Origin of the sequence: Paenibacillus sp. FSL H8-0282, assembly GCF_037963825.1 — a bacterium.
Taxonomy (GTDB): Bacteria; Bacillota; Bacilli; order Paenibacillales; family Paenibacillaceae; genus Paenibacillus_AQ; species Paenibacillus_AQ odorifer.
In genome coordinates this window covers 230686-288356 of sequence record NZ_CP150146.1, presented here as the reverse complement: position 1 = coordinate 288356, position 57671 = coordinate 230686, and the positions used below count along the sequence as shown (strand labels likewise).

Genomic DNA, 57671 nt, shown 5'->3' with positions numbered 1-57671 from the left:
GTAGCCTACAGCAAAAAAATGGTCAATGTAATGGAAGATGTTGGATTCACAGGTCTGTATGCCGATTTCAACACGCTGGAACAGGTCCAGCCTGCACAGATTTTTGAAAGTATGATCACCTGCTCTATGGATGTCACACTGCAAGCAAAACAAGCCGAAAGACATTTCGAGCATCTAGATACGTATTTACCGCTTTACGAAAGGGGGATTCGTTATGAAAGCCAAGCGGAGCATTCTTAACTTATCCTTTGGACTGGGAAGTCAACTCATCACGATCATCCTCGGTTTTTTTATACCCAGACTGATAATGGTCAACTATGGCTCTGAGGCCAATGGTTTGATCGCTTCGATTGTGCAGATTATTAGTTATTTGGCCCTGCTGGAAGCAGGTGTTGGGGCGGCCTCGATCCAAGCACTTTACAAGCCGGTAGCTTCGGATAATAAAAACAATATCAACTCTATTCTGGCTGCCACCTCCAGCTATTATAAAAAAACAGGTATTTACTATTTCTTCGCCGTACTGCTACTCGCCATCGTGTACCCGCTAGTGATCTCGTCTGAGATCGATAAATTATCGATTATGGTCATTATTTTGCTTACGGGGATGGGCGGAGCAATCAATTATTATTTTCAGGGGAAATTCAAGGTCCTGCTCGCTGCGGAGGGAAAAAGCTATGTAGAGACTTCTATTGTCACTGTGGCTAATATTATGAACAGCCTGATCCGGATTCTGTTATTACTGCAAGGTGTGGACATTATTGCGGTTCAAGCTTCCTATTTTATCTTAACTTTACTTCAAATCATCGCTTTCTATATTTATATGAATAAGAATTACAAGTGGATCAACCTGAATCTCAAACCAGACTATGAAGCCATTGGTCAAAAGAATTCCGTATTAGTCCATGAAATCTCCTATTTGGTGTTTAGAAATACGGACGTACTTATATTAACCATCTTTACGAATCTAAAAATCGTCAGTATCTATGTTATGTACAATATGATTTTTACGATCGTGGATAATATCGTCCAGACCATAAACGGAAGTGTGAAGGCTGCCCTCGGGCAAAGCTACCATGAGAGTAAAGAAGCATTTATTAAATTTTATGATGCTTACGAAGTGTATTTTATGGGGCTTATCTTCTCGATTCTAACGGTGGCTTACATTTTGATTTTACCCTTTATGAAATTGTATACCGCTGGGGTAAACGACGTGAATTACATTGATATGTGGCTGCCGGTCTTGTTCGTAGTCATCAAATTATTAACCAATGCCAGAACGTCTTCCAATAATGTGATTACCATCGCTGGACATTTCAAAAAAACACAAAACCGTTCCATTCTGGAATCCGCCATTAATCTGGTGGCTTCTGTTGTCTTCGTAATCTTCATGGGAATTTACGGTGTACTGATGGGAACGATAGTTGCCCTCCTATACCGCTCCATAGATATTGTGATCTATGCCAGCAAACATTTGCTGGACCGCAGTCCATGGGTCACTTTTAGAAGATGGCTTACGAATGCAGTAGTTTTTGTAGGCATTATTCTCATCACAACTGCCATCGACATCCCGATCCATTCCTATCTGGGGCTTATGATCTGGGGTGTACTTCTAGGACTAGTGATCTTGCCTGTATATTTTGTAATCGGCTCTTTAATGGAACGGGAAGTCTTCCTCTATACATGGGAACATCTCAAAAAGTATCGATACAAACTCAAAAATAAAATTAACGCTCAGCCTGAGGTAAGTGGTTTATCCAAATAACACAACAGGAGGACTGGAAATGGATCATAGCGAGGTTTTGCAGCAAGCCTGTTACGTCTTTCTAAACGACCTAAATGACGAAATAAACCATTCACCTACCATCCAAATAGAGGATACAGAACTATTGCAAAGATGCCGCCAGATCATAGATCAAGAACAAAATGTACAAATCAAACCTTATCTGGAAACCTTATCTGAGGTTATTCATGCCTTTCTGACGGGGAGGGCTTCAGAGGATACTTTGAAATTCTATCTGTCTGAACAATTCAACATTGTTGCCAGTGATATCGCAGGTTTAATTCAGGGGTTGGTTAAAATGGAAAGCCGCATTTCGGATACGGAAATTTCCTACCCAACAGTCCAATCCTTATCCGATTCTCCCAAGATCAGTGTCATTATCACCACCTATAATAGAAAAGAATTCCTATATCAAGCGATCCAAAGTATCTTAATGCAGGACTATCCCAATAAAGAGATTACAGTGATTGATGATTGTTCTACAGATGGCACGAAAGAGTTAATGCAGCAACACTTTGGGGCGGAGCCACGGGTCATTTACATGCGCAATGCTACCAATAGCGGACCTGGAAATAATCGCCGAAAAGCTTTTGCTGCACATGGTGATGGGGAATATGTTCTTTTTCTCGATGATGATGATTATCTGATCGACATGAATTATTTCAGTAAAGCTGTCCGCTTCCATCTCCTTCATCCCGAAATATCATTTGTAGCTGCGAATGTGTTTCTGGAGTATTCCAAAGCCAAACAACTAAAAATCTCCAATCTGCAGCTTAGCAGCATTATTAAGAAACGCGATTATTTCATGAATTTCGAGAAAAAAGGATATCCAAAACCCGCCTCTACTTTAACTACTGTCTTTAAACGAGAGGCCTTAATGGCTATGGATATCCTAGATATGAATATGGTCAACGATGCTTCCATCTATTTGCGTTCCCTGCTGGTAGGTGATGCGGGCTTCATTGATGTGATTGCGGGCGTGTACCGAATACACGGGAACAATATCACCTTTAATCTGAGCCAGGGATTCTTAATTGAGAATCTGGAAGAAAAAAAACTCATTAAGAATATGGCCGTGCAGAAATATGGATATAACGCACAGGAAATGACGGAATGGTTCAACCATAATGCTTACGATACGATCTCATACTATTTATTAAATTCTGCAAAAGACGCTACAGACTTTAAATTCATGTACCATTGGGCGCTTAACCATTGCCCGCTGATCTACAATCAATTGAAAAATGAGTTTCGCATGAAGCTTATTAAAAAACAATTATTACGAATCTCCTTACTCCGTACGCTACTCGGCAGATGATTCGCTCATTAGCTTATCGAGCAGCAGAAAAAACTCTCTAAGCTTTTCTTTTGGGATGTCGGCATACTTGTCTCCAATGCTGATCTCACAATAAGAAGTATGTTCCCCGGTAGCTCTTATTCCCGCGCTTAAACCGATTCCTGTCGCCTCATACACCGCTGACAGAATCGGTTCAAGTTGTTCCTTAGACATTTGAAAATGCATGTGAAACATATTGGAGACAGGTTGAGCGGGCAGAGTGGTTACGTCGTGACATTGATTAACCCAAGCAGCAAGCTCCTTCGCGCCTTCATAATACTGCTGCATCTTGCCCTCTCTTTGCCGGAAATAATAATCAGAAGAAATGATGTACGGATATAAGCTGATTAAGTCTCCACCATGCCGCCGTTTCCATATCTTTGATTGCTTCGTAAAATCTTCACTGCCTGCAAGAATTGCCCCGGCGATTCCTCCAATTCCTTTATAAAAGGATATATACACACTATCAAAGAGTGCAGAGATTTCAGCTGCTGACTTCCCGTAATACGGGAGGATCTCAAATAATCTTGCCCCATCCAAATGCAATTTAATGCCGCGTGCACGGCAATGAGCAGAAATAGCTTCAAGCTCCGTGTACTCTGGCAGCTGACCACCAATCTCGCGCTGGGGTAATTCCAGCAACAGACAGGCGATATCCTCCTTTAGGTTCGCCACATCCTCCAAAGTGATTAATCGGTTCTTGTCCGCAAGCAAGATAGGCTCAATATGATGTAATTCCTTCAGGCCATCCTGCTCATGGATCTCCAAGTGACATAAGGGATGATAGGCTACCTTTTTCACCTCTTTTTCATCGCACCAAATTCTTAAAGCGATTTGCTGCGCCATCGTTCCGCTCGGAAAGAAAACCGCGGTTTCTTTGCCCAGGATATTCGCCATTTTCGTCTGGAAATCTTCAATCACTTCGCCCGTTCCATAAATATCAGATGCCGTACTGTTCTCTACGGCTGCCAAGGCTTCCTTCAACACTTGCACATCTCTATTCCCATTCCCTGCGATTCGATAGGCCGTTTCATTAAAAGCCTCTTGTACGGTTTTTTTTCCGTTCATTCGTTGGATAACCCCTTCCGGATTTGCCTTGTCCCTAATATAGACGAATTTCCAAAAATCCCATCTTAATTTTACCCGATCTAAGGTGAAAAAACATGAGCGCTGTGCTACAATATTGGAATTGCAACGGCAATCTTAGGGAGGGTTATTGAATCACATGCTCATTATTGGTATCGCCGGCGGCACCGGCTCGGGAAAAACAACCGTAGCCCGCTCCGTCATTGACCGTCTTGGAACGGGAAAGGTAACTTTCATATCTCAAGATAACTACTATAAGGATCACTCACATCTCAGCTTTGCTGAACGTGAATCCATTAATTACGATCATCCTTTCGCTTTCGATAACGAGCTGCTCATTGAGCATCTTAAATCTCTGCGCGAAGAACAGACCGCATTCGCTCCCGTGTATGACTTTACAGTCCATGCCCGCTCCACTACAGAGACGGTAGAACTGAAGCCAAACAATATTGTAATCATCGAGGGACTCCACGTCCTTTCTGACGAGAATCTCCGTGAAATGCTCGACATCAAGGTATTCGTGGATGCCGATCCTGATGTACGCATTCTCCGCCGGGTCCTTAGAGATATTGAAGAACGTGGACGGAGCATCCAGTCGATCCATCATCAATATTTGAGTACAGTTAAACCCATGCATGAAGCTTTTATCGAACCATCCAAAAAATACGCTGACCTGATCATCCCTGAAGGTGGCCATAATGAGGTTGGTATTCAGTTGTTGTCCATCCTAACGGAGAAGCATCTATATAACGATTGGACGTCTTAAAGTCTTAATTAAGCGCTTCTAGCTAGCTGCAGAGAATCTCTCTGCGGCTTTTTTGATATGCGTTGACCCATCCATGGTTCAGAATAATCCCACCTCATTCTGGTAATAGCTATATTTACAGCACCAGCGGAAGAGGGATAACAACTATGGGATTTCTGAACAGAACAATAACAAAAGTTTTTAAGAACCCTTCATTAGGGCACCCTAACCCCACTAAAGAATTACCCAAGGAACCTATTAAAGAAAAACTTCAAGATAATATTCAATATATAAAAACAACACTCGGCAATAGTACAGATCTCGTGATTAGAGAATTCTTTATTGGTTCCAAACACCAGATCAAAGCAGCTATTTTCTATACAGATGGATTGGCGGATAGTAAAGCTATTCAGGATTTCATTCTGGAATCACTAATCTTAGAACTTCCAGATCCAAGTCTTGATACACAAACAGCCAACTATCAATTATTAAAAGATCACATGCTCACTGTAGGGGATATTAAAGATGCGACGGAGTTCAATTCTTTATTCACCTCTCTATTATCCGGAGATGTGATCCTCTTACTTAATGGATATACCAAAGGGTTCACCATAGGCATGCGTGACTGGAAAGACCGTGGCGTAACGGAAAGTGCCACTGAAACGGTGATTCGTGGACCTAAGGAAGCCTTCACAGAAAGCTTACGCACGAATACCGCATTAATCCGGCGGAAAATAAAAGACCCCAATCTTTGGTTAGAAACACAGCAAATTGGACGTGTAACACAGACAGACGTAGCCCTCATGTATATCAATGGCATTGTTAGTGATGAGATTCTGCAAGAAGTACACTCACGTTTAGATCGGATCGACATTGACGGTATCCTGGAAAGTGGCTATATCGAAGAATTAATCGAGGATGAAACCTATACCCCATTTCCAACCATCCATCATACGGAACGCCCTGACGTTATAGCAGCTGCTCTTATGGAAGGAAAAGTAGCCATATTAGTAGATGGGACTCCTATAGTAATGACGGTGCCTACCTTATTTGTTTCCTTCATGCAGACGGCGGAAGATTATTATCAACGTGCCGATGTTAGCACCTTAGTACGAATGCTTCGATACTTCAGTATTTTCATTTCACTACTTGCCCCATCTTTGTATGTAGCTATTACTACCTTTCATCAGGAGATGCTGCCCACAACCCTGCTGATCAGTCTAGCCGCACAACGGGAGGGCGTGCCGCTTCCAGCATTTATTGAAGCACTCTTAATGGAGCTTGCCTTTGAGATTATACGAGAAGCGAGTGTACGAATGCCTCAAACCATAGCCCAATCTGTATCCATTGTAGGCACCCTAGTGATTGGGACTGCGGCAGTTGATGCCGGCATTGTTTCTGCTGCCATGCTTATTGTCGTCGCTATTACTGCTATCTCCAGCTTTGTGCTGCCATCCTTCGATCTTGCCCTGACCATCAGAATGCTCCGTTTCCCAATGATGTTCCTTGCTGCATCCTTTGGATTGTTTGGGATCATTATCGGCGTTATTGCGATAGTTCTTCACATGTGCAGCTTACGTTCCTTTGGAATTCCTTATTTGAGCCCGTTTGCTCCCTATAATCTCGCCGATCAAAAGGACACCTTTTTCCGAATGCCGCATTGGGCTATGTTTACCCGCCCTAGACTTATCAATAAAAAAAATATCGTTCGGGAAAAGAGTACACCACCGGAGAAACCGGGAGATCTCACGGAGGAATAGCCCCTGAAACCTTGACCTATGAAGTGATAAATTGGAGTGAAGAAAGCCATGCTCGAAAAGGGTAAAATAAGTACTCGTCAGCTTACCATACTGGTTATGTTCCTTACGATCGGGGATTCCATTCTCGTAATCCCTCCCTCCACTTCACACTACGCCAGACAAAATGCCTGGATTTCCGCATTAATTGGTATGATCGTAGGTTTACTAGCCATCTATATGTACAGCAAGTTCGTAAAGTTGTACCCCAAACTAACGCTTATTGAGGCGATTCAAAAGGCTTTTGGAAAATGGATTGGGACTATTCTATCACTCTTGACCTTAATGTATTTTCTTATCGTCACCGTTGGAAGTATGCGAGAACTCAGTGAGTTCGTTACATCCGAAATATTACCGAGAACCCCTATTCCGGCTGTTTTAATCTTATTCATGGTGATCGTGATTATGGCTACACGACTAGGTATTGAAGTCATAGGACGAGCTGGAGAGATCTTTACACCTATGATTATTATCCTATTTCTGATTCTGACGGTCGCAATTATTCCTCAGATGGAGATTGTCAGATTACTGCCCATATTGGAGGATGGCATAAAACCAGTGTTGAGAGGGTCTATTTCCATTACGGCTTACACCTTTATAGAACCGGTTGTTTTTCTAATGTTTCTCCCTTATGTAAACCAACAACAAAAGATAACCAAAGGCTTACTACAAGGCTGTTTCTTAGGCGGTATTATTATCTTCCTGACGGTTACTATTTCCATATTAGTGCTGGGTCCAGATCTGACAACCAGGGATATCTATCCCAGTTATAACATTGCAAGGCGCATATCCGTTGGTGGTTTCTTCGAGCGGGTGGAAGCCATGATAGCACTACTTTGGATGTTAACCTTGTTTATAGAAGTTACCTTATACTTCTATGCTTTCGTTCTGGGGTTGTCTCAATTATTCAAACTAAAAGAGTACCGGGTGCTAACTCTACCCACAGGATTAATTTTGGTTACACTAGCACCTCTTATTGCGCCAAATTACACCTATTACAACAAAGTATTCGATAATTATTGGGTGTACTATGTTATAACCTTCGGGTTATTTCTACCTTTGGTGTTGTTAGGTGTGGGAATGTTTCGAAGGGCATTGAGCAAAGGCTTAAAATCTCGAAGCTAAAGATGGGCTGGGAGACATGAATACCGAAAGATCTAACGGAGGATTAAACCATGAAACGAAGATCGCTTCTGATTTGTGTTCTTATTCTCATGCAAATATTTGTAACAGGTTGCTGGAGCCGCCGAGAATTAAATGATCTTGCGATTGCTGTAGGAATAGGGATCGATAAAATTGGAGATCAATATCAAGTTTCTGCACAAGTGGTCTTACCCAGTCAAATCGCTGGCTCCAAGGGAGGCTCTCCTCAAGCACCCGTCAACCTTTATAAAGCGACAGGAAATACTGTATATGAAGCCCTTAGAAAAATCACAACCGTTAGCCCACGTAAAATTTATATCTCTCATTTACGAATCCTAGTCCTAGGTGAGGATTTGGCTAAAGAGGGAATCAACGATGTTCTTGATTTCATGTCAAGAGACACTGATACGCGAAATGATTATTTTATAGTGGTAGCAAAGGATGCAAAGGCAGAAGATGCGTTGAAAATATTAACCAGTCTTGAAAAGATTCCTGCCGTGCGATTGTTTTCCAGTCTGGAAAGCTCGGAGAAAAATTGGGCACCTACATCTACTGTGACATTAGGAACCCTAATTACAGAACTTGTCAGTAAGGGTAAGAATCCAGTCTTAACAGGTGTTGTCATCGAGGGGAGTGTAGATGTAGGAGAAACTCCGAATAATGTTGAAACGGTAGACTCTCCAACAGAATTGAAATACTCCGGATTGGCCATATTCAAGGAAGAAAAATTGATTGGTTGGCTAAATCCTGAGGAATCAAAAGTGTATAACTATTTAACCAATAAAGTAGAGAGTACTGTTTTCTATATCCAATGTCCCGAAGGTAAAAAGGTTTCGCTTGATGTATTTGAAGCCCGTTCCAAAATGAAAGGCAGCATCCATAATGAAAAACCAGAAATCAGTATTGAGCAACATATAGAATCAGATATAGGGGAGGTTCAGTGTAGAAATCTTGAACTGACAGACACAAAAACTATCACCGAATTAGAACAAATCGCCAATAAAAAAGTCCAGAATTTATTCAAAACTACTATTAAAAAGGTACAGAATGAATACAAAAGCGATATTTTTGGATTCGGTGAAATCATCCATCGTTCTAACCCGCAGGCGTGGAAGAAACTGCGAAACAATTGGGATGAGACCTTTGTTAACCTTCCAATAAGCGTAAAGATGGATATTAAGATTCGCCTGTTAGGGAAAGTGACTAACTCTTTCCTAGAAGAGACGAAGTGATGAATTGGAGTCACAAAACCATGTATAACATCGCAAGGTGCCCAACTATTAAAATTGAAAGAGTATCGAGTGTTAACCAAATTACACTTATTACAGCGAAATTGCAGTAATGTTCAGAAGAGCACTGAGCAAAGACTTAATATCTCGAAACTAGATGGTTTGGGAGGTTGTGAATATTGGGTATAGTAGTGATTCTCATAGTTGTAGCCGTTATAGCAACCATTGAAGTTCCCCTGATGTGGAGGAAAAAATTAATCAAGGAGATGTGGGTTTTCTCATTTCTTCTGTTGCTGGGAACTTTCTTCAGTCTTATTAATGCGTTACATATTTCGGTCTCTAACCCATTGGGATGGATGATATTTATCTATAAACCCGTCTCCGATATGGTAAATGCCTGGTTATCCTAAAATGGGACTGAACCATTCCCTTGAGATGGCTTAGTCCCCATGATTAAACGACGTTGCCAAATCAGCAAGCGCCCTAAAGTTTGTTGCTAGCCGTTCACGCGCCAGCCAGTAATAGACTTCCTGGCCTCTCTTTTTATGGTCAACAATGCGGGCATCCCGTAGGATTTTGAGATGATGTGAAATCGCTGGCCTGCTTATTTCGAATTCACCTGCAATTTCCCCAACATTTAGCCGACCTTTATTCCCTAATAACGTAACAATCCGAATCCGAGTAGGATCACCAAATGCGGTGAGAAACCGTGTGATGCTGTTGATATCGTTAGGTTTAATCTCTTGCGGTTCTATCTCCCCACCCCGATTCGTAAATAAACTTAAACATACTCACTTGTTGAAACTACAATAAAGACCTTGTAGATTCTCTAACTATTAATTCTGCCGGGAAAATCTGATGCGCATGCTTAACCTTCTTATTGATGAGATCAAAAAGAATCTTAATCGTCGCTTCCGCAATCTCCACTACCGGCTGTTTGATGGTAGTAATAGAAGGATTATAATAGAAGGAAATATCCAATCCGTCATAACCAGCCACAGAGTAATCTTCCGGGACTTGCTTGCCCGCTTCAAATATTGCCTTACAGGCGCCGATAGCCATACTATCTGATAAGGTAAAAATAGCGGTGAACTCTTCACCTAACTCTAGCAATTCTTTTGTAACCGCATACCCATTTTCCATACTGTAACTGTCGATATCCTCTTTCATCCGCCGCACTAGCCGTTCATTATAAGTAATTCCATGATCGGCTAAAGCCTTTTTATAACCTTCATATCTTAACTTACCGATACTTACATCTTCTTCTGGTGCAGTAATGACCGCAATTTTCTCATGCCCCTGATTACATAAATAGTCGACAATTTTATAGCTCTCATTAAAGTCATCGACAGATACAGAAGAATAGTCGCTCAAATCAAACTCTTCCGTCATCCCAATCGTACTAAGGACAAATGGAACCGTTAATTGCTGTAATTTCTCTTGAGAGTGTGAGAATAAACCTCCTAAAAAGACAATTCCCTTCAGCCTTTTTTCTTTCTCCAGCTCAATCGCCACTTCGATCTCATCTTGATTCTCATCAACTCGTTGTAGGATGAAGGAGTATTTCTTGCGTTGAATCTCTTTTTCGAACACTTTGATCATCGGGCTAAAAAATGGATTGGATATCCCTTTAATCAATACTGCAATCGTTTTCGAATCAGAACGTTTTAAATTTCTTGCACTGTTGTTCGGGACATAATGATTTTCTTTGATAACCCTCATAACCATAGCTTTTGTTTCTTCATTAATATCCGGATGATTGTTAATAGCCCTTGATACAGTAGTCACGCCAACACCGCATAATTTGGCGATGTCTATAATAGTCAGTCTCTCCATTTCTATCTATCCTTTACTTGTTAGTATCTATCAAACTCCTTAATCCTTATTCAACTTCATAGTCAAAATAAGAAAGCAGGGGATTCCTGATGGTCACCCACCAAGAAAAACACCCTACTCGCTTCTTACATGAATATTAATTTATTTAACGAGGTAGATCAAGCTTAACCCTTAACCGCACCTGCAACGACACCTTCGATGATGTACTTTTGACAAGTCAGGTAGAAAATGATGATTGGCACAATAGCTAAGACCAGCATCGCCATCATAGCTCCCATGTCAATCGATCCGTATCCACCTTTTAGGTACTGGATCGCAATAGGAATCGTTTTATATTCTGTACCAATCAGCAGGTCTGGCAATAGGAAGTCGTTCCATACCCACATTACATTAAGGATAGCTACAGTTACAGCAATAGGTTTCAGGATGGGCAATACCACTTTAAAGAAGGCCTGAGGTGGATTACAGCCATCAATCATTACCGCTTCTTCAACCTCAAGCGGGATAGACTTCACAAATCCGCTAAACATAAACACAGACAGCCCTGATCCAAACCCTAAATAGATTAAGATAATCCCAATCGGATTGTCGAGATGCAGCACGTTTGCAGTCTTAGTCATTGTGAACATAACCATTTGGAAAGGCACGATCATCGAGAATACAAACGCATAATACATCATGCCTGTGAATTTGGACTTCACCCGGGTAATGTACCATGCAGTCATGGAAGTAAATAACACGATCACAGCCACCGAGCATACCGTAATAAACAAGGACATTCCGAAGGCACTGAAGAAATCAATCTTTGCTGCACCACTAGTATAGTTCTTTAAACCAACAAACGTAGTCTCATTAGGGAATAAGAACGGCGTATCACTAATGTAGAACTTACCCTTGAAGGAGTTCATCAGAACAATAAAAATAGGAGATAAGAACGCAATGGCCAAGACCAACAAAATGGTGAATATGGAGTAATCTTTTGCTCTAGTCTTTTGCATTAGTTCTCAACCTCCTTTCTTCTAGTAATGACAAGTTGTATTAAGGCGATTAAGGCTACTAAAGCAAAGAATACGACGGCTTTCGCTTGACCGACACCTTCCCATCCTGATTTTCCGTAGAATGTATTGTAGATGTCCAGTGCTAACATGGAGGTCTGCTTAGAAGGAGCACCAGCGGTCAACGCTAAGTTCTGGTCAAACAATTTAAATGAATTGGATAAGGTTAAGAATAAACAAATAGTAATGGACGGCATTACGAGTGGAATAGTCACATTACGCAAAATCTTAGAACGTGAAGCTCCGTCAATTCTTGCGGCTTCTACTATATCTTTAGGAACATTCTGAATACCTGCAACATAGATAATCATCATGTACCCTATCAATTGCCAATTCATAAGAACGATTAGTCCCCAAAATCCATACGTTGCATCAGAGGTCAAAGTGACACCAAATTTGTACAAAATCCCATTAAAAATCAGCTGCCAGATGTATCCTAATACGATACCGCCTATCAAGTTAGGCATAAAGAAGATCGTTCTAAATACGTTGGTACCTTTTAGCTTTCTAGTTAATAACATCGCCAAGATGAAGGCGAACACATTAATAGTAAGAACAGATAAAACTGTGAATTTAACGGTGAAACCTAATGCATTTAGAAACTCTTGATTCGAAAAAGCTTTAGCGTAATTGCCAAACCCTATCCATGTTGCATCATTGACTGTAGTAAACTCTGTAAAAGACAAATATATACCCAAAAGAAAAGGGATCACAAAGGCAATTCCAAAGGCTATTATGGTCGGTAATGCAAAAAGAGCAAAATATTTTTTTATCGATTTTTCCATGGAGTCTTCTCCTATCTCAGTATGGAAAATGATGAAACAGATGTAGCAAGATCCACTCCAATTGTTGCTTAGTGCCACTGAATCCCGAGGGAGCCCAGTGGCACTAAGCTTTTATCTGTATGACAACTGAGAGTTATTCAAGCATCTTTCCATGCATTTATTATTTTGCTTTTTCAGCCTTCCAAGTGTCCTTGAAGATGGTTACAACTTCATCCCAAGTTTTGTTTCCTTGAGCGTATTGCAAGAGGGCATCACCAAAGACGTTTTTGAATTCTTCACTTGGGAATGCTGCGAATGTCCAAGCTACAGAAGTAAGATCTTTTTCCATCCAAGCAGATACTTCTTTAGCAAGTGGATCTGCTGGTTTTTCGCTGTCTTCAAAGGTATTGAATGGTGCGATGAAACCTAGATCGTTAGTTACATAAGCTTTACCTTTTTCACTGGAGAACAACCATTCCAGGAAAGCGATAGAAGCTTGTTGGTTCTCAGCAGATACTTTGCTGTTGATTGCGAAATAGTTTTCTGTACCTACAGCCAAACCTTGTTTTTCTTCGCCTTCCATACCTGTGTAGATAGGCAAGAATTTGATTTCTTCAGCTTTAACTACGTTACCGTCAACATCGTTGATTTGTGACCAAGCCCAGTTACCATTTTGAACCATAGCTGCGTTACCAAGTGCAAATTCAGCCATGGAGTCAGCTACGGATTTACTACCCAGCAAGGATTCTTTAGTTACAGAGTTCTTGATGTACAGATCGAAGATGTTTTTAAATTTATCGTTGTATTTGAATTCAACTTCTTTAGAAGCTAGACCCGCAAGAACGGTGTTGTCAAACTCAGTATTGTCTTTGAATTCATAATACAGCGGCAAGTTTGCAAGGTGAGTCTGCCATCTCCATTGCTCACCAGCAGCGAGGGAAGTGGAGGCGAATACACCTTTAATGCCCAGTTGGTCTTTTTTAGCCGTCATATCTTCTACTACTGCTTTCAAAGTGTCGAAGTTATTGATCTCAGTTGTGGAGGAGATCGATACCGCTTTATCAGCCAAAGCGAAGTATTTTTTCATAATTGCGTCGTTGTAGATGATGCCGTATCCTTCAACTACGTAAGGGATACCATACACGCCTTCACCTTCAGTTACAGCCAAGCTTTTGTCAGACAGATAGCTGTAAAGCTTAGTATCTTTCAAATCCAAGGTGTAATCTTTCCAGGATTGAAAACCAACAGGTCCGTTAATTTGGAAAATAGTTGGCGCTTCAGACTTGGAGATTTCGGATTTCAATTTAGTTTCGTAAGTACCCGCAGCAGCCGTTACGACTTTTACCTTAACTCCTGTTTCTGCTTCGTAATCCTTAGCGATCTTTTCATATATTTCTGCAATCTCAGGTTTGAAGTTCAAGAAATAAACTGACCCTTTTTTACCAGATGTAGCGTTTCCATCATTGGTTGCAGAATTATTTTCTTTATTCCCACATCCTGCCGCTAAGACAACAACCATAGACATTACTAACATGAGCCCTAAATATTTTTTGATATTCTTCATTCTTCTTCCCCCTCGTACTTTTTATTAGATTACTTCGCATGAAGACGTTCCGATGCTGTTAGCGAAAATTATGTCAGCGTTTTCAATTGCTTAAGTAATCCCCAGCCTACTTTTTTGGTATCCTTCTCGGTATCCTTATCGGTAACGTTTTCAATTGAAATATTAGCACACCATTTTGAACTTTTCAATAGCCAATCTTTTAGAATCATTTTATGGAAAAACTGCCCACGGCAAACCTTGCAAGCGTTATAATAGATTCATCCTTATTCATGAATGGTGAATGCTTAGGACATACTAATGGTTAACGACCCATTAAATAACTATGAATAGGTGATTGCATATTTTATCTCTGATCGAACAGTATGAGCTACAATTCTCCAATAATAATTATTTTGGCGATATCGGGGTAGATCCCTCTTACTCCATTGTAGAAGGCTCCCTTCCTGTACTAGTCTCAGCTCCACATGCCATTAATCATTTTCGAGAACATGCTGTAAAACCAGCTGACATGTATACAGGCTCCCTTGCCCTCTTGTTACAAAAGCTCACCAATTGCTACTGTATTTATTCGAATAGCTTTTCCAAAGAAGACCCAAATTACATCTTAGGTGGAGAATATAAGGCTGCGCTACGAGCGCTTGTCAAAGAACATCGCATTCAGTTTGTGATCGATCTGCACGGAGCTTCTAAACTTCGAGAGTTTGATATTGACCTAGGGACACTGTACGGAACCTCTATACGAGAGAATAATTTAAATGACGTCATAGGCATCTTTAACAATAATGGTATTACCAATGTTCGACAAAATCATACATTTTCTGCATCCCATCCTGGAACAATTACTTCATATTGCGCTAAGGAATTGTTAGTTCAAAGTATTCAAATTGAAATTAATCGAAATTATCGTAACCCGAATGCGTTTGATTTATTCCAAAAAACCATTCATTCCCTTGAACAAATCATTAAACTATTGGGCGGTGTCTGACATTATTATCGAGCAAACCTTTACTATTCTAGACAAACAAAGCCTTCAACCTCGTGAAGAAATCACAATGAACTCCGAAGAGTTAAAGGAATTAGGTTTAGTCCAGCATATCTTCGTTGATCTTACAGCAGAGAATGGTGTCAAAGCCAGCTGTTTAATTTTATCGGCAGATGAGGTGCCAAGAGGTACAATCCAATTATCCAAGCGGGCAAAGGACAAGCTCGGGGACTGCCTGACTACAGGATTAACAATAACGAAGCCAGAATACGACACAGTTCTTCGGGGAATTCCTAAAGTGGACGAGATTGCCAAACCCTATGTAAAAGCCTGTCCAGCACTCGTCCGTAAATATACGAATCAAGTAGAACTTATCAATCCCAAAAATGGCTTCCGGGTAAACCTAACTTTACGAGAAGATAGCACAGCCAAACCGAATACCCTTTACTTCAACAGATACATTATGTTATTGCTTGAAACCCATTCCGAGGGGCATGACCCATTAATCATTACTCGCGCTAGGACGCGTTCTCAACCCAAGCCAGGCATACATAAACTTATAAATCAACTGATCCAACGGCCCTTAAGTGCATTAGGGAACTTTTTTATTGGCAAAAGAGAGCTCACCCTCAGAGTGGGTCATCCTTACCCTTTTGATGAGCACCAGAATTTATGCAGAATTCATCCGAATGTTAGAAAACTGCTAGGCATGGAAGAAACAGATCAGATCGTGATCTCCTATAATTCCAAACAAATCACCATCCCCATCTTAGACATCGATACGGAGCATATTGCCCAGTCAGTCAAGCTTCATGCGGATAATGAGCAGCTTAAATTTATCGACGGCCACTTATTTATCGGGATCACCGCCTTATCGCGTAACGAGTTAGAAATCCCAAGCATCGGCACATCAGTTACCGTAAAAAGAAGTATGTACTCCTTATTCCTAAAGCACTTAAACAAACTGGTCTTACCTGTTATCGCTTTGTTGTTCACCATAGTACAGCTATATAAGGATTTGAACTGGAGCATCGCTCTGACCATCATCATTTCTCTTGTGTTACTTCCGATTATCATCTACACAACACTATCTGAGGAACGCGCCAAAATTAATTAAATGGAGGGATTTCCGTGGAATTCACTTCACAATCCCAAGTAGAAGATATGATCTACAGCTCTTACCTAAGGGCCATTAACAACATTACAGAGACTTTGGATGAAGAAGTTAGAAAACCGGAGTTAACCAGAGCATTACTGGATGCAGTCGGAAGTCCGGATCGCAATCAAAAATACATACTGGTCACAGGCAGTAAAGGTAAGGGCTCCACCTCTAGATTTATTTCCTCTCTGTTAAGTCACTTGGGATATAAAGTGGGGTTATTCACCTCCCCTCACCTGGTAGATTTCAACGAAAGAATCCGGATCAATGGGCAGGCAATAGCCACAGAAGATTTTGTACGATTAGGTAATGTAATTCGCGGGGGCTTCCACCAGATCGAAGAGCAGCTTGCTGCTGATGAATATCAAGGTCCGGTTGGGGTTGCTTTGGCTATTGCGGCTTTGTACTTTAAGGAGAAGGGTACAGATATCAATGTGATTGAATGCGGTAGAGGAGGAAGGTTTGATGACACCAATGTCCTGAGCAATGACTGGGCTGTCATTACCCCGATTATGGAAGAGCATGTAGCCCATTTGGGACCTGATCTGAACAGCATTACACTGCACAAGCTGGGGATTGTCAAAAACAACACAACAAACGTCTATGTTAGCAAACAGAAATCCGACGTTCTTGCGATCATGAAGGACAACCTCTCCTCCAACCCTGTGCAATATTATGAAGAACAGTTTTTAGCTGAATCTATCACAACCACTTCTGTCGGAACTACTTTTGATGTCCGGACGAAGCCAGCCGTTTATCCAGCCTTGACCCTTCCGCTATTGGGACAGTTTCAAGCGGTCAATGCTGCCAGCGCAGTCGCACTTTGTGAAGAGATTACAGGGGGACCCCTTGATCAGGAGATCGTACATCACTGTTTTGAACAATTACAATGGCCGGGACGTTGTGAAGTTATCTGTCATGACCCACTGACGATTATTGACGGAGCTATTCATAGAGATTCTGCAAGCTATCTGGCTGAACTTATTCAATTAGTGAATCCTGAGCGCAGCCGTACCGTCACATCCATCATCGGTGTCCCTAAGGATAAAGATTACACAGGGGTCATCGAAGTCATGAGTACAGTCTCGGATCAACTAATCGTAACCAAACCCGATATAAGCCATCTAATTTTCCCTACGGATGCTCCGCTTATCGCTAAAAGTTTTCTCGAAAAAAGTTCCGAATTCCCTTATTTAGAGGACGCTCTCACGTATGTTAAAGAACAATCACCTTCCGAGATTATTATAATCGTGGGTACGCAAACTCTAATCGGAAATGCCAAAAGATTATTCGGGCAATCGCTGCTGAATATCGGCTTATAACTGATTCATACGCTGAAGAATAACTTCCCTGTAAAGGTCTGAGAGGCCAGGTACTTCACTTGGATTTTGCTTGCAATATTCATCTAACATTACCTTATGATTGACTTCGATCACCAACAAGCCTTGATTTGTCTCTAAGATATCTACTGAGCAGAAATCAAGGCCCAGCGCTTTAGAGGTCCGGGAGGCAAGCTCCGCCAGCGCCTCTTGTTTGACCTGATCTTTCACCTCAATCGTAACAGCTCCGTTAATCAAATTGTGCTTCCACGAACGAACTCTTTTTTTGCCAAGGAATACACGCGCCTGATGATTAAAAGTTACAATTCTATACTCAATCTCCGCTTCATAATAAGGACCTATTGCCCCATTAAGCTGTAAAGAAAATAATAAATCCAGCTTTTCATGCAGATCGGCTATCTCATTGATTTTGTACACATGATTGCCCTGCGCCCCGTTATCCTGCTTCATAACTACCTCCCCATTGCACGCTTGGAAATAACGCTCAGCCAATGGATAAGGATTCAAATTGCTAAATTTGGAGTCTGGATGCGGCAAATAAATATGTTCTACGGCTGGGATATTCGCCTTATGCAAAACATCATAAGTTAGAGATTTACTCATGGCAATGATCGTAGAAGCACTGTTGTTTAGTCCGATCTCAGCGTCTACCATCACAAATGATTTCACTCCATCTGTCGCTCTATATACGAAATTCGGTGTAATTTCCTCAAAGCTAATCCCTGAGGCTGTAACAGAATGCTGGATCATTTTTAAGTAAGGTCTAGTCGTCATTCAGTTTCCTCATTTCTAACAAAATATGACCAAACCTAATCATAGCATGAGGAATATTAATAAAAAATAATAAAATTGCGTTATAATAGTTAACACAATAATCTCCCGAATCTTATTTCAGGTCCCTTTTTCACAAAAATGACAGACTGTATGTTACGTTTAATGACTGACAGCGCTTTTATAGTTAAAATAAGTGTTGATTATTTAGTGATCATCCTCTATGATAAGCTTATTAAAGCGAATCAAAAAGTTAAAGCGGTTAAACTTTAATCTCTAGGTACCTAGTATTATTGCTAATTAATAGTGTTAGTATGATCAAAAGTTAAAGCGCTTATACTTTTAAAACGAGAGGTTGGTGTGTCATGATCAATCGCGAGAACAGGCGGCAGACGTTCTACATGTATCTGTTCATTTCTCCTTGGATTATCGGCTTCCTAGTATTCGCCCTTTATCCTATCTTATCATCGCTTTACTTCAGCTTTACTGATTATGACATCATACACCCACCTAAATTTATCGGGCTCGCTAACTACACAGAGATGTTTCACAATGACCTGTTCTGGAAATCGGTGGTTGTCACGCTGAGATATACCTTCATCGGTGTACCTATCCAGCTTGCGCTCGGTCTTGGCTTTGCACTATTGCTTCACCAGACCATTCCTCTGCGCGGCTTTTTCAGAACAGCAATGTATTTTCCAAGCATGGTATCCGGCGTGGCCATGTCCCTGCTGTGGTACTGGATCTTCAACCCGCAGATCGGGCTCTTCAATTACATCCTTTCCTGGTTCGGCATTCATGGACCGGCTTGGCTGATGAACCCAGACACTGCACTATATGCCTTGATCATCATGACTTTCTGGACAGCAGGCTCAGGAATGATTTTATTCCTCGCAGGTCTGCAAGGCGTACCGGCTAGCTTGATCGAAGCCGCTAACCTTGACGGTGCCGGGCGCTTCAGAATCTTCCTGAACATTACCTTACCGATGATCTCTCCCGTGCTGCTCTTCCAACTGATTATGGGACTGATTGATTCCTTCCAAGTCTTTACCCAAGCTTTTGTCATGACTCAAGGGGGGCCGAATTACTCTACCTGGTTCTATGTCTATAATCTCTACACCAGCGCTTTCAAAGAATATCGTGCCGGTTATTCCTCAGCCTTGGCATGGGTGCTCCTTATCGTAGTTATGCTCTGCACCGCACTAATTATGAAATTGTCTAACCGTTATGTTCACTATGAAGGAGGCGGACGCAAATGAGTACAGTCAGAGCGCTAAGCCCCCGGACTAAAGGAACCAAACGCCGCCGGAAAGCGGAGCCTGTTAAGATTTTCAGCTTTATTACTCTAGTAGTTACAACATTTCTGATGCTGCTTCCTTTGTTCTTCATGGTCTCCACTTCACTTAAGTCCAAACGCGAGATGCTGAAGTTCCCACCCACCTTTCTTCCGGAGAGCTGGCAGTGGAGCAATTACACAGAAATATTTGATACCCTGCAGTTCGGTACACTTTATAAAAACAGTCTGATTATCGCCGGCTTTAGTGTTGTGGGAACCTTGATTTCTTCGGCGCTGGTTGCCTATGGATTCGCCAGATTCAGAGGTACAGGTAATCAGGTGTGGTTCATCCTGCTGCTGAGCACCATGATGTTACCCTATCCGGCCATTATGATTCCGCAATTTGTACTCTTTTCGCAAATGAACTGGATAGATACCTTTTTACCCCTGATCGTGCCTGCTTTCTTCGGCTCAGCCTATAATATTTTTCTGCTGCGCCAATTCTTCTCCACATTGCCTGAAGAGCTGTTTGATGCCGGACGCATTGATGGCTGTGGTGAAATACGGATGTGGGCTACCATAGCAATCCCACTCTCCAAACCTGCACTTGCAACCGTAGCTATCTTTGCTTTTATCTACAACTGGAATGATCTGCTTACGCCAGTGCTTTACTTAAGCTCATCAGATAAGTTCACGCTACCCGTCGGGATGGCTTCTCTTACCTCATCGAGGTTCCGCATTCCACCTTGGCATCTGCTAATGGTTGCTTCGGTTCTAGCTATGGTCCCAATCGTTACGCTGTTTGCTGTAGCCCAGAAACAGTTCGTCGAAGGGATTGTACTTACAGGGATTAAGTAATAATCCGCCATCCGGCGGCCAAATATACTTGAAATCATGGAGGGTTTAGCTAATGAACAAGAACAGGAAAAGTATTGCGCTTTTACTTGCAGCTACCATGCTCGTTGTTCTAGCCTTATCAGGCTGTAGCGGCGGCAAATCGGCGGGTAACGCCCTATCTGAAGGAAACGGTGGCTCTACTAATTCTGGAGGCAAAGCAGAAACGGTAACGATTACCCATTACACAATAGATTCAGAAGACCGCACATTTGTCGAAAAATTAATCCCTGATTTCGAGAAGCAGCATCCGAATATTAAAGTGAAAGTGGAAAAAGCGCCCTATGAGCAGTTCGACAGCAAGCTGCAAACGCTAATTGCCGGCGGCAAATCGCCCGACGTGACAAGTCACTGGGGGTATGGAGGTTTCGCAGAATACTACAATAAGGGTATGTTGTTCGATATGACCGACCTTATGAAAGAGGATGGTTTCAAGGCAGAGGATTATAGTATCCCAGAGAATCTAATGGGTATCTACAAGGTTAAAGATCACACTTACGGCATCCCGGTCAATATGTATGTCACCTTAATGCTCTATAACAAAGACATGTTTGATGCTGCCAAACTGACTTATCCAACAAGCGATTATGAAGATAAGAGCTGGACGTTTGAAAAAATGGTCGACGAAGCTAAACAAATGACGCTTGTATCCGATGATATCGCCAAAACTCAATATGGCGTAGACTTCACTTGGTCCGAACGCGATATGCGGCCGTTATATTTTGGAGCGGAGCCTTACTCAGAAGACACATGGACTAATGGCGGCGTGCCTTCCGAGACTTATTTTGACTCCCCTGAAGTGATCGCTGCCTACAACAAGCTTTTTGATCTTGTCTTTAAGGATAAAGTCTCTCCTTCTTCCGAATGGAGCAAAAGTGTAGCTGGACAGAACGGCGATCCCTTTGTTGCTGGTAAAATCGGCATGTCTATCGGAGGCTCATGGAACCTTGCAGGTGCAAATGACTTCCCCTTCAAAATTGGCGTAGCCGCTGTACCATGGGGAGGAAACGAAAAGGTACGCAGCACCCTTTATGTCGATCCGCTGCTGATCTTGAAGGACTCCAAACATCCGAAGGAAGCTTTTGAATGGATCAAATACCTGATCACAAGCGAAGTGCAAGAGAAATCCATTGAGCTTAGTGGCGGTAACCCACCAGTCAACACCGAAGCTGCAGAAGCTTACTATAAACATTTTGAAGGTATCGATCCACAGGATATCAAAAATGTCTACGAGGGTGCTGTTAACTACGGCTTCGAATCCTATAACCACTTAATCACCAACTACTCGCAAATTAATGACATGTTCATTAATGAATTGCAGCCAGTAGAAACTGGACATAAGACGGTTGAAGAGGTGATGGCGACGATTCAGAAGAAGGTTACAGAGATCATTCAGCGATAACTGTTTGGCAGGTATACCGCCCCCTTTAGGGACGGTATACCTGCGTGAAATCATACGTTTAGCGGACAGTCTGCCAACCCTGTATACTGAAAGTAGAAAACAGGATCGGAAAATCTGCCGTGAGGAGAATTAAAGATGAAAGTTAGTATTTTTGATGTAGCCAAAAAATCCGGATTATCCGTTGTAACCGTATCCCGGGTGTTAAATGGGGCCGAATCGGTACGCGAGAATAATCGCCAAAAGGTGCTGGAGGCAATTAAAGAGCTGGATTACCGCCCTAATGCTGCGGCACGCAGTCTGGCAAGCGGTAAGACGGGAATTATCGGCATTATTGTCACTACCCTGCAAGATTCCTTTTTTGACGCAGTGGTCAAAGAGCTGAATGAAATATTAGCGATGCATGGTTATTTTTTAGCCATATCCATCTCAACAGGCATCGAATCGGATGATAGCCATTATTTAATTCAGGAGGATCGTGTAGACGGTTTAATTCTGCTCTCTCCGATGGAAGAGGACAATTATATTGTGGAGTTAAAACGGCGGGGTATTCCTTATGTGCTGATAGATAATCAGAAGCCCGAAAATGATACCTACTCCATCACGATCGACAACTTCAAGGGGGGATACGCAGCTACGCGTCATCTGCTGGAGCTGGGACACACTTCAATCGCTCATCTCTGCGGTCAGGAAATGTTCCGGAGTACGCGGGAGCGGCGCAGTGGATTTCTACAGGCGCTTCAGGAACAAGGACTGGCCCCCTTTGAGATCGTGCCTGGTGATTTCGATATTGGGATGGGATACGATACCTGCAAACGTTGGCTGAAGGAAGGAAAGCTGCCCACCGCCGTATTTGCCGGGGATGACAATATCGCGCTTGGAGTCATCAATGCCCTGATGGAAGCGGGCATTCAGGTACCCGAAGAGGTGGCAGTGGTCGGCTATGACGATCATTATATTGCTTCACAGCTTCATCCACATCTGACAACAATACGTCAGCCTGCAGACAAAATCGGGCTGGCAGCCGCGGATATGCTGCTCAAACGCATCTCCGGAAAGATGAAACGTGGAGCCGGGATGCGGATTGATCCTGAACTTATCGTACGTGAATCTACCGAAGCTGAGTAGATTAAATTTATACACTAGGAGTGACGACCATTGACTTACTACTTGGGGATCGATGGGGGAGGCACGAAAACCTATGCTCTGCTAAGCGATGAACATGGCAATGTTCTTGGCAAAGGCAAGAGTGGTAACGGCAACCACCAGACAGGCGCCCTTGAGGCCGCCAACAGTATTCAAGAGGCCACATTCGGGGCGCTGGCTGAAGCCGGACTCCGGTTGGAAGACATCCAGCATACCTATCTCGGACTTGCCGGTGCTGATCGCGAGGCCGACTATGCTATTCTCCATCCGATGATACGCCAGATAGGATTCACCAAATACACCATTAACTGTGACACTATGATCGGTCTACGCGCCGGAACGAATCGCCCATATGGTGTCGCGCTCATCTGCGGCACCGGCACCAATTCAGCAGGCAGAAACCTGCAGGGAGAGCATTATCAATGCGGCGGCTTTGACTATATGTACGGTGATTTTGGCGGGGGTGGCGCACTCAATATTGAGGTGTTTCGTTCCGTTATCCGAGCTTGGGACGGCCGGGAACAGCCCACCCTATTAACAGGCTTACTGCTAAAAATGTTAGGTTATGAGGAAGTTGGGCATATGTTTCACGATTTCCTTGATCATTGGAAAAAAGTCCCCGTAAATGTTGCCCGCCTGCTCTTTGAAGCAGCAGCTGAAGGAGATGCCGTAGCGCTGGAGATTTTACATCGGCAAGGGGTTGAACTAGGTAAGTCTGCGGCAGCTATCATTCACAAGCTAGGCATGGAGCAGGAGGCCTTCGATGTGGTGCTGGCAGGAAGTCTGCTAACCCGAGGGGATCGCGGTTGGATTCGCCAGCCTATCGAGAAAGCTGTACACGCTGCAGCCCCTCAGGCAACCGTGGTTACCCTTGCCACAGAGCCTGTAGTCGGTGCAGTATGGTCAGCTATGGATCAAGATGGGTTGACCATTAGTAGTGAAGTATATGAGAAAATGCGGAAATTTCAGGATTATGAATCGATCAAACAAACTACAAGACAGGAGTGATTAATCTTGGCAGCTAACCAAGGATTAAAGATTGCAGTTATCGGTGGAGGTTCTTCGTATACCCCAGAATTAGTAGAGGGATTCATTCTTCACTATAAAGAACTTCCCGTGCGCGAATTATGGCTTGTAGATATTGAGCCTGGTCTTCGCAAGCTGAATATTGTAGGTAACTTGGCAAAACGTATGGTGGAGAAATCAGGCCTTCCGATTGAGGTTCATCTGACAACAGACCGCCGTAAAGCGATCGAAGGCGCCGATTTCGTCAGCACCCAGATGCGTGTCGGCATGCTTGATGCCCGTGCTCGTGATGAGTCGATTCCGCTCAAATATGGCGTTATTGGCCAAGAAACAACAGGTCCTGGGGGAATGATGAAAGCACTGCGCACCATCCCTGTTATTCTGGATGTATGCCGTGATATCGAGGAACTGGCTCCCAACGCATGGCTGCTCAATTTCACTAACCCTGCTGGGATGGTCACCGAAGCCGTTCTGAAATATTCTAAGGTAAAAAGTATTGGCCTGTGCAACGCACCTATCGGCCTGATCAAGCAAGTCTCTGCCAAATATAATGTAGCAGCAGACCGTGTATATGCCGAATTTGTGGGCCTCAACCACTTGCACTGGATTACTCGTATCGATGTTGAAGGTGAAGACAAGCTGGACGATATGCTTGCAGATACAACCAGCTACAGCGCTAAGAACGTACCAGCAAGAGAATGGAACCCGGAATTCCTGCAATCCCTTCATGCACTGCCCTCATACTATTTAAAATATTTCTATATGACCGATGCCATGCTCGAAGAGCAGATAGAATCCCATAAACAAGGCATTAACCGTGCTGAAGTCGTTAAACGTGTAGAAGAAGAGCTCTTCGAGCTTTATGGCAATCTAGAGCTAAGCGAGAAGCCGAAGCAGCTGGAACAGCGCGGCGGTGCTTTTTACTCAGAAGCAGCTGTTAATCTCATGAGATCGCTCCATAACGGATCAAACGACATTCAGACCCTAAATGTCGCAAACCATGGCATATTGGACTTCCTGCCAGATGACGCCAGCATTGAAGTGAACTGCGTGGTCACTAAAAACGGCCCGCTACCACTGCCACTGACCAAAATTCCAACCATGGCTAAAGGACTCATTCATGCTGTCAAAACCTATGAACAGCTGGCGATTGACGCCGCTGTAACCGGAGACCGCGCCCTTGCCCTTCAGGCGCTCGCACATCACCCGCTTGTTCCGTCCGTGGACGTAGCGATTCGGATGCTGGACGAAATGCTGGAAGCTAATAAAGAATTCCTGCCGAACTTTTTTGCGAATTAATTCATACCTCCTATCGAGAAATAACTAAAAGAGACCGAACCCGGTCTCTTTTTTTGCGCTTGTTGCTGATACTCGCTACCGAAGCAAAAATGAATAAAGCATCTTGGTAATTTGCACTTAGCGAATTCGCTATCGGACACAGCTGACCTTAAAAGCGGCTTTTTCACATTTTTAGAGTGCTAGCGGACCCCATAGCCGTTATTAGCATGAAAACCACCCAATATAACCCCTTTCTAATTGAATAGCGGCGCTGGTGTCCGAAAACCTGCTTCAAAGGCTAAAAACTAGCAAATAACGTTATCTGGGTCCGCATGACTCGGCCGAAGATTGCACAGAAAATGTGTTCGGATATTTATAGAAGAACCAGAGATTACTGCGAGTTGTACCGATAATGAGATCTGCTGTCCATCAGTTCACTGCTGCCAGATTTGCCAACGACCCACAACGCAAAAAAACGATCCCTGTTACTGGAGGAACGCTTTTTTGTTTCTACTCCAATGGGCTCCCAGCATTTCCACCATTATCATCCACTCATTTATTGCTGCGCTCTCAGCGTATTTCTTGCATTACCTGTTCAATGCCAAAGCGAATATCCGGCTCTTTTACACTGGATACATTGAGCTTTAGAATCTTCTCTTTATTAAAAGAGGGCAGATACCCGCTGTCCGCCATTTCGATGCGAATGAACTTTTTTTGCAGACGTTTGATCATCTGTTCTGTCTTTATGCTGTCACTAAGCTTCAGATACGTATGCACACCAAGCTGGCCGGTTGGATGGTAGGAATAATGTTGTGCTGTCGCTGTATCTAACTCTCTCATAATCGATTCATGGAGCAGCGTGGATCTTTTTTCGTAGCAGGAACGCATCTTTTTTCGGTGGCGCTCGAACATTCCGCTTTTCAGATACAACTCCAGGGCAGCCTGAGACAGCATAGAGCTATCTATATCCATCAGTCTTTTGAATCGGTTAAAAGAGTCACACAGGACCGCTGGCAGTACAGCGACACCGACACGCAGACCCGGAAATATAATTTTGGAAAAGCTTTTCAAATAGATCACATGGGAAGCATCGTCATAAGCGTAGATCGGATCCTCTTTTGCATCCTGCTCCAAGTCCGCCATGTAGTCATCCTCAACGATGTATACATCGTATTTAGCTGCTAGCTGAGCAATCGCCTTCTTCTGGGGACGGGTATAGGAGACGCCAAGCGGATTATGAAATCGCGGGACGGTATAAAAGAACTTGAACTGGCCTGTCTTAAATAACCGTTCTAATTCTTTCAAGTCCACCCCAGCATCCGAACGCTTTATTCCCTCTGTCTCAATGCCATACGTCTTCAGATATTCCATAAACAACGGGTAACTCGGCTGCTCAATCAGCACTCGCTGCCTGCCATTCGGAAAAGGAATTCGGGTCAATACGCCAAGCGCCTGCTGCACACCTGAGGTAATAAAAATCTGATCCGGATTGGCAAATACCTGATAAGAAGCCAGATGCCGCTGCATTTCACGAATAAGAGAAGGAAGCCCCTGCGGCGTTCCATAGATGAACAAGTCATTGCGGTACATATCAATCGCTTTATTAATACAATGTTGGAAATCCAGATACGGAAAAATATCCGGGTCGGGTGCAGACACCGTAAAATCGATCCAATGTGCACCTTCGTCTTTTCGCTGTCCGCTTCGTTTCATGACATAATAACCACTTTTTGAGGCGGCATAGATTAAATGTTTGTCCTGAAGATCCTGTAACGCGCGAATAACCGTACTTTTACTACATCCATAACGTAAGGACAACTCCCGGATAGACGGTAATTTATCTCCCTCACGATACGCATCCTCGGCAATTTGCGCTTCCAGCTCGTTGATTAACTCCGAATACTTATACATCCCTTTCACCTTCCTCCAAGCTTATTCTGTACCGGTACAGATGAATAATAATTACATTGTAACACAGCTACTCTAGCCTTAGAATAAAGAGCAGAACAGGACCGGTACCTAAATGCGCGCAACACTTTGGAGGTCTTTACTAATGAATACATCTTCTACTCAAAAAGCGATAGCAGCAGCTGTCATGAATGCTATTATCGTCGGGTTTTCCTTTATATTTGTAAAAATGGCTCTAACCGTCTCGGATCCTTTTGATACGCTAGCTCATCGCTTCACGTTATCTTTCCTTGCCGCTTCTTTATTTACTTTTCCAGGGTGGGGGCGGGTGAAGTTTGGAATATCCAAGGCAGCAGTGATAATCCCACTGGCTTTAATGTATCCAGCGTTGTATTTCACCCTCCAAGCGTATGGACTTCTGTATACAACCTCCGCTGTAGCGGGTATTATTCAGGCGACAATGCCCATTTTCACCATCCTTTTGGCGGCGATGTTCTTGAAGGAAACCACGAGCAGCTTCCAAAAGATCTCTACATTAATCTCAGTTGCAGGCATTATTCTTATCTTTGCCATTCCAGGTTTGAGTATCTCTTCTTCTAGTCTTTGGGGCGTCTTACTCATCCTAATCTCAGCTTTATCCCTTGCCGGTTATAATGTTGCAGCTCGAAAGCTGACACGTACCTGGAGTCCCAAAGAACTTACCTATATGATTACTTTGTTCGGATTTATATTTTTTAATGGACTGTCGATCATTAAGCATGGTTCGGCAGGAACCTTGAGTCAGTATTTCACACCTTTTCAAGAGCCAAAATTTATATTCTCCATGCTCTATCTCGGCGTACTCTCCTCCCTCGTAACCTCCTTCCTCTCCAACTATGCTTTATCACGGATGGAAGCTTCACGCGTGAGCATTTTCGGCAGTCTTTCAACAGTTGTCTCTATTCTCGGTGGTGTACTTCTGCTGAATGAGCAACTGGAATGGTACCATTGGACCGGTACAGTGATGATCATCGCCGGGGTGATCGGTGTGAACTGGCGGAAGCAAGTAAGGGCCACAGGCAAAGCGTGAAGATTGATATGCATACAAAAAAGACACCCCGCGAGGTGTCTTTTATCTTTACCCTTTTCAGTATCTCTATTCTGTAGCAAGCCTCGCTAATCGCTGTTATTTGGCTGTTTCAAGCTCCTTGATTTTCTCTTTATATTGATCCAACAGATTAGCTAAAGCTTCCTTGATCACAGTCGCATCTTTGGATTTAGCGGCACTATTCAGATCATCTTGGGCTTTGAAAAAAGCTTTATCCGCGTCGCTAAGATCTGGAATGGAAATAGCAATTGAAGTCGCGTCTACAGCTTTAATTGAGATAGTGATATTGCTATCTACCTGCATATCATCGACTACAGGTATTACTTCAAGGTTACGACCAGCTTCAATATATCCTGCAGGTAGAGCTTCGGTGGATAGTATTTCTTTAGATAATTGAACTCCCTCCACCAGTTCCGCAGGCACAAGCTCGGCAAGTGCGGTTACACTAAATCCAGCAACCTTATAATACTGATCCAAGGTGTTCTTCCAATCTTCTTGGGTATTAGGTGCGTAGGTCTTAGCCAACTCTAGGGGATCTACCCAATCAATAGTGGTTACTTTAGTGGCAATTGTTCCTTTAGAGGCAGCAGTAACCACGGCTGCGGCCGTTGTTTTCGTGTTTCCGTCTTGAGCTCCACTTGCTGCGTTCGTTGCAGACGGTGCAGCAACGGCGGACACTAGCAGGGCGGACAGCGCTAACTTTTTAAATAACATCTGTTGATTCATAAATACAACACTCCTCGTCGATTCGAATGATCTTACAAGACCAAGCTTACATAATGGGTGTGGCAGAACATTGGTTAATTTGTGGAAAAACGATGGCAGCCGCCCCTACCCACCTCTGGATTGATATACTTGTAGGAGAATAATCTGGAGGTAACCCTAAATGAATAATCCATACCTCATTGCCGTAGTCGACGATGATGAACATATACGCAATCTTGTTGAAGCTTATTTACAAAAAGAAAATTACCACACCATCGGCCTTGGCAGCGCTGAGGAAGCATGGACCTTGTGGCAGACAAGCCCCCCGGATATGTGGGTACTTGATGTTATGCTCCCCGGCATGGATGGTTATGAGTTCTGTAAAAGGATTCGTAACGAAGCCGAAGTACCGATCATTATGATCTCCGCAAGAGATAATGAAGTGGATAAAATATTAGGATTGGAGCTTGGCAGTGACGATTATCTAGTCAAGCCGTTCAGTCCTCGTGAGTTAGTCGCCCGGATCAAACGGCAGCTTCAACGCTGGTACAAACTGAGTAATCAGGCCGAAAAGTTGCACAGTCAGACCACTTCCACCCGTCTTGAAATCGACCAGCTTCTACTATTGCCGGAAGAAAGACGTGTATTCTGGTGTGGTGAAGAGGTAGACTTGACCAGCAAGGAATTCACCATGCTAAAAGTATTCGCCGATGCCCCTAACCGGGCATTTACAAGAGATGAGCTGCTGAGCTATGTGTGGGGGGACGACTATTTTGGAAGTGATCGCGCCGTGGATCATCTCATTAAACGGATGCGCAAAAAACTGGAGCATTTGCCCATTGAGGCAGTATGGGGACACGGATACCGCATGAGAACAGATGGGGGTGAGCATACGAATGAAACTAGCACATCAGATTAATTTAGCCTTTAGTATTGCATTGGTATTGCTACTATCTATTACTGCTGTCGTGATCCATTTTGTACTACTCAACCATTTTGTCGGAACACAAAAAGAGGATTTAAGAACCATTGGTGCGGCGATGTCAGCTACATTGACTGAAGAAAGTAAATACATCGGGGAGATTGGCACTCAGCTGGAAGCTCTGCCCGTGACCATACCTTCTCTAAGCACTGCAGGCGTCGAAGCCATTCTTAGCGATGAGTCAGGAAAAGTCTTGTCCACATCATCAGAGATGAGTTCAATTGCAATAAACTACGATGCCAAGAGTGTCACAGGCCAAGCCACTGAGCTCCAGAACATTTGGAATGGAACAGATACACGGTATATTACTGAAGTGAAGGCTACACCTATAGGCACGCTAACTTTACTAACCCCTATGAGCGCAGTCACTGCTATTGAACAAGCTTTGCTCAAAAGACTGCTGATCGTTTTCAGTGCAGCGGGAGCATTTATGTTCCTATTTGGCCTATTTATCACCAAGAAGCTGATTCAACCTCTAATGAGGCTGCAACAAGAACTCCGCAAAGTCAAAGAACGCCGCTTCTCAGATGTTAAATTAATTAAAGCTGGTGGAGAGCTTGGATCCGTCGCTCAATCGGTATATGACATGGCAGATGAATTAAATCGTTTCAACCATGTGCAGAAACAATTTTTCCAGAATGCGTCTCATGAATTAAAAACCCCCTTAATGTCCATTTCCGGCTACGCTGAAGGGATTAAGGATGGTGTTTTTGAAGGTGAGAATGTAGTAAAAGGGCTAGACATTATCATGAGCGAAAGCAGCCGCTTGAAGAAGCTCGTGTCCGAAATGACTTTACTTGCGAAGCTGGACAGCGAGGAAGATATATTCAAGCCTACGGAAATTTGTTTAAAAGATCTACTGACAGAAACCATCGAAAGAATGAACCCTCTATTAATGAAAAAAGAATTAACCCTCCATATCTCCCACGATCATCAAGATTCTCTTACGATCCGTGCGGATAGGGATAAGCTGCTACAGGCGCTTCTTAATGTAGTATCCAATGCAGCACGTTATGCTAATCAACATATCTATATCCATGTTTCGGTCAAGGAGGGCCGGGCTCTGTTATCCGTAAGTGACGATGGCCCTGGAATTTCGGACGATCTGCTTCCCTATCTCTTCCATCGTTTTGTAAAAGGAAAAGACGGAGAATCCGGACTTGGACTGGCTATTTCCCGCGCAATCATCGAGCGTTGCGGAGGTCAGATCAGCGCAGGCAACCGAACAAATGGTGGTGCGGTAATCTCGATGGGGTTTCCTTTATAAATATCCATAAGAGGCTGTCTCAAAAGTAGTGAACTCTACTTGGGGCAGCTTCTTTTTTATGGAATAGAAAAGTAATGGATTTTACTGTGCCATATGACTATATACCACGCGTAGTGTTCTCTGATATTGCGTTGGGTGGTTGGACGGTGGGCGGTTGGGCGGTGAGCGGTGGGTGTAGGCAGTGGGCGGTGGGCGACTTGCTAGGTGAGTTTTTCATACGGCTTGCGGTAGGGTTTAAACTAATTAGGGAAAAACTCCCTGAAAATAGCCGATATTCACTCTAAATGCACGAAATCAGGGAATTCCTCCCTAATAATTAGGGGGATTTCTTAATTAGTTACTAAATCGGCCGAAAATCAGGTAAGTTCTCCCTAATTACTCTATAAATACTTCACCTATTGCATCACTTGCAGCATCACTTGGAGCGACACATGAATCATCAATTGCTCATCACTTGGTGCGCCGCTTAATTCAATCGCTCAACATGTACATAAGAGCTGGAATAGGCCTCATCAGCTACTAAAACGTTCATCATCACCCTCTATATTCATATTGGTAAATGATGCCGTTTCTACTTCATGGTAAATATAGCTACTATTTTGGGTAATATATAGTCGAAGTAACAATTACACCTTACCTCTGATAAGAGTTAGATACTACATTTTTTTCACAAAAAGGAGATACCAACATGAGCAGACTTGCAGGAAAAGTAGCTATTATTACTGGTGGAGCAGGCGGTATTGGTAAAGGGATGGCCCTGGCTTTTGTTAAAGAAGGCGCTAAGGTAGCTATTATTGACCTCAATGAAGAAACCGGCAAAGAAACAATTAAAGAATTACAAGAATATCAACCTGAATCTATCTTTATTCAAGCGAACCTCAAGGAACACGATAAAATAGCTCACCTTGCTAAACAAGTAGCTGATAAATTTGGAAAAATAAATATTTTAGTAAACAATGCCCACGCATCCAGAATGAAATCTATTGAAGAAACTACACAGGCTGATTTCGATTTATCTTTTGATACAGGCTTCTATCCAACCTTCTATTTTATGCAAGCAGCACTACCGTATTTAAAAGAAGCACAAGGTAAAATTATTAATTTTGCATCGGGCGCTGGCCTCAACGGGGATACCAATCAAGGAACATATGCTGCTGCAAAAGAAGCCATCCGTGGAATTACCCGGGTAGCCGCTAATGAATTTGGTCCATTTGGTATCAACGTAAACATCATTGCTCCAATTGCTAATTCCCCTGGCATGATTGAATGGGCAGAAGCAAACCCTGAGTATTACCAAAACATGATTTCAAAAATCCCTTTGAGAAGATTGGGTGAACTGGAAAGTGATATCGGGCGTGTTGCGGTATTCCTAGCGAGTGAAGATTCCGATTATATTACGGGCCAGACTATCATGGTAGATGGCGGGTCTATTAAGCTTCGTTAATTTCAAGCAGATACTCGACTTAAAATGAATAAATTTGATGCTAAATAAATAAGCCGGAAGTGAACATCGTAAAATGTTCGCTTCCAGCTTTACTACTTTCTATTTAATCGTGATTTCGTCCACATATACGGTAGCACTACCTACTGGATCAGTTGCTGTGGTCATGACTTGAACGCCAATCGCTTGGGTCAAATTACGATCCGCTACCTTGCTGATATCCAGTGTTATTGTAGTAAATCCATTGGCATCTACTGGTGTAGCCGTAGAAGCAGTCCATGTTCCCCAGCTTGAGCCACTTTGGGTGAACAGCTGAGCCATTACACCGCTAACATCGCTTGCATCAATAGGTACAACCTTGATTTTAAGCGTAATTGTTGATACATTCGCTAAGTTGGTAACCACCATACGACGCAGCTGGAATTGCCCTCCATTCAATGTTAAGTCCGCTTGCATCGAATGAGTTCCCTCAGCATACACAGCATTGCTCACCGATAGATTCTGAGCCAGCGCTGTATTATATTTATTATTTTCATCCACATTGATGCTGAAGCCTTGCAGTGTATTGTCCTCGAAGCCATAGACGACAGCTTCAGGTGCGGTACCATTCTTCAGGGTCCGAACATCATCCAGATACAGCGTAGAAGTTCCCGTACCACTGAATCCCTCGAGCTTGATACCTATGGCCTTTACAGTATTAAGATCTGCAATACCTGCCAAGTTGAGCGAAATCGTAGTAAATCCGCTCGAATCTACTTTCACAGCTCCACTGTCAGCCCAAGACCAGGTTGATCCCGTCTTAATATACAAACGTGCATCCGCTGTTCCGTTCGACAGTTTAATTTGTGCGCTTAATTTATCAACCGCGCTCAGATCCAGACTGCCATTTTTGCTGAGCTCAAAAGCTCCATCTGAATCAAGTGAGAACAAGGTGCTTAACGAATGAGTTCCCTCAGCAGCCTCATCAGTCGAGATTACCGCCGCGCTTGCACTCGCATTATTTTGCTCTACTGTCCAGTCCTGAGTATCTTTTTCGAAACCATACAACAGCTTCGCCTGTTCTGGCGTGCTGCCAGGGCCTTCGCCCCCATTAGGAACGCCACCCGTTCCATCATTAAACGCTGCAATATCGTCGAAGTACAGCGTACCAGACGTACTTGCTACTATGTCCTTTTTATTTACGTAGATAGACACTGCCCGAATGTCCTTAAGGTTCTCTTTAGTGATTACTTTACCGGCATTTCCTGTATCCCATGGCGCTGGAGCGAACTGGCTGAATGGAATTTCCACCAAGCCAGGTGTCGTACCTGCCAGTGAAGGATAAGCTTCAAAAGAAATGCCGCTTGCATTGACCTGAATAACAAGCTTGTGGTCGCTGCCATCAGGTGCAATCCAGAGCTTCAATTTGTTGGCGTCCGACCAGTCGGCATTATTCATGTTTTTGGTACGACCTGTATAACCTTGGCCATCCACATTATAATCGAATCTCAGGCCATACTTGCCATCATTTTTATGGTCCGCATCAAGTGAGATCGTATTTAGATCACCCGCAGGACTTAATGCCGCACGAAGTAATTCATCATTCCCTTTGTAATTCTCAAAAGTATCTACAATCAATGGGTCCCCATTACCCTCTACGTCACTTACAAAGATTTGGATCGTTTGTGAAAGTACAGAACCATCCTTTGCATAGGACTTAACAGTAAGCATCACGCCAGTTTCGTCGAAGGCTACACCTGGTGTCCAATCTGCCAAGTAATAGAAACCTTCTGCGTCAGCTGCCATGCTGTACTCTGTTGTGTCATCCCCAATCAGGTAGGTTACTTTATCCACGTCCTGATTCAACACACGAACACGAAGGGTCGATGCTTTTGTCGTGGGCACTGTTTGGTTTGCCGTTGGTGAGGCAATGTGTAAAAAAGGTTGCTCGGTTTCTGTAGTTACCTGTTTCGAATACGCATCCGCAATAGCCACTTCATGGCTGAAGCTTGTATACGGATCATTATAATAGTCTACAAAATCAGGGAGCAGTTCATGATCCCCTAGCCCGTTTGGAGCATTTCTATAAGGGACAAAGATAGAATCTGTATTGAAATTCGCCCAAGTCTGCATGTACGCCATCCGTTTAGCATCCGGATCAGACTGCAGTGCAGCGATTAGCTTGGTAAAGAATTTCAGGTCCTTCGTTCCAGTTGGCTTCACACCCGAATAACCGAACTCAGTAAATGCTGCGATTTTGCCCTTATCATCCGCCAGCTTCGAGATCAGCTTAGCATCCTTCACGACTGAATCAAACCAACCCTCAGTGGTTCCGTCATAATAATTATCAAAGCCAAGGATATCGACATAGTCATCTCCCGGATACGTCTCAAGGAATGTCGCATCTGTGCCGTTAAATGGACTTCCCGGTGAGAACGCATATAAGAAGTTATGCACATCTTTTTTGTCCCTTAAGTATTCAACGGTATAACGATAAATTTCAGCATACTGCTCCTTCGTACGGTAAGGCGCACCCCACCAGAACCAGCCACCATTTTGCTCGTGGAATGGACGGAAAATGACTGGAATAGCTTTACCATCATCATCTTTTAAGTTATTCGCAAAGTCCGCAATCATATCCAGGAATGCATTAAACTCTGCATGTTTGTCACCGCCGGGTAATATATGCGTAAGCACATTCCCTTTGGTGTCATAAAAGTCCTTTCCTGTGACGAAGTTCGGCATATGCGAGCTTAATGTAAGCACGCCGCCTTTTTCATAAGCAGATTTCATCACGCCGATTAATTTATCACGATTCTCCAGCTGGGTTGCGCCTAGATCGCCTGGTTTCTCAAAACCTTCAAGACTAAGCGTATCCCAGCCGAACAGCCCCGGAAGGTCGCCTACTGCATTCTCGACCTCAGACTGCGTTCCGTCCTTTTCAGTAATAGAAAGTCCTTCTGTAGTAGCATGCTGATGTCCAAACAAGATCTCACTGCCGCGGATATCCTGTAAATAGGCGAATAGCGATCTAGTCTCACTACTTGCATCAACATCCGCTAAATTCTCGATACGTCCCACAGGACCCGTCGGGTCTGTCGGTGTCGGTGTTGCTGTTGCTGTCGGTGTCGCTGTTGGTGTCGGTGTTTCCGTTGGTATTGGTGTCGCTGTAGGTGCCGCGGTTGGATTAGTCGGACCTACCGGCGTTGTTGATGAGCCTGATGCCGAGGTAGGCGCTGGGGTAGTCGTTGCTACAGGACCTTGATTGCCTTTGATAATGACAATTGTGCCAGGAGCAATGGGCTTACCGTTCAACGTTACTCCTGTTGCTTTAACGTCCGCTTTTGCAATGTCGCCCTGACCGGAAAGAGTGGTTCCAGTCGCTTTGACAGCTACGTTTAGATTAGCAATCGATGCGCCTTCACCTAGGATCAGCCCCACAGTGCTATTTAGAATTCCCGTGGTGATCATCGTCCCAGTTCCAAACTCCAGTCTTGCTAGACTATCTACCGTTAGCTGAGAAATTTGGGTTGTACCACTCGTGAGGACACGAACCTCACCCTCTTTACGATTTATATTTACTTTGCCTAATGAGCTATTCTTAATAAGAATGGAGTTTATCCCGCCACCTGCAATAAATGTGGTGCCCGTAACCTTAATACCCTCAAGGGTCACTTCGCCGTTACCGATCCCAGCAGTTAGATACAGGTTTCCGTTTATCGTTGCATTTTTTAACACAACACCATCCTGATTAACGACTACATTCCCAAAAACTATTCCTCCTTCAAAGCTTCCAGATTGCGAGTAATAACTCTTCACTATTTTATTAATTAACGTTATAACTTCGGCACGGGTGATCCTTCCAAGCGGCTTAAAGGTTCCATCCTCATACCCTGTAATCAAACCTGAGAGCGCATGAACTGCATCCTTAGCATAAGCCTGAATCTGAGCGGAATCACTAAATCCGCTCATCGATGAAGCGCTTTCAATGTCTTGAAGAGTAAATATCCGAGCCAACATCGTCACCGCATCCTGACGCGTTATATAATCAGTAGCTTGTGCTTTATTCTCTGAGTATCCTTCATAATACCCAGCATATCGTGCCAACGAAAGCTGATCTGCATACCAATCGGTCGCTTTTACATCGGAAAAAGATTGATCTGACTTCATATAGAAACCAAATACCTTATTCAAGATCGTAGCAAACTCAGCTCTTGTAATTCCTTCATTGGGATGAAAAGAACCATCCTGATACCCGTTTAATACGCCATTTTCTACCCACTTCGCAATATTTTGTTGTGCCCAGTGACCCTGTGTATCACCGAATCCCACAGTCGATGGCGCTGCTGCTGCAGAAATTACAGAGGGGAAAGGAGACATTATCATTGCACAGGCAAGTATACTCCCCAGCCACTTTTTCGCTTTTTTCATTCCTAATTCTCCTTCGAAAATGAATGGATTTGATAATAAGAATAGCCAACCAGCTGTTATGAACCCAATAACTATCTGTCCTTATAGAAGACAATTACAGACCTACTCGCTAACTATTCACCTCCACATACTCAGCTTCGTTATTAATAACAAACACTAACAAAATATTTTAATTTCGTTAGATATTTCGGTATATGCAAGATTATAGCGGTTACATTGGCATAAAACAATCTAAATATTCCCTTTTGTTATAATTATTTTATTGTTTACGTTAGTATTAATGTTAGTAATTCCGAAAATAAATAACAAAATTCAATTTAATATAACAAAAACAGACACCCCGCAGGAGTGCCTCCCAATAATCATATAGATGAGATCCGATTCATTTATCATGTTTTATTGGTGGCACGGAAACACAGATGTACCTTCCCGCACCTCTTTCGTCAGATCGTCCATAGTGACAAGATTACGTGTAGTTCCGAGAACGATAATGACATAATACGATTGCCCACTTGAATCCTCGAGCACTACCTGATAACCCGACCCTCCAAATAAGGGTTTGCAAATCGTTGCAACTCTCAGCGACGCACTTTCCGTGTACTCTTTGCGCACATAATCCATTCCAAGGCTTCCTGCTGCCTGCTTGTTCTGACGCTCCGAATTTCCGTGAATTACTGCTATTATTACCGCTCCAATAATTATGATAATAAGGACTAGATAACCTAAATGTTTTTTTCTCATCTTTCCTCCTTATTACATAGAGTGATATTGGCTCAGCAACGGGGCGATTAGCAATAATCTCGTTTCCGTAGGCACCCTATCCCGTGATTAAGTATGCCGAAGCCGATACCTATAAGCATAATTTTACCCCTACTCTACTTCAACAGCTTAACCTATATAAAAACAAAAGGCACCCCCAAGGGCGCCTTCATTATCACTACATATTAGTTGTGCTAGTTATTTATAAGACTCTGCCAGCGAGTTCGCCACCACTATCGCATTGTACACATCTTCCGGAGTAACCGGGAACGGCATATTGCCCATTGTGTCTCCTTCTGCACAAGCAGCTTCAGCAACTTGGCGCCATTCGGATTCGATAAATTCCGTGCACCCCAGATCGGCGAGGGTTAGCGGAAGATCTACATCCTTGATAAGCTTAATGACAGTTTCCAGCTCCTCATTTGAGGCATTTTCCAGTACTAACTGGGCTAAAAGACCAAACGTAACCTTTTCACCATGCTGAGCTTTGTGTAGTGAAGGAACGGCTGTCATCCCATTATGAATAGCATGCGCGGCAGCCAGACCACCAGATTCAGCACCCACACCACTTAGATAAATTGTCGCTTCAATGGTTTCCTCCACCGCGCGTGTATAGAGTTTCTGATCGACCGCACGTTTTGCTTTTACCGCATTCTTAAGTAGAGCTTCATAACAAAGTCTTGATATACCTAGACCCGTTGTAGAAGGTTTCATAAGTACGAGATTGTCGCCATTAGAGGCATAACAAGCACGGGCTTCAAAATAAGTAGCCAGTGCGTCGCCAATTCCAGCTGCGAAAAAACGGGAAGGCGCTGAAGCTAAAATCGCTGTATCCGCCAAGACTACATCCGGATTACTTGGGAGGAATAAGTATTGATCAAATGAACCATCTTTATTATAAATGACAGCCAGCGCTGTACATGGTGCATCAGTAGATGCGATCGTCGGAAAAATAACTACAGGCAGCTTCTCATAATAAGCAGTAGCTTTTGCGGTGTCCAGTGTTTTACCTCCGCCGATACCGACGATGATATTCGCCCCAGCTTTACGGGCAAGTTCCCGATTACGATTAATCTCTTCCTGAGTACATTCATAATTGAATTTTTCAAAAGTAGCCTTATTCCCCGCACCTTCGATGGAACTTCCCGCCTCTTTCTTAGCACGTTCCAAAATGAACTCATCACAGATCACATAGGCATGATCGCCAAACGCCTTAATATACTCATTCAGATCTGACAGTAAGTTATGGCCGGAGATAAATTTCTTTGGTGAAGTAACGGATCTAACGAAATGTGACATTGTGCAAGACTCCTTGTTGTGTGTTTTAGTAAGCATAAAGACGCAATTCCTACATATTATTACCCCGCTACCCAAGAAATACTCAAGCTGCATTCTCCAAAGGTACTCATCAGAGCATGCAAAAAAGACACCCCTCAGGGCGTCCTTTGATTTTTTATATCTATTATATAACACGATGCTGAACCCATTTCTTGCCCATAAATCGCCGCAGGAAAATCAAACCTCTGATCCCCCACTCACAATTCATCGCCAGCCAAACGCCGAGTATACCAAAGTTCAGAACAATACCTAAGATGTATCCGAGCACTACACGGAACAGCCACATCGTAAGCATCGAAACCATGGAGGTAAACTTGGAATCCCCTGCCGCTCTAAGCGCCGAAGGCGTAATAAAGCTTATAGACCATAACGGAATTTGCGCAATCGTATTGATGAGCACAATCAGGAAGATATCACCCACAATCTCAGCAGGAGGATGGAACATAGACACTAATGGATTGAAAAAAGGCATAATCAGCAACCCCATCACCACCAGGGAAAGAGAAGAGGTGACAAGGAATGATTTAATAAATTTTCGAGCATCCTTAACATTATTGCTTCCCATACATTGTCCCACCACTGTAATAATCGTCAAGGACAACGCATTCCCCGGGATTTGCATAATTCCTGCAAAGGAGGAGGCAATCGCATTAGTCGCAAGTGCATACGTACCCAGACTAACGATGAAGATCTGAGTCAGAATTTTACCACCATTAAAGAACATCTGCTCTGCCGCAAACGGCATCCCGATGAACATTATTTTTTTCAGCATAGACAGCTTAACCGCTACAAGATCGCGAATACGGATATGCAGATCGTTGTCCAATCGGAATAGATAATAAAGTGCGCAGAACGCCCCCAGGTATCTAGCTATATTTATAGAAATGGTCATCCCCAGAACACCCATATGCAACAGGTTAATAAAGACGAGATTCAATAAGACATAAGTTAAATTCATAATTAGCGAAAGTACAAGCGAGGCCCTCGTTCTACCAATTCCACGAAGAGCACCACATACCGCTTCCACAACAGCTATACCAAGATAAGAGATACAGCTCCCGATTAAATATATTCGGGCGTTCTCCATAACCTCCGGTGAGGCCGCTCCAAATAGTAAATTCAACAGCGGATTGTGAAAAAGAATTCCGAACATCCCAATAGCAAATGCCATCAGCGAAACAGATGACGTAGCACCTGCCGTAGCTTTTGACACCATGAGGTCATTGCCGCTCCCTTTATACTGCGCAACAACAACCGTCCCACCTGTTGAGACGGCAATAAACACACTAATGAGAAAAATATTAAGAGAATCTATCATATTGACCGCACTGATAGCTGCCACACCAGACGAGCTTATCATAGCTGTATTCACTAGATTAAGACCCACCACAAAGGCCTGATCCACTAGGATAGGGATGAATAAAGCAATCATCTGACGATAATCTATCGATTCACCAGAGAAATACTTTTCTAGAAACCGCACACTTTGCTTCGTATTTACACCTACATTAGGCTCCATCTTTGCTTCACTTCTTTTACATAGAGTTTGTCAAATTGAATTATGCGTATAAATAGAAAAAGGCTCTTCAGGTTGAAGAGCGATTCAAAAGTATTGCCTGTTTATATGCACTTAGGTATGCGGTCGAGAGGACTCGAACCTCCACGGGGGTTAGCCCACACGGACCTGAACCGTGCGCGTCTGCCAATTCCGCCACGACCGCACAAGATATAAAAAAAAATACAGTGCAGAATATAAGTTAACATGATTTCACAGAAAGAGCAACAACAAATTTAACAAGTAAAAGCGCCTTCGGTGTCCTTGTAAGGGCAGTAAGCGTTTAAGGGAAGACTATAAGAGTATTGGTGTCACTTATACTTTCTTATATTTAAAAAAAGTGTATCGATGCCCTCAAGAGGATCATCGATACACTTTTAGTTAGAACAATAGAATTATGATGCTTGTCCAAGCATGCGATAGATGATAACCGCTGCTTGAGCGCGATTAGCTATACCCTTAGGTGCAAATTTCCCACCATCAACACCGTTGACGATTCCCAATTGAGTTAGCTGTGCGATAGCCTCTTGTGCATAAGGAGCAATACTGGATTTGTCTGCAAACTTACCCAATGCTGCATTTTTATCAATCGGCTGTAGTTTGTCTTTCAGTGCGTTAGCAACCATAATGGCCATCTCTTCACGAGTCACTTCACGACCCGGTTCAAATTTGCCATTTCCAGAGCCTTGTACAAGTCCAGCCTTCACCGCAAGGGCGATAGAATCCGTGTACCAAACTCCTTGTTTAACATCGTTGAACGAACTGGTTGTCGCTGAACCCGTAAGATTCAGTGCGCGTACCAGCATCGTAACGAACTCTGCTCTAGTCACTGTTTTGGTTGGCGCAAAAGTATTTGCATCCAGACCTTTCAGAATGCCCTTAGCAGCCAATGCTTCAATAGCTTCTTTCGCCCAAGCTACCTTGCCCAGATCCTTGAAGTTTGCTGCTGGCGCAGTAGTTGGTGCAGGTGTTGCCGTTGGTGCTGTTGATGGTGCTGGTGTTGCTGTTGGTTTCGCGGTTGGAGTAGGCGTTGGAGTTACACCGGTAGAACCGCCTCCACTGCCACTGCCTGATCCCGAATCAGCCTTTAATTTATTAATAATACGACCTTCAATGGCTGCTTTAATCTCTTTGCCATTAAACGTCTTTACAATGTAGTCGTAGAACACGTCCAAATCAATAGGTCCAGCCAATGAATCACTAGCTTGAGTCAGAACCTTGTAGTTATCTCCACCCGCAGCCATAAAGTTATTTACTACTGCTGTATATTTCTGCGTAGGATTAATTGGTGTTCCATCAGTTAGTGTGAGGCTCGCAATACGATCGGCTACTGGCAGATACATATTCGCTGTATATTTCAGTCCGGAAATTTGCAGCGTTTTGATATCTGGTGTTCCATCAGCTTTTACATTCCATTGCTGTTGCAGCAATGTTTTGATTTGCGCTCCGGTTAGTGTCAGCTTCACAAGCGTGTTGCCGAATGGCTGAATTTTAGCCAGATCGCCGAAGGTTACAGGACCTTTCGGAAGGTCCGCACGGATACCGCCTGGATTCATAAAGGCGAAATCGGCAGCTTTTGCACCATCGCCGAAGTCAGCATTACGCATAGAGTCAGCAATCAGATTACCAAGTGCAGCCTCATTATTGTAAGCATCGGTACGAGTGATAGTTCCGTCCGTTGTACCCACTGGTTGAGTAAGCTCAGGATGCTTCTCAAGGTAAGCATTAACCAGTGCCACACTTTCCGGATCTGGTGTTACCCCATCATGGAAGGTGGAAGTTACCACAGCAGACTTGTCCTTCACATCACCTGTTTTAGGATCAATGATCAACTTGATATCCTCAAATGCTGTACCGTAAGAATAAGCTTGTACAATCAGCTTGCCGTTTACTGTTCCATTTGCAAGTGCATGGTTATCACCAGCAACGATAACATCAACAGGGGATTCCGCAGGAAGCGCATTGGCTAGATCAGCCGCTTCACCTGTAGTCACACCATCTTTGGTTGTTGCAGGATCATGTGCAAGCACGATAATCGTCTCAACACCTTTAGATTGAAGCTCCTTAGCGTATTTCTCAACAGCCGCCACTTCCTCTTCAGGCGTGAGGAAATGCACGCCAGCCGTACCGGAAGGTGCCACCTTGCTTGGTGTGGATTTCGTTACAAGACCAATAAAGCCGATCTTCACACCGCCTACTTCTTTGATTACATAAGGATTAATAATTGGCTCGCCAGTTTTGGCATCCACTGCATTCGCATTAACATAATCAAAGTTTGTACCCTTGTGGGTAACGTTGCTATCCTTAGGGTCCACTCCGCCGTTCAATTGTGTCATTAGCGCTTTGACACCTTGGTCAAATTCATGGTTTCCTAGGGAGCCCACATCAAATCTCATCAAGTTCATCCACTCAATCGTCGGCTCATCGCGCTCAAGTGAAGATACTGGAGCAGATGCACCTACGGAATCTCCGTTATGGAAGAGTAGAGAATTATCGTATTTAGCCTGTGCTTCTTTCAGATAAGTCGCAAGAATAGCGGCTGTTCCCACGTTCTTATTGTTTACGACAGACACCGTATCCAGTTGACCGTGGAAATCATTAATTCCAAGAAGGTGAACTTCTACGTCCTTAGCTGGTAGAGCCAATTCATAAATACTAAATCCCTTAATATCTTTTTCACCAGTGTCCTTAATGTTGGCCGGCATAACTTTCGCCGCTTCTGGTGACGAAGTAAACGTGAGATTTACGTCATCCGAAAGTGGAGCCAAAGACCAGTTGCCATCCGCAGAAGGATCTATTGTACCTACTTCTTTGATGTAGTCCATAAGGATCTGGCGATTCTCATCTTGGGAATCGACTAGAATCTCCGAACCCTTCACACCTGGGAAATTCCCTCCGCCACTTGCACGGTAGTTGTTAGTTACAACAATAAAGTCTTGGTTAGGATCCAACGTTTTACCTTTATACGTAATTTGCTTCACACGACTCGATGAAGCATCGTTAATCACACCGGTAGGACTATATTTTGCAGGTTTGGTTACATCAATTGTGTACTTAATGCCATCAATAACATCGAAGTTATAAACAGCAAACTCCCCATTCAGCAAGCTTTGTGGAGCTGTGATGTCTTCTTTGATGGTATTAAACGCACCCGCACTCATTTCAACCCATTCCTTAACAACAGAACCTTTAACTTTAATAGCTTTCAGCGTGTTGTCATACAAATACAAGTCACTTGCACTACGAATAGTCAGTGGACCTTTCTCAATACTCGTGTACTCTGAAGGACCGTTACGCCCAGCCTTGAAAGGAGCACCTACACTGAGAATCGGAAGATTTTTATACTGTGGAAGATTGGTATCAATATACTTCTCCACATACCACTTCTGGGCATTGGTAACAATCTGCACGGTAGGGTCGTCCTGAACCATTGCAAAATAGCTGTTCATCGGAGCGGTAGTAACACCTAGCTCTTGACCTGTATAGTCAATAGTAGCTTGGTGATCTGCTGCAACAGCAGCATCAACAGCAGCATCCGGTATAGCATTGGCTATGGAGCGGGTTGAGGCAATGGATTTATCTTTATCCACTTCCCATTTTCCGCCTACTTCCACCAATTTGAGATCAATCAGGCCCAAGTAACCCCCACCATAACCCGCTTGCACGGCTGGAGTCCCGTTAATGTGGCCGTAAACATTATCAACAACAGATTGAGCGTTATTATACGCCTGCCCTGTTAATGGATCCTTGAAAGAAGCGTCAAGGGATTTATTATCAACTGTTGGGAACACCTTGTGAGTGTGTGAGAAAGTAATCGCATCAATGCCGTCAACCTTACTTAAAAGATTGATAGCATTCTCTGCACCAGTACCTGCAACTGCAGTTGCATCGAAGCCGGTATGTGCCATTGCTACGATTACATCGACACCCTCACTCTTCATGATAGGAACATATTTTTCTGCTGTTTCAGCAATGTCCTTAGCAATGACTTTGCCTTCCAGATTAACCTTGTCCCATTCCATAATCTGCGGGGTCACAAGACCAAGCACACCGACTTTAATATCCCGGAGCTGGTTATCGCTGTCCACTATTTTTTTATCAAGAATGACATAAGGTTCAAAAGCATTTACGTCATTATCTGGATTACCATCTTTATCATCAATATATATATTGGCATTTACATAGGGGAAGTCCGCACCACTCAATGGGTTATTAGCACTGCCCTTAATAGTCCGATTTAAGAATTCCAGCCCATAATTGAATTCATGATTACCAAAAGTCGCAACATCATATTCCATAATATTCATAGCCGCAATCATAGGGTGTAGCTTAGTCTCTGATTCTACTAAATTACTTTCATTCGCGATGTAAGTACCCAATGGCGTACCTTGAATCAAGTCCCCATTGTCGAGCAGAAGATTATTATCAGGATATTCGCTCCTAGCATAAGTAACCAACGTAGCTGTCCGATCGAGTCCTACAGTTGTAGAAGCCGCATTCTTAAAATAGTCCCAGCCGTAGACATTGGTGTGCACGTCCGTCGTGCTCATCAGCCGGAGTTTGGCTGTGGCTGCGGATGCTGCTTCAGCTTTATCTGTACCCCAAGCTGCACCCAAACCAATACCTCCAAACACCTGCAAAGAAAGCACTGCAGTTGCTAATACAGAAGCAATCGGCTTATTCCATCGTGTCTTCCATCCCATAATAATATTAGTCCTCCCTATCATTTTCACATAATTTCTGTGATATTATATCACACAAACATAACCAATTATCATATAATTGTAAAAATAATATAAAACAATGTTAAATATAATAACATAAGAAGAAAGACCTAGACTCATGAATCCGTTTTTATAGGTCAAGAGTCAATAGATGCAAAAAGAACACATCTTCACCAGATGTGTCCTAAAAACAATCCTATATAAAGTCTAGAAAAGTCGAATCTATGTCCGGCACTACTTTTTACCCATTCATAGCAGTAATCCCAAAACAGATTGCAGTTATTAAAGATAAGGGTGTCATCACAAGTTTTTCTTTCATGCTCCTCGACAATAAGTTCATTATAGTATTAAGCATTAAATAGACGGCAAAAAAATAACATACCCTTCTATCAAAAGGTAATCCAATAGAGATCACATTCCCTGCCTGCAATAAGTACAGGATGGCAACTAGCTGTATCACTACTGAAACTCCACACGCGACTCTCATTTGTGAAGGCATAATTCTATGTCTTCCTCCCATTGCAAATTCCCCATAAGGCAATCCCAGAGACAGCAGTATATAAAGAATCACTGCTCCCAAAAAAGTAATACTCCCAATCCATGCTGATATCAAGTTTTCACCCCTCCATAATTTATTTATCGCACATTAAATTATATGAGTGTAATGAATTATTATGGGCATCAACACAAATGGTAGCTCTTTCACCCAAATATTTTTTTATGATGAACTAGCACAAGCAACACAAAAATATCTGAGTAATATAGAAGTAAATAGACCAATGAGGTGATCCACAAATGGCAAATACAACGAAGATTCGCAAACGTGCTGAACAGCTGAAAGGTAGACCCGTGTGCATTACGTTACATGATGGACGTACGTATATAGGATGGATAACCGGCCTCGATAAGAATGGACTGACCCTTTCCAAACCACGTAAAAACAAACACAGAAAATCAAAAAAACACTCTTCTTCCCGCTCTCGGAAAGCAAACGTATCAGGATTAATGCCCTTATTCGGCTCACTTTTCGGAATGGGTGGAGGCGCTCTAGGCTCCGCAGGAGCAGGGGCTGCCAGTTCTGGAGGCGGTGGTTTTGGCGGATTTGGCGGGTTCGGGGGAATCGGCAACTTTATTGGAATGGTACAAAAAACTATGCCGGTTATGAAGATGGGCTACAATATGATTAAATCTATTTCCCCCTTCCTTAACGGGCTAAAAGGATTAATGGGATAATCAAAAGACACCCCTCAAGGTGTCTTTTATTTTTGCTCATAATCTTATCAGGTTCTTTAACAATCTGCCTGCAGATCTTAACCGTGGACGTTTTAGATGCTCCTGTACATAACGATAATTCGTCAATTCAACCTTAGCATCACTGAGGGCATAGGTAAAATCATCATCAAAGGGCAACTTATACTCCCAAACTCGCTTACTCCAGTGCGGAATATTTGCTTGCATCCATGGATCGTCTATCCCGGGATGAATATAGGTCTCACTAACGCCATCCGGCAACGAATACAGCTTAGCAATAATAGATCTTTTAAAACTTTCATACGTCTCGCCTTCCTCTACACCAAAAGGATGCGATAGCAAATAGTCGGGAATCGGCACCCCAAACGTATCCGCCAGCCCTGCTCCAAGGGCAACTGGTCGTTCAATATTTTTCAGCGATGCCAAAAGCGGATCCTCAGCATGGATGTATCTGAAGAATCGTGAGGGCAATCCCCAGCGCGAAATTTTCCACAACGTCTGCGGTAGCAAGCTGCGTCCTGTTTCCATTCCGTATAAACTACCCATGTGGTTGTCTACATGGCTAATCACTATTCCCGACTGTTTTACTCGCTCGTACTGCGCATCTATCTCCTTTAGTACGGCTTTTGTCTGCGCCCCCTGTTCGAACTCTTTTACCGTCCTATATTGATATCCGCTCTCGTCATGAAGAGAAGTCTCTCCCGTCAGGCTCGCCCAGCGCAAAGCCTCAAATTCACTAGTCATCGTCAAGTGAAGTCCCACATTCCGTTGTTGCCTGCGACTACACCATGCAGCTGCCTCCTCAAACCCAGGGGCCACCGCCATAATCGTTGCTGAGGATACCTTTTCCTCTTCCAGCAGATGTTTAATCGCCTGATTCATTGGGGGACTTTGCCCAAAATCATCACAATTGATGATTAATTTTTTGTTCATAGTCAGCCTCACCTCTCAAAGAGTCCATAAATGTAAATTTCATTGTGAAGGATATGACAACAGCTATGGCCAACAGACATAATGGCACCACACTTATTAAATACCTAAATGTCGCTTCAGGATTGGACCCTGGATCATCGCCGCCTTGATAGCCAAAGATCATACCTACAATGAAAAAAGCTAACGCAGAGATTAACCCGCTTGAACGAGTAATGAATCCGCTTACAGCCGTGTAGATTCCTTCTCTTCTCAGACCTGTTTTTTCCGCATCCTCATCAATAATCTTGCCACCTACTATTGCTGGGGTCACTAGAAATCCGGCTAATCCGAAACCGACAACTACGCCAGCAGCCACACCACTTAAGAGATCATAACCAAACCATAACGGAATTACCGATAACGCATATAAGATCAGTGATAACCGCCACGCCTTAACCCCGTCCATCTTACGAATCATCCAGTACCACACGAATACTAATGGAATGACCGAAACAAAAACAGCTGCAAGTAAAATCGATACCTGAGCCTCGGAGATATGAAGTACATATTTTGCATAAAAAGGAATCATCGAGCTTACAAGTCCATTCACCGTTTGGGCAAAAGAGTTCGAAATATTAAACACCCAAAACTTTTTATTCCGAATGGTCTCCCGAAAAGCCGGAATCAACTTCAAGGGTTCCTGCTCTGTGAGCTCCTTCTTTTCTTGGACATTCATCATACATAAAAACATAAACACTCCAAAGAGATAGGCATACACTATAGCCATATTAGAGAAACCAATAGCTGCAAAAATAATTGGGGTTAAGGCAGTACCGATTAACAAAGCTACAACTTGATAACCTTGCTGAATCGCGGAGGCTTTTGCCCGAATACGGTCTCCACGGAAGAGCTCCGGGAGTAACGCTCCATAATTCACCCATAACACAGTGGCGACAGCCTCATAGAAAATAAGTGTGACTAGAAACCAAGTGAACAATCCATTTTCAGATAATCCGCCGGGAGGGGAGAAAACCAGTACAAATGCCAGCATGAATAACGGAATTGAGCCAAACACCCATGGTCTGCGTCGACCCAAACGAGTATCTGTGCGATCTGACCAATAGCCGAATAACGGATTGTTTACCGCATCCCAGATCAGAAAGATGGTTCTGGCTAATGTAGCAAGTCCAATGCCCAATCCTAATTTTTCAACATAAAAGTAACTGTAAAATGAACTAAATGCCTGACTGGGAACCATCATCGCAAACATCCCTAAAGCAAAGGTGTACGGCGAATTGATCCATTTATGCTTCACTCACATACCTCCCCTATGGTAAAGATCCGGTTGTAATATATTACCATACCGAAGAGAGAACGCCATCAAATTTTTCCTTAGCAGAAACTACGGATAAAAAAAGAGGCCCCGCAGGCCATCAACAAATGGCTGCGGAGCTTTTTCATAACTAGACTATAAAACATCCTTCAGCTTACTTCGGCTCTGAACATCCAGGGCTAGATAATCACGGATTTCGCATCTTTTTCCATTGATATCCGTAAGAATGATTCGTTTATGACTTGGATACTGCATATGCTCGTGCAGGTTCCGCATAACGATCCGGGTCTGGCCCAGATTCGTTTGCAGCTCCCAAATCCACATATCCGCTTTTTGCTTAATAGAATCAATGCGGGTTACAACCGGAAGAAAATACCGCAGCCGGAGCTCTGTGTCCACTTCCACCCGACTTTCTTCATCGAGCTGATCAATGTCACGAATGACTCCGATCTCCTCACTCTTGGAGTTACGGACGGAAATATACTCCGTGGTGTATTGAAAAGGAAATATTCGAAAAAGAATTAATTCCTCATATACCTGACCCTCCACCACTCCTTGAAACACGCCACCTTGACTGCGGCTAAAAGAGATTGCACCCGGTTCAAGAATGTTAATCTCATAGGGATCTTTAGGATTCAATTCCCCGTTAACAAGATTCGGATCACTCATGCATCTCAACCCCCTTAATCTGCGACATTTCCTTCTGTGCCTCAACTAGCTTGAAGTAAGCACCTTCTGCAGCAAGCAATTCCTCATGTGTACCCACTTCAATGATCTTCCCGCGTTCAAGCACTACAAGACGGTTCGCATTTCTTAGCGTGGATAATCGATGGGCAATCGCGAATGTCGTTCTGCCTTTTACCAGTCGCGAGATCGCTTCTTGAATTTGCCGCTCGGTCACTGTATCTACAGAAGCTGTTGCTTCATCTAGGATTAGAATTCGCGGATCGTGAATTATTGCTCGGGCAATAGACACTCGCTGCTTCTCTCCACCGGACAATTTATGGCCACGTTCCCCAACTCTTGTATCATAGCCATCCGGCAATTGAACGATAAAATCATGGGCGTTGGCAATTTTTGCAGCGCGCATGATTTCTAATTCCGTAGCGTCCGGTTTAGAATAGGCAATATTCTCAGCAATCGTTCCGTCGAATAGAAACGTCTCCTGCAGCACTACACCGATCTGACTACGCAGATCTGACTGGCTGATATTTCGGATGTCCACACCATCGATGGTAATGGTTCCCTCATCTGTATCATAGAAGCGACAGATCATATTAATGAACGTCGACTTACCGGCACCTGAATGTCCGACCAGACCAATCATCTCGCCCGCACCCACTTTTAAATCCACGTTCTTGAGCACAGGATGATGTTTTTCGTATCCATAAGTAACCCGCTTAAACTCAACCTCACCGTTTACGCGGCCGATGGCTGCTGGATTCACAGTATCAGGCACATCTGACGGTGTATCCATAATTTCAAAGACCCGATCTGCTGCTGAAATCGCATGGCTGGCCCAGTTGATCATTTGGCTCACCCACTGCAAAGGTCCGAGAAGCATCCCAAGGTAGGTCACCAAAGCGATTAGCGTACCGATGGATAATTGGCCCTGTAGCACCGTTTTCCCGCCATAAAACCAAATTAATAACGTACCCACACCAGCAACCAACGCAAAAGCAGGAAACATCCCCTGCCATAAGCCTTCGATCCGAATATTATGCCGAACCAGCTCCTTATTGGCGACTGTATAACGTGACATCTCTGTTGTTTCCTGACCGAATGCTTTGACTACACGAATCCCCTGCAAAGAATCGCCAACCAAAGCGTTTAATCTAAAAATAGATCTCCACTGCTGGTACCAACGTCTGCCAATCATCGGCCATAACACGGTCGACAGCACCACCATAAGCGGCATAGGCAGCATAGCAAGCAGCGTTAGCTTCCAATCCATACTGAACATAATAGTGAAAATAGCGATTACCCGCAGCGATTCACCCGAGACCCAGATTACACCGTCAGTCATAAATTGCCGCATCGCCTCTGAATCATTATTCACCCGTCCAATAAATTGCGAAGATTGTCTTCGGTCGAAAAAAGATAAAGATAATTTCATCAAGGAATGATACACATCATGACGAAGATCACCCATGATTTTGGAACCAATCCATACCCCTATAAGTCCACGTAGCGTCTGCATTAAAGTAATTACTAAGGATGTGGCTGCTAGCCCGATCACAATCCATAGAAGCGTTGAGCCCATATCCTTTTCTGTCAACACATTATCAACGATCATCTTCGTCAAAAATGGTGGAACAAGCTCTACCAATGTAGTAAAAATCAACATAATCGCCGCGGCGATCATTTGGATCTTATAAGGCTTAGCGTAACTCAACATCCGAAATAGAACCTTGCCGTTACTCTTGCACACCGGACAAGCTTGTGAATCTTCCGGCAGCGGATTGCGGCATTTTGGACAATTTCTTGGAAACTCTTTTTCAGAAGCGGTTGGCCGTTCCTCGCCTTTAGCTACAGCGCCAATTAATTTAGAAGCAAAACCAAATATAGAGGTAAGTGATGCTGTATAACGTATAAGTATAATAGGCCCCTCTTGGGTATCCACAAGCAACGATCCGCCGCCTACCCCGCCTACTACCCGGGCATCAGTAATATTCGAGACTAGAAGCTTTGAGACCAGTTTCCCGTCCGTTCCCCAAACGGAAATCTCCTTCTCAGTCAATACAAGCCACTGCTCACCGAATTGCCCATCTTTCATTAAATCAGATACAGAGTGAAATAAAGGTTGTTCTGTAAGCTGTATTTCTATAGACTTGGGAAGTTTATCAATAGATGTCATACATTTCTCCCCTTTCTTTACCCACCTATTTACTCACATATATTTACAGTGGTAAAGATGAAAAAATGATTATAATTGTTTTGTATGGTTATTTAAACAAATAAAAAGACACCTCTAAAGGTGTCTTTTTGTATTACTTCCTATGGTACTGGCTATACGCTTATTTCAAAGCTTTCCATACCCAGTTCTCTACTTCTGGCAAATCAATACCCTCTTCACGAATGAATTGGTGATGTTTCTTAACGATAGCATCCATTTCATCTGCGATCGCTTTATAGTCGTTAGCATTAGGCAAGCTCAGAACAGCTTCCTTCGCCAAGTCAAAGCGGTCCATTTGATTCAATACGCGCATATCGAATGGTGTTGTGATATCGCCATTCTCGCGGTATCCATGTACGTGCAGGTTATGGTTATGGCGATCAAAGAACAAGTCTTTAATCAGACCTTCATATCCATGGAAAGCGAAGATAACTGGTTTATCTTTTGTGAAAAATTGATCAAACTCTTCGTCAGATAAGCCACGCGGATCTAATTTTTGACTTCTCAGTTTCAACAAGTCTACCACGTTGATATATCTAATTTTAAGGTTCGGCAGTTTTTCATGCAGGATAGAGATGGCAGCCAAGCTTTCGATAGTTGGTTCTGTACCTGCAGAAGCAAAGACAACATCAGGCTCTCCACCTTGATCGGTGCTTGCCCAGTCAATAATCTTCAGTCCTTTATCCACCAGCTCTTGTGCTTCATCCGCACTGAACCATTGTGGACGAGGATGTTTGGAAGAAACAATCAAGTTAATTTTTTGACGGTCATTTAAGACGGTGTCAAAGACAGCCAGCAAGGAGTTGGCATCAGCCGGCAAATACTCACGGATAAATTCTGGTTTTTTATCAGCCAAGTGACCTAGCAAACCTGGATCTTGGTGAGTGTAACCATTGTGGTCTTGCTGGAATACAGTTGAAGTTGCTACCACATTCAATGATGGAATATCCGCACGCCAGCTTTGATCTGTTGCTTTACGCAGCCATTTGAAATGCTGAGTAATCATCGAATCCACGACACGCAAGAAAGCTTCATAGCTTGCAAAGAAACCATGGCGACCTGTCAATACGTAACCTTCAAGCAAACCTTCTGCCTGATGTTCAGACAATTGGGAATCGATAACACGGCCATAAGAAGCTAGGAATTCGTCATTCGGCTCAATCACTTGATCCAACCATTGACGTTTCGTCACTTCAAAGACAGGTCCCAGACGATTGGACATTGTTTCATCCGGTCCGAAAATTCTGAAATTGCGGTTCTCTTCGTTCAGAGAGATAACATCTTTCATGTATTTACCCAGAACGGCCATATCTTGTGCTATTACTTCACCTGGTTTGGAATTATCAAGTGCGAACTTACGGAAATTCGGTAAGTTTAGATCTTTAATTTGGTTGCCAGCATTAGTAACTGGGTTCATTCCCATACGTCTGTCGCCAGTTGGCAGAATCTCAGCAAGTTCAGCGTTCAGACGACCATTGTCATCAAATAATTCTTCTGGTCTATAGCTGTTCATCCACTCCAATAACGCCGGAGCATGCTTCATATTTTTTTGATCCACTGGAATCGGCACCTGATGGGCACGGAAAGAGTTCTCATTCGGAACACCATCCCATTGCTTTGGACCCGTCCAGCCCTTAGGAGAACGGAAGACCAACATTGGCCAAACCGGACGCGTCAGGTCATTGTTGTCACGTGCATTCTTTTGAATCGCTTCAATTCTTTCAACGATGGTATCAAGCACCTTAGCCATTTCCGGATGCATTAGATCAGGATTTTCGCCTTCAACGAAGAACGGCTCCCAACCCATACCTTTAAAGTATGCAGTAATTTCTTCTTTGGATTGACGAGACAGAATCGTTGGGTTACTGATTTTGAAACCATTTAAGTGCAAGATCGGCAGAACTGCACCATCAGTAACTGGATTGATGAACCGGTTGGAGAACCATGAAGCCGCTAATGGGCCAGTTTCAGCCTCTCCATCACCAATAACAACAGCGGAGATTAAATCTGGATTATCCAGAATTGCACCTACACCATGGGATAGAGAATAACCTAATTCGCCACCTTCGTGGATCGATCCAGGTGTTTCAGGGGCAGCATGGGAAGCAACTCCACCTGGGAAAGAGAATTGTTTGAACAATTTCTTCAGGCCTGGGATATCTTGTGTGATTTCCGGATAAATTTCAGTATAGCTACCATCGAGATAGGAGTTCGAAACCATAACCTGACCGCCATGACCAGGGCCCTCGATGTAGAACATATTCAAATCATATTTAGTAATGACCCGATTCAAATGGGCATAAATAAAGTTCTGGCCTGGAATAGTTCCCCAGTGTCCAATGGGCTTAATCTTTACGTCTGCTTCTTTCAGCGGTTCTCTTAACAACGGATTATCTTTCAAATACAGTTGACCTACAGAGATGTAGTTAGTTGCGCGCCAGTATGCATCAAGCTTCTCTAAATAAGTTTTTGATGAGTAATCAACATCCATGGATAATACCATTTCTTCCACTCCCCAAAATTTTTTCTGTGTCTACATTGCCGTAATTTCTTCCACAAGTACATCATACCGCCGCGAAAAATTAATTCAACCTTTTCAACAAATGATACGGTCCAATTTTGTGAAAATATGAACATAGTATGAAATACAGTGTCAATTGTCTGTAAAAATACGTCAATATTAATATATATGTAAAAATATGGACTGAAGTTTGCGGGGGTATTTGCTCCTTATCCTTCATCTATTTTGCGCAAAACAAAAAAAATAAGACCGAGAAAAATTCCCCAGTCTTACTTTAATGAACGGACACAAAGGTATTAAATTTTAAGTATTTATAGTGGAAGCGCATATGGGAGAATTCAAATGGCGTGCCATTATCTAAAAAGAAAATCCCTTCCATAATGCTTACTGGCTCATTTGCCTGCAAATGCAGCAGCTCTTGATCCGTAGCCTCAGAGGGTTCTGCGGATATCGATAAAAAGGATTTGGTTACCGCCAGATTTCGTGAATCCTCCAAATAATTAAAGATAGATCCTTCAATAATGGTCTGATTTAAATTCTGCACGATTTTGATTGGGATATAACCCGTTTCAATCATAAAGGGTTCATCATCAAAAAGACGTAAGCGAATGATTTTGTAAACAAAATCATGAGGGCCTAAAAACAGATCCCGCTGTAGTTCTTCCGTTGGTGGAATGACCTCAAATTTCAAAACTTTAATCTTTGGCTTCTTCCCATTCATTTGAAAATTGTCGGTGACACCTAAATTAGAGCCTTCGTAGTTAAAAATAGATTCATTTTTTATGTATAAAGGATTTATAAATGTCCCTGAGCCACGCTTTTTAAAAATAATGCCGGCATTTGCCATTTTAGTCAGAGCACTTTTAATAGAACTACGACTCACTTGATAAGTTTCACTAAGCGTTCGTTCATCCGGTAATTTCATATCGGGAAACTGCCCAGCAAAAATTTTCATTTTTAAGTCATCAATAATTTGTTTGTAGACAAACTGTGTCATGAAGTACTCCTTTTCAGGTCGATACAAGTTTTATTTCAATCTTTACTATAACATAATAACCAGACGTTTATAATCTATCCGGCCAGCTTATTTACGTCGGCGATTTGTCATGCGATTGTACATCACTAAACCGGCAATGACCATGCCCAGCGTCCCCATACTACTTGCTGATTCAGCCTGCATACCAAACAAAATGCACAGGTTAGTGACCAAGCTTTTTGTAAGTACAGCAACAATAATTAACATCAACGGGCGCCAAATGTTGTATCTTCTCATCCAGGCAACACTCCTAATCCAATTTTCTCAAACTATTGATCGATTTCATCTATTATATCACAAGATAGTAACCGCATTCATTTCCTATAACCGTAAAGAAATCGAAGCCGATCAGCATTTTTTACTTCCCTCTATCTTTTTCTGTATTCTAGCCTAGCGAACGTGACGTCTATGCGTCATATTCGCTTTCAATTCCTCAGCTCCTCCTATCCGTCAATTACGCCTTTATTCGACTTTTGGTCTGGACTTATCCTTTTTCACGGATTATAATAACGAATGCACACCAAAAGACGAACATTAAGGCGGAAATCATGAGAAATTATATGCAAATATTCCTAGGCACTTCATTTTCTAGCCTATCCCCAAAAGAAATTCAAATTTTAAAGGATCATCTCTTCTGTATCAATTCGGATGGGATGATAGAAATGATCGTTGCACCGGAGCACCCCGACTATCAACCCTTGCTTGATGCTTATCAAGGTCAGGACAATTTTCATGTATTAGCCGAAGGCCAGTATTTTTTGCCCGGCTTTATCGATCTGCATGTCCACGCGCCACAATGGGCTCAATCTGGAACTGCATTAGATATCCCGCTCTATGATTGGCTAAATACTTATACCTTCCCACTGGAGTCTAAATTTTCGGACCTGGCTTTTGCAAAAAAAGTCTACGATGACGTGGTTGGTACTTTGCTCGCAAACGGAACCACTACAGCACTTTATTTTGCAACGGTGCATAAAGAGGCCAGTCTATTATTGGCTAAAATATGTGCGGAAAAAGGACAACGTGGACTCGTTGGAAAAGTGGTTATGGACGATCCGCAGGGAAATCCTGAGAATTACCGCGACTCCGACACCCACACCGCACTAGTGGATACGGAAGAATTTATACTAGCTGTACAAGAACTCGCTAAATCTACTAAACAAGGCGTTTATCCAGTAGTGACACCAAGGTTCATTCCAAGCTGCACTAATGAGGCTTTACAAGGCTTGGGAGAACTTGCCGCTAAATATGATACGTATGTGCAATCGCACTGCAGTGAAAGTGATTGGGCACATGGTTATGTGCAAGAACGGTTCCAGAAGAACGATGCTTTTGCCTTGCATGATTTTGGTCTGCTCAGTGATAAATCTGTCATGGCACATTGTAATTTTTTAGATGAAGATGATGTGAATTTGTTTGCAGAGACAGGAACAGCTATTGCGCATTGTCCGATATCCAACGCGTATTTTGCCAATAGTGTCATTCCGATCGCTGACTTCCATGCCAAAGGCGTTGAGATTGGTTTAGGCTCTGATATTTCCGGAGGTTTTTCACCTAGTCTCTTCGATAACATTAGACAAGCCGTAATGTCTTCAAGAATGCTGGAGGATGGTGTGAATCCCTCACTTTCTGCACAAAACCGCGGAGTACCGGGATCACGAATTACGATCCATGAATCCTTTTATCTTGCTACCGCTGGCGGCGGAGAAAGCTTAAGCTTACCTATCGGCCGGTTACTAGAAGGTTATGCATGGGATGTTCAAATAATCGATACGAAAGTACCCTCGGCGAAATTGCCCGTCTTTGATGAGAATGAAGATTTGCAAGATATTTTTCAAAAGATAATGTATCTGGCTAGACCTGAAAATATCCGTGAAGTCTGGGTACAGGGTGAAAAAGTTCATTCGCGTTAAAGGTTAATTAAACTAGAAAACTTAAGGT

The 57671-nt window shown here is 43.2% G+C and carries 42 protein-coding genes and 1 tRNA gene (1 of these 43 running past the window's edge); 22 read left to right on the top strand and 21 right to left on the bottom strand.

Features of this window, described 5'->3' with window-relative positions:
• The 3 genes in view from NST94_RS01300 to NST94_RS01290 are tightly spaced (at most 19 nt apart) and all read left to right on the top strand, a layout consistent with a single transcriptional unit that may run on beyond the window.
• Window positions 1-240: the final stretch of a polysaccharide pyruvyl transferase family protein gene (locus NST94_RS01300; protein ID WP_076126981.1), read on the top strand. The gene continues 888 nt to the left of window position 1, outside the view; only the last 240 of its 1128 coding nucleotides appear in the window; its start codon lies off the left edge, out of view; it ends in the stop codon at window positions 238-240.
• Window positions 215-1762 (top strand): sugar isomerase, encoded by a 1548-nt coding sequence (locus NST94_RS01295; protein WP_076126979.1) that lies wholly within the window; start codon window positions 215-217, stop codon window positions 1760-1762. Before NST94_RS01300 ends, NST94_RS01295 begins: the two co-directional genes overlap by 26 nt.
• 19 nt (window positions 1763-1781) lie before the next feature.
• Entirely contained in the window at window positions 1782-3098 is a 1317-nt protein-coding gene (locus NST94_RS01290; RefSeq protein ID WP_076192559.1) for a glycosyltransferase family A protein, read from the top strand.
• On the opposite strand, the gene NST94_RS01285 is transcribed toward NST94_RS01290, so the two are convergent.
• A complete protein-coding gene (locus tag NST94_RS01285; RefSeq protein WP_339170799.1) occupies window positions 3084-4184 on the bottom strand; it encodes a beta-eliminating lyase-related protein in 1101 nt (366 codons plus the stop codon). The two genes, NST94_RS01290 and NST94_RS01285, sit on opposite strands and share 15 nt — an antisense overlap.
• A 157-nt stretch (window positions 4185-4341) precedes the next feature.
• On the opposite strand from NST94_RS01285, the gene udk reads away from it, so the two are divergent.
• The 4 genes from udk to NST94_RS01265 all read left to right on the top strand — a co-directional run bounded on the left by udk (window position 4342) and on the right by NST94_RS01265 (window position 9118).
• Window positions 4342-4968: a uridine kinase gene (gene udk / locus NST94_RS01280; RefSeq protein ID WP_036687251.1), complete on the top strand. Its 627-nt coding sequence runs from the start codon at window positions 4342-4344 to the stop codon at window positions 4966-4968.
• A gap of 146 nt (window positions 4969-5114) precedes the next feature.
• The gene (locus NST94_RS01275) at window positions 5115-6707 is read left to right on the top strand and encodes a spore germination protein (RefSeq protein WP_076192561.1); all 1593 of its coding nucleotides are present in this window, start codon (window positions 5115-5117) and stop codon (window positions 6705-6707) included.
• A gap of 48 nt (window positions 6708-6755) precedes the next feature.
• Complete coding sequence (locus tag NST94_RS01270; protein ID WP_248549179.1) at window positions 6756-7868, top strand: endospore germination permease; 1113 nt, start codon at window positions 6756-6758, stop codon at window positions 7866-7868.
• A gap of 50 nt (window positions 7869-7918) precedes the next feature.
• Window positions 7919-9118, top strand: coding sequence for a Ger(x)C family spore germination protein (locus NST94_RS01265; RefSeq protein WP_339281555.1), 1200 nt, complete (start codon window positions 7919-7921; stop codon window positions 9116-9118).
• An 801-nt stretch (window positions 9119-9919) separates the two neighbouring features.
• On the opposite strand, the gene NST94_RS01260 is transcribed toward NST94_RS01265, so the two are convergent.
• From NST94_RS01260 to NST94_RS01245, 4 genes are all read right to left on the bottom strand, one after another.
• On the bottom strand, window positions 9920-10951 hold the full coding sequence (locus NST94_RS01260) for a LacI family DNA-binding transcriptional regulator (RefSeq protein WP_248549181.1): 1032 nt from the start codon (window positions 10949-10951) through the stop codon (window positions 9920-9922).
• 164 nt (window positions 10952-11115) lie between these two features.
• On the bottom strand, window positions 11116-11949 hold the full coding sequence (locus tag NST94_RS01255; RefSeq protein WP_076126965.1) for a carbohydrate ABC transporter permease: 834 nt from the start codon (window positions 11947-11949) through the stop codon (window positions 11116-11118).
• Window positions 11949-12791, bottom strand: a complete 843-nt coding sequence (locus NST94_RS01250) for a sugar ABC transporter permease (protein ID WP_036687240.1) — start codon at window positions 12789-12791, stop codon at window positions 11949-11951. Before NST94_RS01250 ends, NST94_RS01255 begins: the two co-directional genes overlap by 1 nt.
• Before the next feature lie 160 nt (window positions 12792-12951).
• Entirely contained in the window at window positions 12952-14334 is a 1383-nt protein-coding gene (locus NST94_RS01245; RefSeq protein WP_076186229.1) for an ABC transporter substrate-binding protein, read from the bottom strand.
• Window positions 14335-14668: 334 nt separating this feature from the next.
• On the opposite strand from NST94_RS01245, the gene NST94_RS01240 reads away from it, so the two are divergent.
• From NST94_RS01240 to NST94_RS01230, 3 genes are read left to right on the top strand one after another with little or no spacing between them, the layout of a single operon-like run.
• Window positions 14669-15319 (top strand): N-formylglutamate amidohydrolase, encoded by a 651-nt coding sequence (locus NST94_RS01240; RefSeq protein ID WP_076192573.1) that lies wholly within the window; start codon window positions 14669-14671, stop codon window positions 15317-15319.
• Window positions 15285-16433 (top strand): hypothetical protein, encoded by a 1149-nt coding sequence (locus NST94_RS01235; RefSeq protein WP_143766502.1) that lies wholly within the window; start codon window positions 15285-15287, stop codon window positions 16431-16433. The genes NST94_RS01240 and NST94_RS01235 overlap by 35 nt, the downstream gene beginning before the upstream one ends.
• 14 nt (window positions 16434-16447) lie before the next feature.
• On the top strand, window positions 16448-17797 hold the full coding sequence (locus NST94_RS01230) for a Mur ligase family protein (protein WP_339281554.1): 1350 nt from the start codon (window positions 16448-16450) through the stop codon (window positions 17795-17797).
• Here NST94_RS01230 and NST94_RS01225 read toward each other — a convergent pair.
• Window positions 17792-18589, bottom strand: a complete 798-nt coding sequence (locus NST94_RS01225) for a hypothetical protein (protein WP_076126956.1) — start codon at window positions 18587-18589, stop codon at window positions 17792-17794. The genes NST94_RS01230 and NST94_RS01225 overlap by 6 nt on opposite strands.
• 362 nt (window positions 18590-18951) lie before the next feature.
• Here NST94_RS01225 and NST94_RS01220 point away from each other — a divergent pair, with 362 nt between their 5' ends.
• The 6 genes from NST94_RS01220 to NST94_RS01195 all read left to right on the top strand — a co-directional run bounded on the left by NST94_RS01220 (window position 18952) and on the right by NST94_RS01195 (window position 25626).
• A complete protein-coding gene (locus NST94_RS01220) occupies window positions 18952-19845 on the top strand; it encodes a sugar ABC transporter permease (RefSeq protein WP_036687229.1) in 894 nt (297 codons plus the stop codon).
• Window positions 19842-20720: a carbohydrate ABC transporter permease gene (locus NST94_RS01215; protein ID WP_038568194.1), complete on the top strand. Its 879-nt coding sequence runs from the start codon at window positions 19842-19844 to the stop codon at window positions 20718-20720. The genes NST94_RS01220 and NST94_RS01215 overlap by 4 nt, the downstream gene beginning before the upstream one ends.
• Before the next feature lie 52 nt (window positions 20721-20772).
• Window positions 20773-22158, top strand: a complete 1386-nt coding sequence (locus NST94_RS01210; protein ID WP_076192581.1) for a sugar ABC transporter substrate-binding protein — start codon at window positions 20773-20775, stop codon at window positions 22156-22158.
• A gap of 135 nt (window positions 22159-22293) precedes the next feature.
• Complete coding sequence (locus NST94_RS01205) at window positions 22294-23283, top strand: LacI family DNA-binding transcriptional regulator (RefSeq protein ID WP_076303197.1); 990 nt, start codon at window positions 22294-22296, stop codon at window positions 23281-23283.
• Window positions 23284-23313: 30 nt separating this feature from the next.
• Complete coding sequence (locus NST94_RS01200; protein ID WP_076303198.1) at window positions 23314-24309, top strand: BadF/BadG/BcrA/BcrD ATPase family protein; 996 nt, start codon at window positions 23314-23316, stop codon at window positions 24307-24309.
• Between the two features lie 6 nt (window positions 24310-24315).
• A complete protein-coding gene (locus NST94_RS01195) occupies window positions 24316-25626 on the top strand; it encodes a 6-phospho-beta-glucosidase (protein ID WP_076303199.1) in 1311 nt (436 codons plus the stop codon).
• Window positions 25627-26175: 549 nt separating this feature from the next.
• Here NST94_RS01195 and NST94_RS01190 read toward each other — a convergent pair.
• The gene (locus NST94_RS01190) at window positions 26176-27516 is read right to left on the bottom strand and encodes a PLP-dependent aminotransferase family protein (RefSeq protein WP_076303200.1); all 1341 of its coding nucleotides are present in this window, start codon (window positions 27514-27516) and stop codon (window positions 26176-26178) included.
• A gap of 142 nt (window positions 27517-27658) precedes the next feature.
• Here NST94_RS01190 and NST94_RS01185 point away from each other — a divergent pair, with 142 nt between their 5' ends.
• Window positions 27659-28582, top strand: a complete 924-nt coding sequence (locus NST94_RS01185) for a DMT family transporter (protein WP_076303201.1) — start codon at window positions 27659-27661, stop codon at window positions 28580-28582.
• A 96-nt stretch (window positions 28583-28678) separates the two neighbouring features.
• Here NST94_RS01185 and NST94_RS01180 read toward each other — a convergent pair whose 3' ends face one another.
• The gene (locus tag NST94_RS01180; RefSeq protein ID WP_076303202.1) at window positions 28679-29326 is read right to left on the bottom strand and encodes a hypothetical protein; all 648 of its coding nucleotides are present in this window, start codon (window positions 29324-29326) and stop codon (window positions 28679-28681) included.
• A gap of 160 nt (window positions 29327-29486) precedes the next feature.
• On the opposite strand from NST94_RS01180, the gene NST94_RS01175 reads away from it, so the two are divergent.
• The 3 genes from NST94_RS01175 to NST94_RS01165 all read left to right on the top strand — a co-directional run bounded on the left by NST94_RS01175 (window position 29487) and on the right by NST94_RS01165 (window position 32998).
• Window positions 29487-30224 carry a response regulator transcription factor gene (locus NST94_RS01175; RefSeq protein WP_076186250.1) on the top strand — a complete coding sequence of 246 codons (738 nt, stop codon included), beginning with the start codon at window positions 29487-29489 and terminating at the stop codon, window positions 30222-30224.
• Complete coding sequence (locus NST94_RS01170; protein WP_076303203.1) at window positions 30202-31554, top strand: HAMP domain-containing sensor histidine kinase; 1353 nt, start codon at window positions 30202-30204, stop codon at window positions 31552-31554. Before NST94_RS01175 ends, NST94_RS01170 begins: the two co-directional genes overlap by 23 nt.
• Before the next feature lie 688 nt (window positions 31555-32242).
• A complete protein-coding gene (locus tag NST94_RS01165) occupies window positions 32243-32998 on the top strand; it encodes an SDR family oxidoreductase (protein ID WP_076303204.1) in 756 nt (251 codons plus the stop codon).
• A gap of 99 nt (window positions 32999-33097) precedes the next feature.
• On the opposite strand, the gene NST94_RS01160 is transcribed toward NST94_RS01165, so the two are convergent.
• The 6 genes from NST94_RS01160 to NST94_RS01135 form a co-directional block, all read right to left on the bottom strand.
• Window positions 33098-37405, bottom strand: a complete 4308-nt coding sequence (locus tag NST94_RS01160; protein ID WP_339281553.1) for a glycosyl hydrolase — start codon at window positions 37403-37405, stop codon at window positions 33098-33100.
• A 396-nt stretch (window positions 37406-37801) separates the two neighbouring features.
• Complete coding sequence (locus tag NST94_RS01155) at window positions 37802-38146, bottom strand: hypothetical protein (protein ID WP_076282640.1); 345 nt, start codon at window positions 38144-38146, stop codon at window positions 37802-37804.
• A 216-nt stretch (window positions 38147-38362) separates the two neighbouring features.
• Window positions 38363-39463, bottom strand: coding sequence for a glycerol dehydrogenase (locus NST94_RS01150; protein WP_076101108.1), 1101 nt, complete (start codon window positions 39461-39463; stop codon window positions 38363-38365).
• A 163-nt stretch (window positions 39464-39626) separates the two neighbouring features.
• Complete coding sequence (locus tag NST94_RS01145; protein ID WP_076135377.1) at window positions 39627-41021, bottom strand: MATE family efflux transporter; 1395 nt, start codon at window positions 41019-41021, stop codon at window positions 39627-39629.
• Window positions 41022-41139: 118 nt separating this feature from the next.
• Window positions 41140-41223 (bottom strand) — tRNA-Leu (locus NST94_RS01140).
• Between the two features lie 229 nt (window positions 41224-41452).
• Entirely contained in the window at window positions 41453-45760 is a 4308-nt protein-coding gene (locus tag NST94_RS01135) for a bifunctional 2',3'-cyclic-nucleotide 2'-phosphodiesterase/3'-nucleotidase (protein ID WP_076303205.1), read from the bottom strand.
• An 816-nt stretch (window positions 45761-46576) separates the two neighbouring features.
• On the opposite strand from NST94_RS01135, the gene NST94_RS01130 reads away from it, so the two are divergent.
• Entirely contained in the window at window positions 46577-47014 is a 438-nt protein-coding gene (locus NST94_RS01130) for a hypothetical protein (RefSeq protein ID WP_076126935.1), read from the top strand.
• Window positions 47015-47050: 36 nt separating this feature from the next.
• Here NST94_RS01130 and NST94_RS01125 read toward each other — a convergent pair whose 3' ends face one another.
• From NST94_RS01125 to NST94_RS01095, 7 genes are all read right to left on the bottom strand, one after another.
• A complete protein-coding gene (locus NST94_RS01125) occupies window positions 47051-47965 on the bottom strand; it encodes a polysaccharide deacetylase family protein (protein ID WP_076303206.1) in 915 nt (304 codons plus the stop codon).
• A complete protein-coding gene (locus tag NST94_RS01120) occupies window positions 47937-49259 on the bottom strand; it encodes an MFS transporter (RefSeq protein WP_076303207.1) in 1323 nt (440 codons plus the stop codon). The genes NST94_RS01125 and NST94_RS01120 overlap by 29 nt, the downstream gene beginning before the upstream one ends.
• Before the next feature lie 153 nt (window positions 49260-49412).
• Window positions 49413-49946 carry a DUF1854 domain-containing protein gene (locus NST94_RS01115; RefSeq protein WP_051491493.1) on the bottom strand — a complete coding sequence of 178 codons (534 nt, stop codon included), beginning with the start codon at window positions 49944-49946 and terminating at the stop codon, window positions 49413-49415.
• Window positions 49939-52134 (bottom strand): ABC transporter ATP-binding protein, encoded by a 2196-nt coding sequence (locus NST94_RS01110; RefSeq protein WP_339189126.1) that lies wholly within the window; start codon window positions 52132-52134, stop codon window positions 49939-49941. The genes NST94_RS01115 and NST94_RS01110 overlap by 8 nt, the downstream gene beginning before the upstream one ends.
• A 160-nt stretch (window positions 52135-52294) precedes the next feature.
• The gene (locus tag NST94_RS01105; protein WP_175618986.1) at window positions 52295-54676 is read right to left on the bottom strand and encodes a phosphoketolase family protein; all 2382 of its coding nucleotides are present in this window, start codon (window positions 54674-54676) and stop codon (window positions 52295-52297) included.
• Window positions 54677-54968: 292 nt separating this feature from the next.
• Window positions 54969-55691, bottom strand: coding sequence for a GntR family transcriptional regulator (locus NST94_RS01100; RefSeq protein ID WP_076126926.1), 723 nt, complete (start codon window positions 55689-55691; stop codon window positions 54969-54971).
• Between the two features lie 87 nt (window positions 55692-55778).
• Window positions 55779-55967, bottom strand: coding sequence for a hypothetical protein (locus tag NST94_RS01095; RefSeq protein WP_036687195.1), 189 nt, complete (start codon window positions 55965-55967; stop codon window positions 55779-55781).
• A 311-nt stretch (window positions 55968-56278) separates the two neighbouring features.
• On the opposite strand from NST94_RS01095, the gene guaD reads away from it, so the two are divergent.
• Window positions 56279-57643, top strand: coding sequence for a guanine deaminase (guaD, locus tag NST94_RS01090; RefSeq protein ID WP_076135315.1), 1365 nt, complete (start codon window positions 56279-56281; stop codon window positions 57641-57643).
• Window positions 57644-57671: the final 28 nt, after the last annotated feature.

Excerpts from the sequence above, each read along its gene's own strand:
- NST94_RS01185 (WP_076303201.1), top strand. The coding sequence starts at position 27,659 with ATGAATACATCTTCTACTCAAAAAGCGATAGCAGCAGCTGTCATGAAT.
- NST94_RS01155 (WP_076282640.1), bottom strand. The coding sequence starts at position 38,146 with ATGAGAAAAAAACATTTAGGTTATCTAGTCCTTATTATCATAATTATT.
- NST94_RS01180 (WP_076303202.1), bottom strand. The coding sequence starts at position 29,326 with ATGAATCAACAGATGTTATTTAAAAAGTTAGCGCTGTCCGCCCTGCTA.
- NST94_RS01290 (WP_076192559.1), top strand. The coding sequence starts at position 1,782 with ATGGATCATAGCGAGGTTTTGCAGCAAGCCTGTTACGTCTTTCTAAAC.
- NST94_RS01165 (WP_076303204.1), top strand. The coding sequence starts at position 32,243 with ATGAGCAGACTTGCAGGAAAAGTAGCTATTATTACTGGTGGAGCAGGC.
- NST94_RS01270 (WP_248549179.1), top strand. The coding sequence starts at position 6,756 with ATGCTCGAAAAGGGTAAAATAAGTACTCGTCAGCTTACCATACTGGTT.
- NST94_RS01125 (WP_076303206.1), bottom strand. The coding sequence starts at position 47,965 with ATGAACAAAAAATTAATCATCAATTGTGATGATTTTGGGCAAAGTCCC.
- NST94_RS01100 (WP_076126926.1), bottom strand. The coding sequence starts at position 55,691 with ATGACACAGTTTGTCTACAAACAAATTATTGATGACTTAAAAATGAAA.
- NST94_RS01255 (WP_076126965.1), bottom strand. The coding sequence starts at position 11,949 with ATGCAAAAGACTAGAGCAAAAGATTACTCCATATTCACCATTTTGTTG.
- NST94_RS01150 (WP_076101108.1), bottom strand. The coding sequence starts at position 39,463 with ATGTCACATTTCGTTAGATCCGTTACTTCACCAAAGAAATTTATCTCC.
- NST94_RS01260 (WP_248549181.1), bottom strand. The coding sequence starts at position 10,951 with ATGGAGAGACTGACTATTATAGACATCGCCAAATTATGCGGTGTTGGC.
- NST94_RS01135 (WP_076303205.1), bottom strand. The coding sequence starts at position 45,760 with ATGGGATGGAAGACACGATGGAATAAGCCGATTGCTTCTGTATTAGCA.
- NST94_RS01190 (WP_076303200.1), bottom strand. The coding sequence starts at position 27,516 with ATGTATAAGTATTCGGAGTTAATCAACGAGCTGGAAGCGCAAATTGCC.
- NST94_RS01160 (WP_339281553.1), bottom strand. The coding sequence starts at position 37,405 with ATGAAAAAAGCGAAAAAGTGGCTGGGGAGTATACTTGCCTGTGCAATG.
- NST94_RS01205 (WP_076303197.1), top strand. The coding sequence starts at position 22,294 with ATGAAAGTTAGTATTTTTGATGTAGCCAAAAAATCCGGATTATCCGTT.
- NST94_RS01110 (WP_339189126.1), bottom strand. The coding sequence starts at position 52,134 with ATGACATCTATTGATAAACTTCCCAAGTCTATAGAAATACAGCTTACA.
- NST94_RS01245 (WP_076186229.1), bottom strand. The coding sequence starts at position 14,334 with ATGAAGAATATCAAAAAATATTTAGGGCTCATGTTAGTAATGTCTATG.
- NST94_RS01210 (WP_076192581.1), top strand. The coding sequence starts at position 20,773 with ATGAACAAGAACAGGAAAAGTATTGCGCTTTTACTTGCAGCTACCATG.
- NST94_RS01295 (WP_076126979.1), top strand. The coding sequence starts at position 215 with ATGAAAGCCAAGCGGAGCATTCTTAACTTATCCTTTGGACTGGGAAGT.
- NST94_RS01170 (WP_076303203.1), top strand. The coding sequence starts at position 30,202 with ATGAAACTAGCACATCAGATTAATTTAGCCTTTAGTATTGCATTGGTA.
- NST94_RS01095 (WP_036687195.1), bottom strand. The coding sequence starts at position 55,967 with ATGAGAAGATACAACATTTGGCGCCCGTTGATGTTAATTATTGTTGCT.
- NST94_RS01285 (WP_339170799.1), bottom strand. The coding sequence starts at position 4,184 with ATGAACGGAAAAAAAACCGTACAAGAGGCTTTTAATGAAACGGCCTAT.
- udk (WP_036687251.1), top strand. The coding sequence starts at position 4,342 with ATGCTCATTATTGGTATCGCCGGCGGCACCGGCTCGGGAAAAACAACC.
- NST94_RS01145 (WP_076135377.1), bottom strand. The coding sequence starts at position 41,021 with ATGGAGCCTAATGTAGGTGTAAATACGAAGCAAAGTGTGCGGTTTCTA.
- NST94_RS01275 (WP_076192561.1), top strand. The coding sequence starts at position 5,115 with ATGGGATTTCTGAACAGAACAATAACAAAAGTTTTTAAGAACCCTTCA.
- NST94_RS01225 (WP_076126956.1), bottom strand. The coding sequence starts at position 18,589 with ATGACGACTAGACCTTACTTAAAAATGATCCAGCATTCTGTTACAGCC.
- NST94_RS01265 (WP_339281555.1), top strand. The coding sequence starts at position 7,919 with ATGAAACGAAGATCGCTTCTGATTTGTGTTCTTATTCTCATGCAAATA.
- NST94_RS01130 (WP_076126935.1), top strand. The coding sequence starts at position 46,577 with ATGGCAAATACAACGAAGATTCGCAAACGTGCTGAACAGCTGAAAGGT.
- NST94_RS01115 (WP_051491493.1), bottom strand. The coding sequence starts at position 49,946 with ATGAGTGATCCGAATCTTGTTAACGGGGAATTGAATCCTAAAGATCCC.
- NST94_RS01250 (WP_036687240.1), bottom strand. The coding sequence starts at position 12,791 with ATGGAAAAATCGATAAAAAAATATTTTGCTCTTTTTGCATTACCGACC.
- NST94_RS01215 (WP_038568194.1), top strand. The coding sequence starts at position 19,842 with ATGAGTACAGTCAGAGCGCTAAGCCCCCGGACTAAAGGAACCAAACGC.
- NST94_RS01220 (WP_036687229.1), top strand. The coding sequence starts at position 18,952 with ATGATCAATCGCGAGAACAGGCGGCAGACGTTCTACATGTATCTGTTC.
- guaD (WP_076135315.1), top strand. The coding sequence starts at position 56,279 with ATGAGAAATTATATGCAAATATTCCTAGGCACTTCATTTTCTAGCCTA.
- NST94_RS01175 (WP_076186250.1), top strand. The coding sequence starts at position 29,487 with ATGAATAATCCATACCTCATTGCCGTAGTCGACGATGATGAACATATA.
- NST94_RS01105 (WP_175618986.1), bottom strand. The coding sequence starts at position 54,676 with ATGGTATTATCCATGGATGTTGATTACTCATCAAAAACTTATTTAGAG.